Below are 55877 nucleotides of genomic sequence, written 5' to 3'. Positions count from 1 at the left end.
GGATCTCCTCCTCTTCGCTGCCGGGATTGGACAGCACGTCCTCGCCGGCCTCGGCGCGGGCGCCGAGCAGGATGTACATGGTGGCGTCGCCGCCGTCGTCGAGGATCATGTTGGAGGTGCCGCCGTCGGCCCACTGGAAGATCCGGTCGGTGTAGTCCCAATAGTCCTCCAGCGACTCGCCCTTGATGGCGAACACCGGAATGCCGGCCTCGGCGATCGCGGCGGCGGCATGATCCTGGGTCGAGAAGATATTGCAGGAGGCCCAGCGGATATCGGCGCCCAGCGCCTTCAGCGTCTCGATCAGCACCGCCGTCTGGATCGTCATATGCAGCGAGCCGGTGATGCGCGCGCCCTTGAGCGGCTTCTTGTTGCCGAATTCCTCGCGGCAGGCCATCAGGCCCGGCATTTCGGTTTCGGCGATCTCGATCTCCTTGCGGCCCCAGCCGGCAAGCGAGATGTCGGCGACCACATAGTCCTTGCTACCCGTCATGGCAGTGCTCCGGTGTGATTGTCTTCAAAATCGCGCCGGCGCCTGGACGGCGCATGGAGGGGCGCGAATTGCCGGCCTGACTAGCAGATCGGCCGTCAAACGACAATGGGATATAAAGAAATCTTTATTCGTGCATATCCTCGAAGCAATGCATGTCGCCCGAAAATGCCCGGCGGTTTTGGGATAACGACAGGCATTTGAACAGGGGCCGGCTCGTGCGCGATGAACGGAGACGCGTTTCATTTGCCATTCAGCCTCGCGACCGGCCCCGCGATCTTAGCCCAGTGGACATGAAGGCCGTGGCAAGAACGTGGTCCGGCGTTTCGCCAAGCCGGGGCACGGCGCGCAGAGGCCAACCCGTGCTGCCTACTGGGTGACCTCAAACAGGGCCCACATGCCGCTGGCGAAGTGTTTCGGCTGATTGCAGATCAATAGGTACTTTCCCGGTTCCAGGGTCACGGTCAGTGTGCCTGATTTACCCGGGGCGAGGTCGGGGACCTCGCCCCTGTCCCCAGCCTTGCTTTCGTCCACCGTTGCGTCGCTCCCGACATAGGGAAGCGGTTGCGTCGGGTCCTTTAGATGCATGACGATCATCTCATGGACGGTACCCTTCGAGGTGTTGGTGACCTTGAACGATACGGCGCCTGCCGGCGCACTGGAGCGTGACGCTTTCACTCCCATCGTCGCCTTTGACAGATCGAGGCCGGGAGCTTGGTAGGCCATGCCGGTCTTCATCACCATGCCCGCGCCTTGGTCCCAAAGCTGGACATCCACCACTGTCGCCGCCGACGCCGCGGTCGACCACAAGCCAAGCGCCATCGCCGCCGCAAATGCGGCGCCTCCAAGGAGTGCCATTGGATTCCTCCGATTTTGAGAGCGCCATGCCCTGTCGTTGCCGCTACCTTCAAGCGGCCCTTTGTGGCGAGGCTTGCTCTATTTGAGGGCGTTTCCTACCCTATTCTAAGGACAACGCGTGTTCTGGCCCGGTTAGTCCCGAGCTTCCCTCTCACTTTTTTGACGCCCACGTCCTCCCGGCATCATAGGCCTGGCCTTGCTGCCATGCTGGATTGTAGAGATCGCGGCCCGCCCATAGGTGCCTCGCTCTGCATAAAAGCCAAAAACTTGGCCGTCAGATTTCCTCGCCGAAGCGCGAGGCGACCAGCTGCTCCAGCGCGTCCATCGCCGGGCCCGCTTGCGGGCCGGTGGCGGTGACGCGGATCGAATAGCCGGGGCTTGCCGCCAGCATCATCAGGCCCATGATCGAGGTGCCGCCGACCTTCACGCCGTCCTTCTCGACATGGATGGTGGCGTCGAAGCCGCTGGCGACCTGGACGAACTTGGCCGAGGCGCGGGCATGCAGGCCGCGCTGGTTGACGATCGGGAATTCTCGCACCACCTCGTCCTTTTCCGGCGCATGGGCGTTCATTTGCTGCTCAGAAGCTGGCTGGCGACGTTGATGTACTTGCGTCCCGCGGCCTGCGCCTCGTCGAGCGCGGCGGCCATGTTGTCGCCCTTGCGGACCGAGGAGAGCTTGATCAGCATCGGCAGGTTCATGCCGGCGATCACCTCGGTGCGGCCCGATTCCATCACCGAGATGGCGAGGTTGGACGGCGTGCCGCCGAACATGTCGGTAAGCACGATGACGCCGGCGCCGCTGTCGACGCGCGCCACCGCGTCGACGATGTCGGCGCGGCGCTTCTCCATGTCGTCGTCGGCGCCGATCGCGACCGTTTCGAAATTGTCTTGTGGCCCCACCACATGTTCTACGGCATGCCGGAACTCGGTGGCGAGTTGACCGTGCGTCACGAGCACGAGTCCGATCATTCTTTGGTGGCTCCCGTCATCGCCGCTTTACAGGCGTATCTTACGTTCGCCGGCCATTCCAGGCGGCGGGAGCGCTATCTTGTCGACGCACGGCCGGTTGACAAGCCCAAAATTGCGACGGCCTGGGCCATTTTGACGCATTGCAGCAAAAAACCCGGACCGGATCACGAGAAAGGCAGGATCGACAGCCGCGCCATCACGGCCGGCAAGGCTGTGACGGCATTGCGCTCGGCAAGATCGATGCGCGGCACCGGGCAGCCCGCGACCGGCTCGCTGATTTCTTCCTGAAAACGGGCCATTTCTGCCTTCGGCACCAGCCGGATATGGAGGTCGATCACGCCGCCCGGTTCGAACGGCAGCGGGCGCGGCATGAAGCCCGGCACTTCGGCGAGGCCGGCGATGATGGGCGGCGCGCGGCAGACCAGCCGCCCGCCATGCGCGGCGGCAAGCAGCCTGTCGTCGCCGATCAGCCGCGAAAACAGACCGCGCGCCCGGCAATGGTCGATGAGCGTCAGCGCCAGCGTCGTCTTGCCGGCGCCGGACGGCCCGGTGATGAGCACGCCGCGCTCGCCGATCAGGATCGCCGTTGCGTGGATATTCTCAGGCTTTGCGGCAGGATCGGACATGGTCGTGTCTTGCTATCCTGTCTGGACCGGAGATCAGCCTTCGGCCGGCAGCGTCACCACGAAACGCGCGCCCTTGATCTCGCCGGGCTTGGTGCCGGGGATGTTTTCCGCCGTCAGCGTGCCGCCATGCGCTTCGACGATCTGGCGGCTGATCGACAGTCCGAGGCCGGAATTCTGGCCGAAGGCCTCGCCGGCCGGCCGGTCGGTGTAGAAGCGCTCGAAGATGCGGTCGATCTTTTCGGCCCTGATGCCAGGACCGTTGTCGTCGACGGTTACGATGTTGAACTTGCCGGCGCGCGCCAGCGAGATGGCGATGTGGCCGTGCTCCTCGGGAACGAAGGAACGCGCATTCTCGATCAGGTTGGTGATGACCTGGCCGATCCTGAGGTCGTGGCCGACGACGACATAGCCTTTGACGCCCTGCGGCAGCTTGGCGACCTTGAGCTCGATCTCGACCGTCTTCTTGTTGCGCGTCGTCTCGCGCGAGACCGCGACGAGATCGGTGATGAACTTCTTCAGGTCGACCGTCGAGGCATCCTCGCGCGCCAATTCGGCGTCGAGGCGCGACGCATCGGAGATGTCGGTGATCAGCCGGTCGAGCCGCTTCACGTCATGCTGGATGATCTCCATCAGACGCGCGCGGGAGGTGTCGTTCTTGGCCAGCGGCAGCGTTTCGACCGCGCTGCGCAGCGAGGTCAGCGGGTTCTTGAGCTCGTGCGAGACGTCGGCGGCGAAGCTTTCGATCGCCTCGATGCGCGCATAGAGCGCGTTGGTCATGTCGCGCACCGCGATCGACAGATTGCCAATCTCGTCCTGGCGGTCTGAGAAGTCCGGGATCTCCTCGCGGTTCTTGACGCCGCGCCGCACCCGCACCGCGGCGGCTGACAGCCGTCGCAGCGGATTGGCGATGGTGGAGGCCAAGAGCAGCGACAGGATCGCGGTGACGAGCGCCGCGATGCCGAACACGCGCAGGATCGCCTTGCGCTCGGCCGCGACGATCTTGTCAATGTCGCCGCCTTCGGTGGACAGCATCAAGACACCGAGCACGGCGCGGAAGCGCTGGATCGGCACCGCCACCGAGACGATCTGCTCGCCCTGCTCGCTCACCCGCACGATGGTCGAGGGGCCGCCGGTCAGCGCCTTGACAACTTCGGGGAAGGCCGCGCCGTTGCCGCCGGGCTGCTCGTGATAGACGGGCAGGTCCTTGTTGCGGAAGAAGTCGAAGACGAATTTCTCGACGCGCTCCAGAAGGTCCGGCTGCTCGTCGTCGACAGGCGGCAGGTCGTAGCGCAGGATCTGGCCGCGCGAATAGAGATGCCGCGAATCGAGCAGAAGGTTGGCGTCGCGGTCATAGATGCGGGCGCGCGTGCGGGTCGGCGAGATCAGCCTTCTCAACACCGGCGCCACGCGTTCGGGATTGATCGGGAAATCGAGGTTGTCGAGCTGGTCGGAACCCGGCCCCAGGCTTTCCCCGGCCTGCAGCTCGAGCAGCTTTTCCGGATCGATGCTGATCGAGTCGGTCTCGACCGTCGCCGACGCCGCGATGGCGCCGGCAATGATCTCGCCCTGCGTCATCAGGCTTTCGACGCGGGCGTCGATCAGCCCGTCGCGGAAGGTGTTGAGGTAGAGAATGCCGGTGACCAGCACGGCGAGGCCTGCCAGGTTGAGGAACAGGATGCGCCGCGTCAGGCTGGAGAAGATGTGGTGGCCGAGAAACCGGCGCATCGGCACGGTGATCTTCGACAGGAATGCGGGCACGATCCGCGACGGGCGCTTCGTCGCGCCCGCCCGCCTGCCTCGCTCTACGTCCACTGCCATCGACTAGCAGTCCCTGCTTGGTGAATGGTGAATAGTGAATGGTGAATGGAAATGAGCGCTTGAGATGGGGCCCATGTCATGAAGTGGCCCGCTCGTACCATTTTACCATTCACCATTCACTATCTCATGCTTCGCGGAAGCGGTACCCGACTCCGTAGAGGGTTTCGATCATCTCGAAGTCGTCATCGACGGCTTTGAACTTCTTGCGCAGCCGCTTGATGTGGCTGTCGATGGTGCGGTCGTCGACATAGACCTGCTCATCATAGGCCGAATCCATCAGCGCATCACGGCTTTTTACCACACCGGGGCGCTGCGCCAGCGAATGCAGGATCAGGAACTCGGTCACCGTCAGCGTCACCGGCTCGCCCTTCCAGGTGCAGGTGTGCCGCTCCTGGTCCATCACCAGCTGGCCGCGCTCGAGCGAGCGCGCCTGCTGGCTGGGCGCCTTGGCGGCCGCCTCGCGGGCGCTGGTGCGGCGCAGCACCGCGCGTACCCGCTCGACCAGGAGGCGTTGCGAGAACGGTTTGCGGATGAAGTCGTCGGCACCCATCTTGAGGCCGAACAATTCGTCGATCTCGTCGTCCTTCGAGGTCAGGAAGATCACCGGCAGGTCGGATTTCTGCCGCATCCGGCGCAGCAGCTCCATGCCGTCCATGCGCGGCATCTTGATGTCGAGGATGGCGAGGTTCGGCGGCCGCGCCGCCAGGCCTTCCAGCGCCGACGCGCCGTCGGTGTAGGTTTCGACGCGGTAGCCCTCGGATTCGAGCGCGATCGACACCGAAGTCAAAATATTGCGGTCGTCGTCGACAAGCGCGATTGTTGCCATTTCAAGCGGCTCCCTCATGAGCTGTCCCTTCTGTCGTCGAGAAAGGGCTTTTGCAGGACAAATTGGGTACAAAATGTGGCACGGGCCCAGTCCGAAGTCACGGGCGGCCTGCCGCTACACACGATCGCACCCGCAACGGGATTGGACGAACAAAACCTGCCAATCCTTTGGGCAATCTCTGTGATTTTTTGCACATCTAAACGATTTAAACAACTTTCAAATTTTTTAAATCGATTAAAGATTTGATATCATTCGCCTTTTCTGGTTCTGAGCCTATCTAGCCCTTGCGCGTTCCGGCAATTCATCTGTCAAACGCGGCCAAAATCCAGAGAGGAAATTTGATGTCGGAAGCCGGCAAACGCAACCCCGACTACGCCATTGACGCGATCGGCCTGAAGACTACAGGCACGGTGCGATACAATTTCGGCGCCGCCGAGCTCTACGAGGAAGCGATCCGCCGCGGCGAGGCGAAATTGACGGCGCAGGGCGCGCTGGTTGTCGAGACCGGCCAGCACACCGGACGCTCGCCGAAGGACAAGTTCGTCGTGCGCGACGACAACACCGGGCCGCATGTCTGGTGGGACAACAACAAGGCGATCTCGCCGGCCGAGTTCGAGGCGCTCCATGCCGATTTCCGCGCCCATGCGATGGCCAGGGACCTCTATGTGCAGGATCTGGTCGGCGGCGCCGACACCGAGTTCCGCTTGCCGGTCCGGGTCGTCACCGAATTCGCCTGGCATTCGCTGTTCATCCGCAATCTCCTGATCCGCCCGGAAGCTTCGGAGCTCGACCGCTTCGTGCCGGAGATGACGATCATCGACCTGCCGTCCTTCCGCGCCGATCCCGCCCGCCACGGCACCCGCACGGAGACGGTGATCGCGGTCGACCTGACCCGCAAGATCGTGCTGATCGGCGGCACGTCCTATGCCGGCGAGATGAAGAAGTCGGTGTTCACCATGCTGAACTACCTGCTGCCGGAGACGGGCGTGATGCCGATGCATTGCTCGGCCAATGAAGGGCCCGCCGGCGACGCGGCCGTCTTCTTCGGCCTGTCCGGAACCGGCAAGACGACGCTGTCGGCCGATCCGTCGCGGACGCTGATCGGCGACGACGAGCACGGCTGGGGTCCGCATGGCATCTTCAACTTCGAGGGCGGCTGCTACGCCAAGACGATCCGGCTGTCGGCCGAGGCGGAGCCCGAGATCTTCGCCACCACGCAGCGCTTCGGCACGGTGCTGGAGAATGTCGTGCTCGACGCCGCCCGCGTGCCGGACTTCAACGACGGCAGCCTCACTGAAAACACGCGCTGCGCCTATGCGCTCGATTACATACCCAACGCCAGCAAGACCGGCCGCGCCGGTCATCCGAAGAACATCATCATGCTGACGGCCGACGCCTTCGGCGTCATGCCGCCGATCGCCAGGCTGACGCCGGCGCAGGCTATGTATCACTTCCTCTCCGGCTACACCGCGAAGGTCGCAGGTACCGAGAAGGGCGTCACCGAGCCCGAGGCGACGTTCTCGACCTGCTTCGGCGCGCCCTTCATGCCGCGCCATCCGTCCGAATACGGCAATCTGCTGCGCCAGCTGATCGCGGGCCACGGCGTCGACTGCTGGCTGGTCAACACCGGTTGGACCGGCGGCGCCTACGGCACCGGCCGCCGCATGCCGATCAAGGTGACGCGCGCGCTGCTGGGTGCGGCGCTCGAGGGCTCGCTCAACGACGCCGAATTCCGCACCGACGTCAATTTCGGCTTCGAGGTGCCGGTGGCGGTTCCGGGCGTCGACGGCGCCATCCTCGATCCGCGCTCGACCTGGGCCGACAAGCCGGCCTACGACCGCCAGGCCGCGAAGCTGGTCGGCATGTTCGCGGTCAACTTCGAGAAGTTCGAGAAGCATGTCGACGCGACCATTCTGGGCGCTGCGCCGCATCTGCAGGAAGCGGCCGAATAGCCGCTTCGCGGCATCCTTCCCCGCATCCTTTCCTTCGGGCCCGGCTTCTGCCGGGCCTTTTCTTTTTTTCGCCGCCGCGCCATGACTGCGCGCATGAGTGCCGACGACAGGATCATCATTGCCAGCGACGCGGTCATCCATCCGGGCGACCTGCACGAGGATTTCATCCGCTCTTCCGGTCCGGGCGGCCAGAACGTCAACAAGGTGGCGACCGCCGTGCAGTTGCGCTTCGACGCGGCAAACGCGCCGGGCCTGTCGGAGCGGGTGCGGGCGCGCGCCATCAAGCTTGCCGGCCAGCGCGCCACCAAGGATGGCGTCATCGTCATCGAAGCCGGGCGTTTCCGCACCCAGGAGCAGAATCGCGCCGACGCGCGGGCGCGGCTGACGGCACTGGTCGGCAAGGCGGCCGAGCCGCCGCCGCCGCCGCGCAAGAAGACGAAACCCTCGAAGGGCGCCGTCGAGCGGCGCCTCAAGACCAAGGCCGGGCGCGCGACGGTGAAGAAGCTGCGCGGCCGGGTGGAGAACGACTGAGGCCGAGATCCGGCGGCGGATCCGCTTTCGGGTCGCGGAGCCATCTTATCGATGGCATGCTCGGGCGAATTGATCGGATCGAATCTCATGCTCGTTCTGCCCAAGGGCGTTCGGCACATGCCGGGCTATCTGCCGCGCGCGGCGCAGGAAGCGCTGGTCGAGGAGATCAGGCGCGTCGTGCAGGCCGCGCCGCTTTACGTGCCGGCCATGCCGCGCACCGGCAAGGAGATGAGCGTGCGCATGACCAATTGCGGCACGCTCGGCTGGGTGACCGACCGCGAGCGCGGCTATCGCTACCAGCCGACGCATCCGGTGACGGGCCAGCCGTGGCCGCCGATCCCCGAAGCCCTGCTGAAACTGTGGCGCGAGGTGTCGGCCTATGCGCATCCGCCGGAGGCCTGCCTGGTCAATTTCTATTCGGCGGACGCCAGGATGGGCCTGCACCAGGACCGGGACGAGCAGGATTTCAAAGCACCGGTCGTGTCGGTGTCGCTGGGCGACGATTGCCTGTTCCGGGTCGGCCAGACCACGCGCGAAGGCGGCACGAAGTCGTTCAGGCTGAAGAGCGGCGATGTCGTCGTGCTGGGCGGCGAGGGGCGTCTCTCGTACCACGGCGTCGACCGCATCTACCCCGCGACGTCGGCGCTGCTGAAGAATGGCGGCCGCATTAATCTGACGCTGCGGCGGGTGACGGTGCCCGAAAGCTAACCAAATCTATAATTTTCTCTCATAAAGACGGGTCAGCTGTTGCAGCCTGGGGTCTGGCAATGACGGAAAGCTATTCGGTCCTGCGCGGCGTGTGGGCGATCGTCAGGGAGGCGGTCCAACTCGTTCGCAGGGATTCGGGTCTCTATCTGGCCATCGTCATCTATGTTCTGGCCGGGCTGATCTTTCTGAACGCGATAGGCGCCGCCGATCGCCTCGCGTTCTCGATATATTTCGGGTCGTGGATTTCGCTCAACGGCTTCGTATTGCCCACAATGGCCGTTCTTGCCGACGCAATTTTCATCATACATCGTTTCAATTCCCGGCGGCGTCTAGTCGTGAAAAGGGTGTTTTCCACCGAGCGGCTGGCATATTCGCTATCGGGGTTGTGCCTTCTCATGGCGCTCATGATCTTCCAGGGCAACTTCACCTCCGTGAAAAACGGGATGTCGGTCTGGCAGGGCGGCTTTCGATACGACGTCGTGCAGGCCAACATCGACGCTTTCCTCCATTTTGGCACCGATCCGTGGCGCTGGCTCTACGCTGTGGCCGAAAGCGATCGGGTGCGCGCCGTGATAGAGTGGAACTACAACGTCTTCTGGTTTCTGCTGAATTTCGGCGCCTTGTTCTTCGTCGCGACATCGCCGATGGTGGCATCGGTCCGCACGCGCTATCTCGCCTGCTTCATGGCGGTCTGGATTGTCGTCGGGAACATCCTGGCGGCGCTGTTCCTGTCGGCAGGTCCGGCATTTTACGGCGCGGTCACGGGAGACACGGCGCGGTTTGGCGAGCAGCTTGCATTCCTCGCCCGCGGTGCCGCATCGAGCAACTCGGCTGCTTTCTATCAGCAATATCTATGGTCGCTGTATGAGGCCAAGCAGACCGGGTTCGCTACAGGCATCTCGGCGTTCCCCAGTGTCCACGTCGGTCTTGCGATGCTCAACGCATTGTTCGTGCGCGAATACAGCCGCCGGCTCGGCGCCGTCGCTTTGCTCTATGTGGCCTTTGTCGCGATCAGTTCGGTCTATCTGGCGTGGCACTACGCCATTGACGGCTATGTCGCGGCCATCGTCGTGCTTGCGATTTACGTCGTGGCCCGCAAGCTGATCCCCGCGGACCGCCGGCCAGTGCCGAGCCTGCCGGCCCGAACCGTCGATCGTCCCGTGGCGGCCGCCGCGGTTTTCTGAGGCTCGTCTCCTTGTTTTGGGAGAACGACATGCATCAAGCCAACACCTGAAGCACGTCGCTGAACCGCATCAGCGCGACGCGCCGGTCCGCGGCGCTCCACGCCGCCGCATTCGATCAGAGTTTCCGCAGCGCCACCTCTTCGACCAGGTGATTGGCGCCTTTGCGCAGGATGAGATCGGCGCGCGCCCTGGTCGGCAGGATGTTCTCGCGCAGGTTCTTCAGGTTGATGTTGCTCCACAGGCCTTCGGCGATGGCGCGCGCGGCATCCTCCGAAAGCTGCGAATAGCGGTGGAAGAAGGAGTCCGGATTGCGGAAGGCGGTCTCGCGCAGGCGCATGAAGCGCTGGATGTACCACTGGTGGATCAACTTCTCGTCGGCGTCGATATAGATGGCGAAGTCGAAGAAATCGGACAGGAACGGCACGATCTTGCCGTCCTTGGGCAGCTTGCCCGGCTGCAACACGTTGATGCCTTCGAAGATCAATATGTCCGGCCTGTCGATGGTGACGAACTCGCCGGGGATGACGTCATAGGTCAGGTGCGAATAGACCGGCGCGCGGACGTCGCGCTGCGCCGACTTGATGCCGGACAGGAATCTCAGCAGCGCGCCGACGTCGTAGCTGTCGGGAAAGCCCTTGCGCTCCATCAGGTTGTCGCGGCGCAGAACCTCGTTGGGCAGCAGGAAGCCGTCGGTGGTGATGAGATCGACCTTGGGGCTCGACGGCCAGCGCGCCAGGAGTTCCTTCAGCACGCGCGCCGTGGTCGATTTGCCGACCGCCACCGAGCCGGCGATGCCGATGATGAACGGTGTCTTGACCACATCCTGCGCGTTGAAGAAGGCCTGCCGCTGCCGGAACAGCAGCTGGCTCGCCTCGACATGCGCGGAAAGCAGGCGGGAAAGCGACAAATAGATGCGCTTGACCTCCTCGAGGTCGACCGGGTCGTTCAGCGACCGCAGCCGGTCGATCTCGTCCTCGGTGAGGGTCAGCGGCGTATCGGCGCGGAACTGTGACCATTGCTCGGCCGAGAAGAAACGATAGGGGGAATATTTCTCGGTCGGAGCGAGCTGGTCCATCGAGCCTCCTGCCCTCCTAGAGCATGATGCCGAAAAGGGCGAAGCGGTTTCCGGGCGACATCATGCTCTATCCGTCTCTTTCGGTCAGCCCTTGGGCCGCGACGCCTTTTCGGCAATGCCCGAGCGGCCGCTGCGGCCCTCGAGCTCCTTCACAACCTCGTCCAGCGGCACGCCGGCGATGCCGAGAACGACCAGCCAATGATATATAAGATCAGCACTTTCCGAAACGAGGCTCTGCCGGTCGCCGCGCACGGCGGCGATCACGGTCTCGACGGCTTCCTCGCCGAGCTTCTGCGCCGCCTTGTCCATGCCCCTGGCGAACAGCTTCGCCGTCCACGAGTCCGGGTCGCCGGAATGGGCGCGTTGATGGATGATCGTTTCTAGCTCGGCGAGCGAAAATTGAGCCATGGCAGTCATCTATCTGCTTGTTTAAGCATGATCTTTTCCGAAAACCGGGTCCCACTTTTCGGGATCATGCTTTAAGCCCGTTGAACCGGCGAGTCCAGCCGCATCGGCAGGCCGGCCTTGGCCATATGCGCCTTGGCTTGCGCGATGGTGTAGGTGCCGAAATGGAAGATCGAGGCGGCAAGCACCGCGCCGGCATGGCCGTCGCGGATGCCCTCGACCATGTGGTCGAGCGTGCCGACGCCGCCCGAAGCGATCACCGGCACGCGTACCGCGTCGGCGATGGCGCGGGTGAGCCCGATGTCGTAGCCGGCCTTGGTGCCGTCGCGGTCCATCGAGGTAAGCAGGATCTCGCCGGCGCCGCGATCGACCATTTTCCTGGCGAATTCGACCGCGTCGATGCCGGTCTTCTCGCGCCCGCCATGGGTGAAGATCTCCCATCGGTCGGCCTCGCCGGCCGCCGACACCTTCTTGGCGTCGATCGCCACCACGATGCACTGGTTGCCGAACTTGTCGGCGGCTTCCGTGACGAAGTCCGGGTTCTTCACCGCCGCCGTGTTGATCGACACCTTGTCGGCGCCGGCCAGAAGCAGCTTCCTGATGTCGGCCACCTGGCGCACGCCGCCGCCGACGGTCAGCGGCATGAAGCATTGCTCCGCGGTGCGGGCGACGACGTCGAAGATCGTCTCGCGATTGTCGGACGATGCGGTGATGTCGAGGAAGCAGAGCTCGTCGGCGCCCGCCGCGTCATAGGCCTTGGCCGCCTCGACCGGATCGCCGGCATCGATGAGATCGACGAAATTGACGCCCTTGACCACACGGCCGTTCTTGACGTCGAGGCAAGGAATGACGCGGGCCTTCAGCATCAGCTTCTCCCGAGTGTCGCGAGCAGGTCGACCAGCAGCTCGCCGACCAGCGGCGGCACCTCACCCTTGGCATCGAAGGCAGGATCATAGGCGGAGATGGTGAGGCCGGCGACGGGCAACGCGCCGGCAATGCCGCACATGGCTTGTCGCAACTCGTCCGGTCCGGGACCGCCGGGCGTCGCGTAGCGGTTGGCCTGCAATTCTTCCGGGTCGTGGACGTCGAGGTCGATATGCATGTGCACCAGCTCCGCGCGGGCCGCCTTCAGCCTCTCGCCCGCGCGCGACCAGTCGGGGCATTCCGCGCGGATGATAGGGAGCTTTTCCAGCAGTTCCCTTTCCGCTGTGTCGAGGTCGCGTGCATTGACGAGCACCGAGCGGGCGGGATCGATTGCCTTGAAGCCCGGAATCTGCCCCGCCATCGGCCGCCAGCAGAGGCCGAGCACCGTCGCCAGCGCCATGCCGTCGAGAAAGCCCGATGTCGAGGTATCCGGCGTGTTGATGTCGCCGTGCTGGTCGGCCCAGATGATGGCGTCGGCGCCTTCGCCGGCCACCGCGCCGGCGCTGGTCAGGCAGTTGCCGGCGAGCACGATGGGAAACCGGCCGTTGTCGCGGGCAATCCGAACCTCGCCGGAAACGGCGTTGCAGACCGCGAAGCCGGTTGCGATCTCGCGCGCCTGCTCGTCCTCGCTAACCCTGCCGATGTCGTGGACGTCGATGTCGTGGCCGGCAAGCTTGAGCGCCTCGGCCAGGCCGCCGGCCATCAGCGCGTCCGGACCCTGGCCGCAACCGCCGTGATAGTGGCCGCTGTCATAGGATGCCAGGATGATCGAGACGTTCACGGCCTTGCCTCCATCGTCTCGCCGCGCAGGATCGCCAGCGCCTCCGCCGGATCGATGCGGCCGTCATAAAGCGCCCGGCCGGAGATCGCGCCTTCGAGTTTTTGCGCGTCGGGCATGGTCATGCGCACAATGTCGGCGATCGAGGCCAGCCCGCCGGACGCGATCACCGGGATCGACACCGCCTCGCCGAGATCGATGGTGGCGTCCCAATTGATGCCGGAAAGCACGCCGTCGCGATCGATATCGGTGTAGATGATGGCGGCGACGCCCGCGCCCTCGAACTTCTTCGCCAGCTCGATGACGCCGAGCTCCGAGGCTTCGGCCCACCCCTCGACAGCGACCTTGCCGTCCTTGGCATCGATGCCGACGGCGATCTTGCCGGGAAAGGCCTTGCAGGCTTGCTTCACCAGCTCGGGCTCGCGCACCGCGATCGTGCCAAGGATGACGCGCGTCAGGCCGCGGTCCAGCCAGTCCTCGATCTGCGCCAGCGTGCGGATGCCGCCGCCGAGCTGCACCGGGTTTTTCGTCGCCTTGAGGATGGCGCCGACCGCGGCGGAATTGACGCTATGGCCCTTGAAGGCGCCGTTGAGGTCGACCACGTGCAGCCATTCGAAACCCTGCTCCTCGAAGGCTCTCGCCTGGGCTGCCGGGTCATCGTTGTAGATGGTGGCGGTTGCCATGTCGCCATGCTTGAGGCGCACGCATTTGCCGTCCTTGAGGTCGATAGCTGGAAAGAGGATCACGGTCAGGCGCCCTCGACGATGACGAAATGGCCGGTCGACGACGCCAGCCGGAACTTCAAGGCTTCCTGGTATTCCGGCGACTCGTAGCAGGCGAGCGCCGTATCGTAGGATGAAAACTCCACCACCACATGGCGGTTCCCCGTCGGCCCCTCCGGGCTCGTGTAGCGTCCTGCCCGGACCGGAAACTTGGCGCCATATTTGGCGAAGGCCTTCGCATTGGCCTCGATGTAGTTCTTGTACGCGCCCGTGTCGCGAATATCGATCATGGCGATCCAGTAGCCCTTCTTGCCCATGGCCTAAGGCCTCCACTTCAGGAAATTGGCGATCAGCGCCAAGCCAAGCGCCTGGCTTTTCTCGGGATGGAACTGCGTGCCGGCAAGGTTGTCGCGGGCAACCGCCGCCGTCACCGGGCCGCCATAGTCGGCCGTCGCCAGCACTTCGGCAGGGTTCCTCGTTTCCAGGTGGTAGGAGTGGACGAAGTAGGCATGCAGCCCCTTCGGGCCGGTCTCGATGCCCGAAAACAGCGGATGCTTGCGTTGAAGCTCGATCGTGTTCCAGCCGATCTGCGGGATTTTCAGCGTCGGATCGGCCGGCGTGATTTCCTTGACGTCGCCGGCGATCCAGCCAAACCCTTTGGTGATCGTCTTTTCCAGCCCGCGTTCCGACATCAGCTGCATGCCGACGCAGATGCCGAGGAAAGGCCGCGCCTTGCGAAGGGCCGCCTCTTCCACCGCGTCCCACATGCCGGCAACGGCATGGAGGCCGGCGGCGCAGTCGGCATAGGCGCCGACGCCCGGCAGCACGATGCGGTCGGCGCTGCGCACCCGCTCGGCGTCGGCGGTGAGATCGATGGTCGCCGCAATGCCCGCCTCATGCGCGGCGCGCTCGAAGGCCTTGGTGGCCGAGCGCAGATTGCCCGACCCGTAATCGATGATCGCTACCCGCATGTCAGGGCCTTCCGGGCGTATGGGTCAGGCCCAGCGCCATGCCCGTCTGCGCCGGGCGCGCCAGGCTCGTATCGGGAACGATGCGCGGCATCGGTGCCTGCCCTTCGGTTCGCTCGTCGGTTTCCAGCGCGTGGCGGACCTCCGCGTCACTGTGCGTGCCGGCCTCGACCACCCCCCATTCCCGCCAGCCGCGGCGGCGCAGCGCCGATATCCGCAGCCCTTGACCTTCGAGCCCGATATAGAGCGACACCAAGAGCGACAGGGCCGATCCGGCCCACTCGAGGCCGAGCTTTTCGCCGAGCGCCGACAGCACGGCCATGACGACGAAGGTGAGCAGGGCCTCGATCCACAGCCGGCGCCAGGCGAGCCAAAGCGGCGAGAACAGGAAGCCGAGCCAGGTGAAGCCGTCGCGCACCAGGGTCGCATCCTCGGCCTTGTTGCCGCCTGTCGGCGGCTCCATCACGACATAGATGGCCATCGGGCTATCCTTTCAGGGACCCCTTGGTGGACGGCACCGCTTCGGGCTGGCGCGGATCGGGCTCCAGCGCCGCGCGCAGAACCCTGGCCACCGCCTTGAAGCAGGTCTCGGCGATATGGTGGTTGTTGGCGCCGTAATGGTTGGTCACATGCAGCGTGATGCCGGCATTCTGGGCCAGCGCCTGGAAGAATTCGCGCACCAGCTCGGTGTCGAAGGTGCCGATCTTCGGCGACGAGAAGACGACGTTCCAGACCAGGAACGGCCGGCCGGAAACATCGATCGCCGCCCTTGTCAGCGTCTCGTCCATGGCCAGGTCGATCGAGGCATAGCGCATGATGCCGCGTCGCTCGCCCAAAGCCTTGCTCAGCGCCTGGCCGATCGCGATGCCGGTATCCTCGACCGTGTGGTGGTCGTCGATGTGCAGATCGCCCTTGGCCTTGATCGTCATGTCGATCAGCGAATGGCGCGACAGCTGGTCGAGCATATGGTCGAAGAAGCCGACGCCCGTCGAAATGTCGGATTTGCCTTTGCCGTCGACATGGACCGACACGGTAATCTCGGTTTCCTTGGTCTTGCGGCTGATTTCTGCGGACCGGGGCGGCATCAGTCTGTCCTGTTCGGAGGCGCGGGCTTGAAAACGAGAGCCTTCTATCAGCATGATCCGGCGATTGCCAGTTGCCATTCCAGGCGGTATCGGCCTCTGCCGGAGGCGGTTTGCAATCACCCGCCACATGCATACATATGGCGTCAAAAGTCACTCGTACCGCGCCAATCGCCTTTGAAAAGGGATAGCGCGAATCGGAGCTCGAAATGTCGAATGAACTCACCATGCACGGCACGACCATCGTCACCGTGCGCAAGGGCAACAAGGTTGTGATCGCCGGCGACGGCCAGGTCAGCCTCGGCCAGACCATCATGAAGGGCAACGCCCGCAAGGTGCGCCGGATCGGCAAGGGCGGCAGCGTCATTGCCGGTTTTGCCGGCGCCACCGCCGACGCCTTCACCCTGCTCGAGCGCCTCGAGGCCAAGCTCGAGCAATATCCCGACCAGCTGACGCGCGCCTGCGTCGAGCTCGCCAAGGACTGGCGCACCGACCGCTATCTGCGCCGCCTGGAAGCGATGATGCTGGTGGCCGACAAGTCGGTCTCGCTGGCGCTGACCGGCACCGGCGACGTGCTCGAGCCCGAACATGGCGTCATGGCCATCGGCTCCGGCGGCAACTACGCGCTGGCCGCCGCCCGCGCGCTGATGGACACCGACAAGGACGCCGAGGAGATCGCCCGCAAGGCGATGCAGATCGCGGCCGATATCTGCGTCTACACCAACAGCAACTTCGTCGTCGAAACGCTCGATGCCGCCTGAGGCAACTGGCCATGATCCCAAAAAGTGGGAACCGGTTTTTGGAAAAGATCATGGTCGAACAGGACGATAGCTACGATTTCCGGCCGGTCACCGAAAAGGACCTGCCGATGATCGCCCGCTGGCTTGCCGAGCCGCATGTCGCCCAGTGGTGGGACGACCCGCAAAAGGAGATCGCCGAGATCCGCGAGCACATCTCCTCGGTTTCGGTGGAGCCGCTGATCGTCGAGCTGAACGGCAGGCCGATCGCCTACCTGCAGAGCTACGATCCGCATCTTGAGGACGACCATCCTTACGCCGACCAGCCATTCGGCACGCTCGGCATCGATCTGTCGATCGGCCCGCCGGACCTGGTCGGCATCGGCCACGGCTCGGCAATCGTGCGCCAGTTCGTCGGGGCGCTGTTCGAGGAAGGCGCGCCGCGCGTCATCATCGATCCGCATCCCGACAACGGCCGCGCCATCCGCGCCTATGAAAAGGCCGGCTTCAGGCCGATCGGCCGCAGGCAATCGCAATATGGGGACGTCGTGCTGATGGCCGTCGATGCGGCCGAAAGCGACGAAGAAGAGGGGGAATGACCGGATGAACACGCTTGGCGAGGACAAGACGCTCTCGGCCTATGAGGACAGCTGGCGCATGGGGCTGCTGCTCGTGCTCGCCCTGGTCGTTTTCCAGGCCGGCGTCCTCTACGGCATGGGCCATCCGCCGATCTGCACCTGCGGCTACGTCAAGCTCTGGCATGGCGTGGTGAACAGCTCGGAGAATTCCCAGCACATCGCCGACTGGTACACCTTCTCGCACGTCATCCACGGCTTCCTGTTCTACGCGCTGGCAACGTTCCTGTTCCCGCGCTCGCCGGTCGGGCTGAGGCTGGCCTTCGCCGTCCTCATCGAGGGCGGCTGGGAAGTCCTGGAAAACAGCCCCTTCATCATCGACCGCTACCGCGCCGGCACTATCTCTCTCAACTACTACGGCGACAGCGTCATCAACTCGGTGTCCGACACGCTGTTCATGGTGCTGGGATTTGTGATGGCGCGAAAGCTCCCTATATGGGTGATCGTGGCCCTGGCGCTCATTTTCGAGTTCGGCACGGGCTACATCATCCGGGACAATCTGACGCTCAACGTGATCATGCTGCTGCATCCGTTCGAGTCCATCAAGCAGTGGCAAAGTGGAATTTGAGTATTATGAGCACCTTCTCCCCCCGCGAAATCGTTTCCGAACTCGACCGCTTCATCATCGGCCAGAAGGACGCCAAGCGCGCCGTGGCGATCGCCCTGCGCAACCGCTGGCGCCGCCAGCAGCTGGAAGGCCAGATGCGCGAAGAGGTGATGCCGAAGAACATCCTGATGATCGGCCCGACCGGCGTCGGCAAGACCGAGATCTCGCGCCGCCTGGCGCGGCTCGCCGGCGCGCCCTTCGTCAAGGTCGAGGCCACCAAGTTCACCGAGGTCGGCTATGTCGGCCGCGACGTCGAGCAGATCGTGCGCGACCTCGTCGAGGTCGCCATCGGCCTGACGCGCGAGAAGATGCGCGAGGACGTCAGCGCGCGCGCCCAGGTCAACGCCGAGGAGCGCGTGCTGGAGGCGCTCGTCGGCAAGACGGCGAGCCCGGCCACCCGCGATAGTTTCCGCAAGAGGCTGCGCGACGGCGAGCTCGACGACAAGGAGATCGAGATCGAGGTGGCCGACACCGGCTCCGGCGGCATGCCTGGCTTCGAGATCCCCGGCATGCCCGGCGCCAACATCGGCGTACTCAACATCAACGACATGCTGTCGAAGGCGATGGGCGGCCGCAGGACCAAGAGCCGCAAGACCACGGTGCGCGATTCCTATGCGCTTCTGGTCAATGACGAGTCCGACAAGCTGCTCGATCAGGACGAGGTGGTGCGGCGGGCGCTGGAATCGGCCGAGAACGACGGCATCGTCTTCATCGACGAGATCGACAAGATCGCCTCGCGCGAAGGCGGCATCGGCGCCGGCGTTTCACGTGAAGGCGTGCAGCGCGACCTGCTGCCGCTGGTCGAAGGCACGACGGTTGCGACCAAATACGGGCCGATCAAGACGGACCACATCCTGTTCATCGCCTCGGGCGCGTTCCACGTCTCCAAGCCGTCGGACCTGCTGCCGGAGCTGCAGGGCCGCCTGCCGATCCGCGTCGAATTGCGCGCGCTGGAGAAAGAGGATTTCGTCCGCATCCTCACCGAGACCGAGGCCAGCCTCATCAAGCAGTATATCGCGCTAATGAAGACCGAAGGCGTCGATCTCACCTTCACCGACAATGCCATCGATTCGCTCGCCGGCATCGCCGTCGACCTCAACGCCAGCGTCGAGAACATCGGCGCCAGGCGCCTGCAGACGGTGATGGAGCGGGTGCTGGACGAGATCTCCTACGACGCGCCGGACCGCAACGGCACGAAGGTCACCATCGATGCCGACTATGTGCAGAAGCATGTCGGCGACCTGTCGCGCAACACCGATCTGTCGCGGTTCATCCTCTGACCGCCGAGTTCATTTCGGGCCGGCATATGTGCCGGCCCGAAATCCAAAGTGTGGCCAAATGGAAGCAACTGGCCACCATTCTTGGTGACATGCCGTTGCCTTCTCTCGACTCTCCTGCCGCCTTTACCTAGGTTGCCGCCGATTTCGACGGCAATTTCAGGAAAAGTGCGCAGCGGTTTTCCGTCCGAAATTGTGTAAAAATAAGTGGTTGGAACGGATCGGCGACAGCTGAGCCGGTCCAGGGCGGCGGCGCATGAAGAAGCTTATCCTCCTCTTTCTCGGCCTGGCTTTGGCATCGGCCATATCGATAGCCGATGCCGCAACCATGGTGCCGCCGGGCAATCGCAACGGCGTGCAGCCGGATATCCCCGGCGCCTCCAGCCGGCGCACCCAGGCCACCAACACCACCTTCCAGGCCAAGTATCGCAAGGTCTACGCGCTCTTGCGGAACGATGCCGAGCTTCGCGCCAAGATCACGAAAGTGGCGGCCACCTACGGTATCGATCCGATGCATATCGTCGGCGCCATCGTCGGCGAGCACACCTACAATGTCGACGCCTACGACCGGCTGCAGACCTATTACGTCAAGGCGATGTCCTATTTGTCGAGCAAGCTCACCTTCGCCTATGACGGCGAGGACGTCAGCGATTTCGTCCAGCGTCCGGAATTCAGGAAATGCTCGGGCGCGGACGACAGCTACGATCTTTGGGAATGCCGCGAGCAGGTGTGGAACCATTCCTTCCGCGGCAAGACCGTCGGCGGAACCAGCTTCCCCAACGACCGCTTCGGCGCCATCTTTTTCCAGCCCTACTATGCCGGCCAGACATTTGGGCTCGGCCAGCTCAACCCGCTGACGGCGCTGCAGATGAGCGATCTTGTGCACAAGGTCTCCGGCCTGCCCGAGCTCGACGTCAACGATCCGAACACGGTCTACAAGACCATCATGGATCCGGACCTGACGCTGCCCTACGTCGCCGCGACCATCAGGAAGTCGATCGACGCCTATAAAAGCATCGCCGGCTTCGACATCTCGCACAATCCGGGCCTGACCGCCACGCTCTACAATGTCGGCAATCCCGAGCAGCGCGCCTACGCGCTGAAGGAAGAGAACGAGAAGCGCCGCGCCGCCGGCGAACCGGAAAAGCTGCCCGAGGAGAACTATTACGGCTGGCTGGTCAACGACAAGCTGGACGAACTGAAGGCGCTGTTCTAGGGGCCCGAGGGGCCTCAGTACCCTTCCGAGGCGAGATACGCCTCGAACTTGTGCATTTCCTCGGCATCAGCCTCGACCATGTGGCGCGGTCCCGGATAGGCGCCGGACTGGATGTCGTCGGCATATTCGCGGAAGGCGGCGATGCGCTCGTTCTGGAGGCGGTCGAATTCCGCCGCGAAGTCGCGATAGCGCTTGGCATGCCGCGGATAATGGCCGCGATTGGTGCCGAGCACGTCTTCCGAGAACAGGTATTGCGCGTCGCAGCCCGCGCCGGCGCCCATCGAGATCATGATCAGCGGCGTGCGCCGCGAGATGGCGCTGGCGACGGCCGCCGGAACCACCTCGATCTCGGCCGCGAAGGCGCCGGCGGCTTTGAGGTCCTTGACCTGCTTCCACACGAAGGCAGCGCTCTCGGCGGTCTTGCCGACGGCCCTGAAGCCGCCTGTCCAGGTCGCATGCGCCGGGATCAGGCCGACATGGCCGCAGACCGGAATGTGCTCGTCGCGCAGGCGGCGGATGGTCTGCAGGCTGGCCGAGCAATACATGGCGTCGGCGCCGGCCGCGCGCAGCTTTACCGCCATGCGCAGGATCTCGTTTGTGGTTGCGCCGAGCTTCATGCGTTCGTCGCCCGGAATGGCGAAGCAGGTCGGCGCGGCATCGCGAAAGCGCGGGTCGAACATCACGTCGTAAGGGACCGAGATGAGGTCGATGCCTGCGCGCTCGGCTGCCTCCGCCTCCTCCAGTGAGAAGACGCGCAGCTTGGAAAGCTGGCGCTTGCCCTTCAGCGCCTGCAGATCGGCGACGGTCGGTCTGTTGCGGGCCATCTTTGTCTCTCACCTTTGACTGGCTGATAGCGCCGCTCACGCCGCCAGCAGTGACTTCAGCTTGACTGTTTGCGAGCCGAGCGCCTCCGGCGCCGGCGCCGCCCGTTTCGCGATCAGCATCTCGGCCAGCCGGATGTCGCGCGCCACCGCATTGCCCGGGCCGATGCCGCTGGCCGCAACCAGCCTGCCGTCCTCGGCCAGGTGGAACAGGATGAAGGCGCCGTCGTCGAGGTCGCGCCGCACGATCGAGCGGCCCTCGTCGGAAAGCCCGGCTATCTGCAGCGTCAGCCAATACTGATCCGACCAGAACCACGGCACGGCGGCATGCGCCTCGTTGGCGCCGAGCATGTTCGTCGCCGCGAGCGCGCCCTGCTCCTGCGCGTTGCGCCAGGCTTCCAGCCGCACGCGCCGGCCGCCATAGATGGCGAGCGGGAACGAGCAGCAGTCGCCGGCGGCGAAGATATCGGGATCGCCGGTGCGCAGCGTGTTATCGACCGCGATGCCGTTATCGATCGCCAGCCCCGCTTCGGCGGCGAGCGCCGTCACCGGCACCGCGCCGATGCCGATCACCGCGAGATCGGCGACAACGTCCTGCCCGTCCGCAAGCGTGATGCGGACTTCGGCGCCGTCATCGGCGATCGCCGTGATGCCCTGGCCGGTGAGGACGTTCACGGCTTCGGCCTCATGCGCCTTGTGGATGACCTCGGCGATCTCGGCCGGCACGCCGCGCATCAGGATGCGCGGCTGCGCTTCGATGACGGTGACCGCGGCGCCAAGCTTGCGCGCCGAGGCGGCGAGCTCGAGGCCGATGAAGCCGCCGCCGATGATGGCGACACGGTTCTCGGGCTTGAGATGGGCACGGATGGCGAGCGCGTCGTTGAAGGTCCTGAGGTAAACGCAACCCCCGCCAAGGCCCGGCATCGGCAGCTTGCGCGGCAGGGATCCGGTCGCGAGCAGCAGCTTGTCGTAAGAAAGGGAAGAGCCGTCGGACAGGCTCACCCTATGCCCGGCGCGATCGACCGCAACGGCGCGGACGGAGTGGATGTGGCGGATGGAACGCTCGGCCAGGAGCTCGTCGCTGGCGATCGCCTTGATGAGCGGCGCCTCGCTGGTCATCGCATCCTTCGACAGCGGCGGCCGCTCGTAGGGCAGATGCGGCTCGTCGCCCACCAGCGTCACCGGCCCCTCATAGCCGAGATCGCGCAGCGCAAGCGCTGCGCGCCCGCCGCATTCGCCGGCGCCGATGATCACCATTCCTCCCGCCATCGCCGTTACCCGAGCTGAATGAGGACTTTGCCGGCGTCGACCTTGACCGGGTAGGTCCTGAGGTTGACGCAGACCGGTGCGCCGCGTGCGTCGCCGGTCTTGTAGTTGAAGCGGCCATTGTGCTTGGGGCATTCGATGATGTCGTCCATCACCAGTCCGTCGGCCAGATGCACCTTCTCATGCGAGCACAGGCCGTCGGTCGCGAAATACTCGTCGTCCGGGCTGCGGTAGATGGCGTAGGTGCGGCCGGCATGGTCGAACCGGATCACGTCCTCTTCGTCGATGTCTCCGGCCGCGCAGGCCTCGACCCAGTCGCTCATGTCGTCCTCCGGCAAATGGATGGTCAGCGTTTCTGAACCGGTCACTCGGCCGCGGCCGCCACCGGATTGTCGTTGTGCAGCTCTTCCCGGTAAGGCTTTGCCGTCGGCGGCAGCTCGCGCTTGAGGAAATACTCCTCGTTGCGCAGCTGGCGCAGGAAGGCCGGGATCATCTCGCGATAGCCGGCCAGGATCGACGGCGTCGGTGCCGGCAGGTCGTGCTTGATCATTTCGTGCAGCCTGGGCAGCGCGTGATAAGGCACCATCGGGAACATGTGGTGCTCCACATGGTAGTTCATGTTCCAGTAGATGAACCGGCTGATCGGGTTCATCAGCACCGTGCGGCTGTTCAGGCGGTGGTCGATGACATTGTCGGCGAGGCCGCCATGCTGCAGCAGCCCGGTCATGACGTGATGCCAGGCGCCGTAGAGGCGCGGCAGGCCGACCAGCATCAGCGGCAGCCAGGAATGCAGGTAGAGCGCCAGCGCGATGGTCGCGATGTAGACGGCGAGCCAGATGCGGGCGGCGCGGATCGCCTTGGGCTGCTCCTGTTCCGGGATGAAGGTCTTTTCCGCGGCGCTGACGACGCCGGCGGCATTGCGCACCATGTCGACCATCGCGTGCCAGGCGTCGACAATGCCGAAGAAGTTCAACGCCACGCGCAGAAGGTCCGGCGGCCGCATGACGGCGATCTCCGGGTCGCGGCCGACGATGATGGTGTCGGTGTGGTGGCGCGTATGGCTCCAGCGCCAGGTCACCGGATTGCGCATGATCATGAAGCAGGCGAGCTGGTAGACGGCATCGTTCATCCACTGGGTGCGGAAGGCCGTGCCGTGGCCGCATTCGTGCCAGCGGGAATCGGTCGAGGAGCCGTAGAGCGTGCCGTAGACGAAGAAGAACGGCACGCACCACCAGCTGCCCCAGAACCAGGCGCCGCCCGCGGCGCTGAGGATCAGCGCGGCAAGCCAGATGACGGTGTCGCGGATCGCCGGCTGGTCGGAGCGCTGCATCAGCTCCTTCATCTTTTTGCGCGGGATCTCGGTGTGATACCACTCGGCCGCCGCAAGCCCGTTCTCGACCGCGAGCCTGGCGTCGCGGCCGGTCAGGCTGTAGTCGCGTCCGGACGATGCCGGAGACGTGATTGCCGTCATTGCGGGTTCCTCCATCAGCCCTGGCGGATAGCCCTCGGCGGTGCCGGGCTCGCGCATGGCTGGCTTCCACTTCACCATAGCGCTACCTCATGATAGTCTCAACGTCATGAAGATAGTTTCTATCATTTTTTATCACGGTGAGCTATCCTGAGTCGGGGCAGACTATGGAGCATTCATGGCAAAGCGGCCGACAATCACCGATCTCGCGCGCGTTTCCGGTTTCAGCGTCGCGACCGTCGACAGGGTGCTGAACAACCGTCTGCCGGTACGCGAGGAAACGGCGCGCCGGGTCTACGAGGCCGCGACCGATATCGGCTATCACGCCGCCGGCCTCATCAAGCAGCGCATGCGTCAGGAATTGCCGGAGTACCGCCTCGGCTTCCTGCTGCTCAGGGGCAATGATGTCTTCTACGGCGACTTCGCGCGCGAGCTGGAACTTGCGGTCTCGCAGTCGCAGCGCTTCCGCGGCGCCGCGACCATCGACTTCGCCGCCTCGCTGGCGCCCGACGAGATCGCCGCCCAGATGCGCAGGCTGGCGGCGAAATCCAGGGCCATCGCCGTCGTCGGCCCCGATCATCCGACGCTGACGGCGGCGGTGGAAGCGCTGAAGGCGAGGGGGCAGCCGGTATTCTCGCTGCTGTCCGACTTCGCCGCCGGCATCCGCGAGGGCTATGTCGGGCTGGACAACCGCAAGGTCGGGCGCACCGCTGCCTGGATGATCGCCAAGGCCGCGAAAAAACCCGGCAAGGTCGCGCTGTTCGTCGGCAGCCACCGCTTCCACGGCCATGAGCTGCGCGAGATCGGCTTCCGCTCCTATTTTCGCGAGCACGCGCCGGACTTCAGCGTGATGGAGACTCTGGTCAACCTAGAAGCCAACCAGGTGACGCATGATGCGATGCTCGATCTTCTGGCCCGGTATCCGGACCTCGCCGGCTGCTATGTCGCCGGCGGCGGCATGGAAGGCGCGGTCGCGGCGCTCAGGGCGGCAAAGCCGGCAAACATACCGGTGGTCATCTGCAACGAGATCAACGCCGAGTCGCGCGCGGCACTCGCCGACAACGTCCTCACCATGGTCATCTCGACGCCGCTCGCCGCGCTTTGCCGCGAGCTTGTCGGGCTGATGGCGCGTGCCATCGAGAGCGGCGCAGCCAATGCGCCCGGACAGACCTTCCTGCCCTTCGACATCTATCTGCCGGAAAACATTTGAGCCGCCAGCACAGGGATTTTGATCGGTCGGCTCTGTTTGCGTTGGCAGGTGGCATGCGTTGGAGATTGGCCGAAACGCCCATCGCGATCGTCATTCTATGGTCTGCGTCGCGTCGCTTCGCTCCTTGCTCCGCCATAGAATGACGACGTTGGGACGGCTTCAACCAATCCCAGGCGTTTGCGCTGATTTCACGGAAATGAACGGAAAATCTTCCACCAAGACAAACGGCAACCTTTCAAAATCCCTGTTTCGGGGAACTGACCTCCAATGCGATGGGATCGACCTGAAAGAATCCATCAGGCTGATGGATTCTTTCATGACGGTTTGCCGCGATTCTGGGCCCGTGCGTCGACGACTGTGGTCTTCGTCACGGTGATCAGGATCGAAAAACCGGCATGTGCATTCCGAATCTCCCTTGACGTCGCCAAGCGAAATGGAATAAATATTTCACCAACTAGGTGTTTTGGTTCTTTCGTTCCGGAACAACTGTTTCAAACAGAGGGCCAGGCGTTCCATTTGCGCAAGCAAAACGCCTCCGGAACGGCCATAGGGAGAGTTTCCCCGGACAGATCGGGGATTCCGGTTCAATTCGGTGCAGCCGGACACCAAGTGGAGGAGAAACTAAAATGAAGAAACTGCTTTTGGGCGTCGCGCTATCGGCGCTGATGAGTTCGTCCGCCTTCGCCGCCAAGATCGGCGTTTCGATGGCTCTTTTCGACGACAATTTCCTGACCGTGCTGCGCAACGGCATGATCGCGCAGGCCAAGGGCATGGACGGCGTCGAGCTGCAGGTCGAGGATGCGCAGAACGACGTCGCCAAGCAGCTTGACCAGATCAAGAACTTTGCCGCTTCGGGCGTCGACGCCATCATCGTCAATCCGGTCGACACCTCGGCCACCCAGGCGATGTCGGATGCGGCGGCCGCGGCCAAGATTCCGCTGGTCTACGTCAACCGCGAGCCGGTCAATGTCGACAAGCTGCCCGACAACCAGGCCTTTGTCGCCTCGAACGAGGCCGAATCCGGCACGCTCGAGACCAAGGAGGCCTGCCGCCTGTTCAAGGAAGCCGGCAAGAAGGAAGTCAATGTCTATGTGATCATGGGCGAGCTTTCCAACCAGGCCGCGGTGCAGCGCACCAAGGACATCGAGGAAGTGATCGCCACCCCGGACTGCAACTTCATCAAGATCATCGACAAGCAGACCTCGAACTGGAAGCGCGACGAGGCGCAGAACCTGATGACCAACTGGCTGTCGTCCGGCAAGGCGTTCGACGGCGTCATCGCCAACAACGACGAAAGCGCCATCGGCGCCATCCAGGCGATGAAGGCCGCCAATATCGACATGAAGTCGGTCGTGGTCGGCGGCGTCGACGCCACCCAGGACGCGCTGGCCGCGATGCAGGCGGGCGATCTCGACGTGACGGTCTTCCAGGACGCGGCCGGCCAGGGCGCCGGCGCGCTCGACGCGGCGCTGAAGCTCGCCAAGGGCGAGAAGGTGGAGCACAAGGTCTACATCCCCTTCCAGCTCGTCACGCCGGCCAACATCGACAAGTTCCTGAAGAAGAACTGAGGCTGCGCCGACGCAATTCCGGGAAAACCGCACAGCGGTTTTCCGACCGGAATTGCGTGAAGACAAACTCTGGAGCGGCGCTCCGACGCATCGGACTGGCTGAAACCGGCTGCTGACAAAGCGGCGCCGCACCCTTCCTTCTCCCGCCCCACCGGGCGGGAGAGCGGGCGCGGTCATTCGGAGGAAGAAGACGTGTCACAGACATCGCATGGCATCGGCGGGCTGAGCTATGACGCCAAGAAGCGCCCCTGGCCGGCCGAGTTCAACGTGTTCCTGGCGCTGGTCATTCTTGTCGTCGTCTTCGAATTGATCGGCCGGGTGTTTCTTGGCGACAGCTTCCTGTTCAACACCCGTGAAAATGTCAGTGGGATCTTCAACGAGGCCCGCCTGCAGATCATCATCCTACAGGTGTCGATCGTCGGCATTATCGCCATCGGCGTGACGCAAGTCATCATCAGCGGCGGCATCGACCTTTCCTCGGGGTCGATCGTCGGCGCGACGGCGATGATCGCCATGAGCTTCGCCCAGGTGGCAACGGTCAACGGTAACCCCAACCCCAAGGCGATGTTCCTGGCGCAGGGCTGGACTGATCTGCCGGTGATCGTGCCGCTGCTGGTCGCCATCGCCTGCGGCCTCGTCGCCGGCCTGATCAATGGCGCGCTGATCGCCTACACGCGCATTCCGCCCTTCATCGCCACGCTCGGCATGATGGTAACCGCCCGCGGCATCGCCAAATGGTGGTCGAAGGGCCAGCCGATCTCGTTTCCGACCGACAGCTTCGCCGCCATCGGCAAGGGGCTGATGCCGGTCGTCATCTTCATCTCGCTGGCGATCCTGTTCCAGCTCATCCTGAGCTACACCCGATACGGCAAGCACTGCTACGCCATCGGCTCCAACGAGGACGCCGCGCGCATGTCCGGCATCAAGATCGCCAACCACAAGGTGCTGGTCTATGTGATTGCCGGCATCCTCGCCTCGATCGCCGCGGTGGTGCTCTCCTCCAAGAACCTCACCGCCCAGGCCGGCATGGGCGTCATGTACGAGCTCGACGCCATCGCCATGGCGGTCATCGGCGGCGTCTCGCTCTCGGGAGGCCGCGGGTCTATCATCGGCACCGTGATCGGCTCGCTGATCTTCGGCGTCATCATCTCCGGCTTCACCTTCCTGCGCCTCGACGCCTACTACCAGGAGATGGTCAAGGGCGTGATCATTGTCGGCGCAGTCGTTCTCGATCAATGGCGCCAGCGCCGCCGGGCGATAGGAGCTTGACCATGTCCGACATCGTTCTGAAGACCGAAAACCTTACCAAGCACTATGGCGGCGTGCACGCGCTGCAGGAGGCGAATTTCGAGCTGCGCAAGGGCGAGCATGTCGCCATCATGGGCGACAACGGCGCCGGCAAGTCGACCTTCGTGCGCCAGATCACCGGCGTCGAGCAGCGCACCGACGGCAAGATCTGGTTCGACGGCAAGGAAGTGAACTTCGCCGGTCCGATCGAGGCGCGCGAGGCGGGCATCGAGACCGTGTTCCAGAACCTTGCTCTGGCCGACGATCTCGACGTGCCGTCGAACCTCTTCCTCGGCCGCGAGAAGGTGCTGTTCAACCTCGGCCCGTTCTCGATCCTCGACCGCAAGGCCATGCGCAAGGCGACGGAGGCGGCGCTGGTCCGCACGGCGGTGAAGATCCCCAACCTCTCCAGCACCATCCGCCACATGTCCGGCGGCCAGCGCCAGTGCGTGGCGATCGCCCGCACCGCGACCTTCGCCTCCAAGCTGATCATCATGGACGAGCCGACGGCGGCCCTTGGCGTGCAGGAGACGGCGCAGGTCGAGAACATCATCCGCACGCTGAAGGAGAACGGCGAGCCGCTGATCCTGATCAGCCACAACATGCGCCAGGTGTTCGACCTGGTCGACCGCATCGTCGTCTTCCGCCGCGGCCGCATCGTCGCCAATCTGCGCAAGCAGGAAACCGACGGCAACGACATCGTCGCCTACATCACCGGCGCCAAGACCGGCCAGGCCGAGCTGCAGGCCGCCTGACGGGCGTCACGACGGGATAAGACCAATCGTCCGCGCCGGAAGGCGCGGACAGCTTTCTGAACCACCCTCAAAGGACATTCCATGACACTCAGCTTCGCTCTTCTCGGCGCCGGCCGCATCGGCAAGGTGCATGCCCGCGCCGTTGCCTCCAACCCGCAGGCCAAGCTGGTGGCCGTGGCCGACGCCTTCGAGAAGGCGGCAACGGAGCTCGCCTCCGCCTACGGCGCCGAGGTGCGCACCATCGACGCCATCGAGCAGGCAAAGGACATCGATGCCGTCATCATCTGCACCCCGACCGACACCCATGCCGATCTCATCGAGCGCTTCGCCAAGGCCGGCAAGGCGATCTTCTGCGAGAAGCCGATCGACCTCGACGTCAAGCGCGTCGAGCAATGCCTCACCGTGGTCGAGAAGGCCGGCGCGACGCTGATGGTCGGCTTCAACCGCCGCTTCGACCCGCATTTCGCCGCGGTTCGCAAGGCGATCGACGACGGCGCCATCGGCGCGGTCGAGATGGTCACCATCACCTCGCGCGATCCGGGCGCCCCGCCGCTCGACTACATCGCCCGCTCGGGCGGCATCTTTCGCGACATGACCATCCATGATTTCGACATGGCGCGCTTCCTGCTCGGCGAGGAGCCGGTGGCCGTCAGCGCCCATGCCTCGGTGCTGGTCGACAAGAAGATCGGCGAAGCCGGCGATTTCGACTCCGTCAGCGTCATTCTGGAAACGGCTTCCGGCAAGCAGGCCGTCATTTCCAACTCACGCCGCGCCACCTATGGCTACGACCAGCGCATCGAGGTGCATGGCTCGAAGGGCATGGTCGCCGCCGAGAACCAGCGGCCGGTCTCGATCGAGCTCGCCAACGACAAGGGCTACACGCGCCCGCCGCTGCACGACTTCTTCATGACCCGCTACATCGACGCCTACGCCAACGAGATCGCGGCTTTCATCGCCGCCGCAACCGCGGGCAGGAAGGCGGCGCCGAGCGGCAAGGATGGTCTCGTCGCGCTGAAGCTCGCGGACGCAGCCTTGCAGTCGGCCAAGACCGGCAAGACCGTCCGCGTCGATTGAGCCTTTGAATTCGATCACAGGAGCGGAGCGATGAACGGTTTGGCCGGTCGCAATTCGGAAACGCGCGCCATCGTCACCGGCGGCGCGCAGGGCATCGGCTTCGCCGTCGCCGAAGCCTTGGCCGACGAGGGCTGCCGCGCGCTGGCGCTGATCGGCCGCTCGCAGGAGAAGGGCGACAAGGCGGTCGCCGCGCTGAAGAAGAACGGCGTCGACGCCATCTTCATCGGCGCCGACGTCGCCAAGGTCGCCGACTGCAAGCGCGCCGTTGCGACCGCGCTCGCCCATTTCGGCACGCTCAACGCGCTGGTCAACGCCGCCGCCACCTCGGCACGCGGCTCGCTGGTGGAAACCACCGAAGAGGTCTTCGATCAGATCTTCGACACCAATGTGCGCGGCCCCTTTTTCCTGATGCAGGGCCTTGTCGCGCATCTTCTGGAGCGCAAGGCGCCGGGCTCGATCGTCAATGTGCTGTCGATGTCGGCCCATGCCGGCCAGTCCTTCCTGACGCCCTATTCGACCAGCAAGGGCGCGCTGATGACGCTGACCAAGAATGTCGCCAGCTCGTACCGGCGTAACCGCATCCGCTGCAACGCGGTGCTTCCCGGCTGGATGGACACCGAAGGCGAGGCGATCGTGCAGAAGAAGTGGCACGACGCGCCCGACGACTGGCTGGCAAAGGCCGAGGCCGCGCAACCTATGGGCCAACTGGTGAAGCCGGCCCAGCTCGCCCGGCTGATCACCTACATGCTGAGCCCACAGGCCGGCGTGATGACCGGCTCGCTGGTCGACTACGACCAGAACATAGCCGGCGTGATCGGGGAGTAGTGACAAGCGCCTTCGCATCGACTATACGAGCCGCATGATCCACCTGACCGCCTCGTTTTGGTACTTTAGCTACGGCAACTCGCTGGCGGCGGGAGGATTGCGCTCGATCTGAAGATTGCAGCATCTAAATCCGAAAAGCCGCCAGACCTGGCGGCTTTTTCGTTTCAGCCGGCAGGTCTCCTAACCAGGAGCAGAAAGCCGTGTTGACCACCACAGACGACCTTCGGGTCAAGGAACTCAAGGTCCTGAGCACGCCGGACAAGGTGATGCGCGAGATACCGCGCTCACTCACGGCGACGCGCACCGTTGCCGCTTCGCGCAACGCCATCCATTCGATCCTGACCGGGGCCGACGATCGACTGCTTGTCATCGTCGGCCCTTGTTCCATCCACGATCCGGTCGCCGCCGTTGACTATGCCACCCGTCTGGCGGCGCTGCGCGAGGCCCTGGCCGACCGGCTCGAGATCGTCATGCGCGTCTATTTTGAGAAGCCGCGCACCACGGTCGGCTGGAAAGGCCTGATCAACGACCCCGATCTCGACGGCAGCTTCAACATCGACAAGGGCTTGCGGATGGCGCGCAACGTGCTCTCCGCGGTCAACAATCTCGGCCTGCCGGCGGCGACCGAATTCCTCGACATGACGACCCCGCAATACATCGCCGACCTCGTCGCCTGGGGCGCCATCGGGGCCCGCACCACCGAAAGCCAGATCCACCGCGAGCTGGCGTCGGGGCTCTCCTGCCCGGTCGGCTTCAAGAACGGCACCGACGGCAATTTGAGGATCGCTGCCGAGGCGGTGAAGTCGGCCGCCCAGCCGCATCATTTCATGGCGGTGACCAAGGGGGGGCGCAGCGCCATTGCGGCGACCACCGGCAACGAGGACTGCCACGTCATCCTGCGCGGCGGCGTTGTGCCCAACTTCGATGCGGCGAGCGTTGACGCCGCCGCCGTGGAGCTCGCTCGCATCGGCGTCGCGCCGCGGCTGATGATCGACGTCAGCCACGCCAACTCGGCCAAGAAGCCGGAGAACCAGCCGAAAGTAGCGCACGACGTGGCGGGCCAGGTGGCGGCGGGCGACGAGCGCATCATCGGCGTGATGATCGAGAGCAATCTCGTCGCCGGCCGCCAGGACGTCGTGCCCGGCAAGCCGCTCGTCTACGGCCAGAGCATCACCGATGGCTGCATCGATTGGGCAACCACCGAGACGGTGCTGCACGGCCTCGCCGGCGCCGTTGAATGGCGCCGGTCGGTGAAGCGCGAGATGCTCGCCAGCCGCCAGGGCGCCGCCTGATCTCCATGGACGGGGGGCGGCGTCGACGCCGCCCTCAGCCCTTCCCATGCCGTGAACACCGAGACCGCGAACAAAAGCAGCCCGGCCGCCCGTCCGGCAAGGATGGTTGCTCGCGGATTGTCGACCAAAAGCTCCCGGCTGCGCCCGGCGGTGATGGCGAGCCCGCCATAGATGCCTGCCTGGGTGGCGACCGTCAGCAGGCCCATCACGGTCGCCTGCATCCAGATCGGACCGTAAGCCGGCTTCAGGAACTGCGGATAGACGGCAATGATGAAGAGATAGGCCTTCGGATTGATCAGGCAGGTGACCAACCCTTGGCGAAAGGCTTTCCACGAAGAGCGGCTGCCCGTGGGCCCATCATGGCCGACAGTGATCGAGCTGCGCATCAGAACGATGCCGATATAGGCCATGTAGGCGGCGCCGGCGACCAGCAGCGGCTTGAACAGGACCGGCACGAAATGCATCAGCAGGCCGACGCCGATCGCGCCGTTCAGAGTGTGCACCGCGCCGCCCAGCATGATGCCGCCGGTCGCCGCCAGCCCCCTGTCGCGTCCGCCTGTCAGCGCATTGGCCAGCACGAACAGCATGTCCATGCCCGGAATGGCGATGATGCCGAACAAAAGCACGAAGAAGAGCCAGAGATTTTCCGTGTAACTCATGTCAGTTGCCTGTTGCCGCGCCGACGGGGCGCAAAAAGGAATCTGTTGATTTTCAAGCCGGTAGGCGGCCCTATAGGTCACCCCAACTGACGAGGGTGTGTCAGTTGCGTTGCAGCCGGGTGAGGAAATGCGCAAGGCCTCGCGCCTGTTCGAGATCATCCAGATCCTGCGGCTGGCCAAGAAGCCGGTCACCGCGGCGACGATCGCCGAGCGGCTGGAGGTGACGGTGCGCTCGGTCTATCGCGACATCGCCGCCCTGCAGGCAATGCGCGTGCCGATCGAGGGCGGGCGCGGCATCGGCTATATCCTGCGCCCCGGCTTCGACCTGCCGCCGCTGATGTTTTCGATCGAGGAGATGGAGGCGATCGTGCTGTCGCTGGCCATGCTTGAGCGCACAGGCGACGACGAGCTCAAGCAGGCGGCGAAGCGTGTCGGCGCCAAGATCGCCGGCGCGGTGCCGCCGCCTTTGCGCCAGACGCTCGACGCCAATGCGCTGCATGCCTGGGGTTTTGCCGCGCCGTCGGCTTCGGCGGTCGATCTTGCCCTGGTGCGCCGCGCCATCCGCGACGAGGAGAAGCTCGATCTTGCCTATCGCGACGAGGCCGGCCGGGACACGCAGCGCATCATCCGCCCGATCGCGTTGATCTATTATGCCGAGACCGCCAACATCGTCGCCTGGTGCGAATTGCGTCAGGCGATACGCAATTTCCGCAGCGACCGGATCGAAGGCTGCCAGGCGGCGGGACTATGGTTCAAGGGCGAGGGTGATCGGCTGCGGCAGGTGTGGGTGGACGGTTGGGAGATCAATGCGGTGGTCGGCAACTGACCAATTGCCGGCAAGGGTGAGATCGGCCGAGATCCTTCGCGCCCCCCTCTGTCCTGCCGGACATCTCCCCCACTTGGGGGGAGATCGGCAGCTTTGGCGCCCCGCTCACTTCTGAAACGTTGGACATTTGGTGCGACGTTGGCGATTGGCGAAAACAGGGCGCTGTCCGATCTCCCCCCTTGTGGGGGAGATGTCCGGCAGGACAGAGGGGGGCGCTGTCCCGCCGGCGCCTCCGAGCTTCTCCACCTGCTACGTGGAATCACCTCACATCCATCCAGCGTTGTTCCTGGGCCGACCGGGCCATCGCATGCACGGTGCGCTCGATCTCCAGCCCTTCGTCGAAGTCGATGATCCGCGCCGGCTTGCCGGCGATCCGCATCAGCAACTCGCGGCATTCGATCATCTTGAGGTCGTTGAAGCCCAGCCCATGGCCGGGCGCCGGCAGGAAGGAATCGTAGGGCTTGTGGTGCGGCGCAACAAGGACGGTGCGGTAGCCCTGCTCGGTCGGCCGGTCGGCGGTGAGGTAGAGCTGGAACTCGTTCATCCGCTCCTGGTCGTAGAGGATCGAGCCCTTCGAGCCGAAGATCTGGATGGCGATGCGGCCCTTGCGGCCCCAGGCGGAACGGTTGACCAGCAGCGTGCCGGCGACGCCGTTCTCGAGATGCATCAGCACGCTGGCGATGTCGTAGGTCTCGACCGCGCGGCGGCCGCCGGTGGCGACCTTGCGGTCGGCATAGGGTTTCACCATGTCGCACATGACGCGGGCGACACGGCCGAACAGCACCTTGATCAGCGACAGCGGATGCACGGCAAAATCGTCGAGCGCGCCGTAGCCGGAAGCCGCCTCGTGCTTCCAGAAGAACAGCGCCTCGGGGTCGGCCATGAAATCCTCGTCCATCTCGATGCGCACGAGGTTGACGTCGCCGATGATCTTTTCATCGAGCAGCGCGCCGATATGGCGGATCGCCGGATTCTGGATGTAGTTGTAGCCGAGCACGGCGGCCCTGCCGGATTTCGTGGCCGCCATAGCCATGGCCTCGGCCTCGGCGAAACTCGGCGCCATCGGCTTCTCGCACCACAGATGCTTGCCGGCTTCGAGGATGGCGATCGCCATTTCCGGATGGAACTGGTTGGGCGTGGTCAGCGAGACGACATCGACCTCCGGGTCGGCGACCGCGGCGCGCCAGTCGCCGGATGCCTTGGCGAAACCGAACTCGCTCGCCTTGCGTCTCGCCAGCTCGTCATTCACCTCACCGAGATGCACCAGCTTCGGCTTGTCGACATCGGGAAAGACGGTGCCGACCGCGTTCCAGGCGATGGCGTGGCATTTGCCCATGAAACCTGTGCCGATGAGGCCCACTCCGACCATGTCGATTGTCTCCACTGAAGTGAAAGAGAAGCATGGATGAATTAATCCATTTCCATCCGGAATGGAACGTCCAAATCATTTTTTATGGTGTTCTTGCGCGAACTCGCTATGATGAGGCAGGAGAGGGAACGATCAATATGGCCGCGGGCGGAGCGACGATGGACGAACGGGTGCCTCGCGATTTCGAGACGCTGCGCATGACGATCCTGGACAGGCGCGCGAGCCTGCCCAAGCGTATCGCCCAGATCGCCGCCTATGCGCTCGACAACCCCGACGACATCGCTTTCGGCACGGCGGCGAGCATCGCCGCCTCGGCCGGCGTGCAGCCCTCGACGCTGATCCGCTTTGCCCAGCAGCTCGGCTTCGACGGCTTCACCAGCCTGCAGCTTGTGTTCCGCGAGCGGCTGCGCGAGCGCAACTCCTCCTATGACGAAAGGCTGGCGGCACTGCGCGCCAAGGCTGAGGAAGGCGCCGGTCACCGGGCGATCTTCGACGGCTTCGTCGCCGCCGCCAGCACCTCGCTCAGCGACATTTCGCGCGCGTTGAACGACGCGCATTTCGAAGAGGCCGTCACCCTGCTGGCGAAGGCTGACACCATCTATGTGCTGGCAAAGCGCCGCTCCTATCCGGTCGCCTCCTACATCGCCTACGCGCTCGGCAAGCTCAAGATCCGCAACCAGCTGGTGGAGTCGGCCGCCGGGCTGAACGCCGAGATGATCGGCTTCGCCACGTCGCGCGACGCCGTCATCGCCATCAGCTTCTCGCCTTACGCGCCGGCGACCATCGAAGAGACGCGCTCGATCGCGGAACAAGGCGTGCCGATCGTCGCCATCACCGACAGCTCGTTCTCGCCGCTCGCCCAGTTCGCCAAGATCTGGTTCGAGGTCGCCGAGGCCGATTTCGGCGGCTTCCGCTCGCTCTCGGCAACCATGGCGCTTGCCATGGCGTTGACCGTTGCCGTCGGCGAGAAGCGGCGCGACGCCGGCCGCCGGCGCAAGGTCTGAGCGGGTCCTTCGACCGTCTTTTTCAATCCGGGAATGCTCATTCCATATTGACTATGGATTGGAATTATTATTTCATATTGACGGCACCGCGCGGCCGCTCGTGTGTGCTGCCCAAAAACGACAATGCTCACTATAACAGGCCGATGGGAGGTTCGAATGGGCGAAGCCGTGGAAGCGAAACCGCTCGACGTCATCACCATCGGCCGCGCCTCGGTCGATCTCTATGGCCAGCAGATCGGCTCGCGGTTGGAGGACATCACCTCTTTCGCCAAGTCGGTCGGCGGCTGCCCGGCCAATATTTCCGTCGGCACGGCAAGGCTCGGCCTGCGCTCTGCGCTGCTCACCCGCGTCGGCGACGAGCAGATGGGCCGCTTCATCCGCGAGCAGCTCAAGCGTGAGGGCGTCTCGGTCGACGGCCTGAAGACCGACAAGGAACGGCTGACCGCGCTTGTGCTGCTCTCGGTAGAGGACGAAGGCGTCTCGCCGATGATCTTCTACCGTTCCGACTGCGCCGACATGGCGCTGGCCGAGGAAGACATTGACGAGGCCTTCATCGCCTCGGCCCGTTCGGTGGTCGTCACCGGCACGCATTTCTCCCGCCCCAACTCGGACGCCGCACAGCGCAAGGCGATCCGCATAATGAAGGCCAAGGGCGGCAAGGTGGTGTTCGACATCGACTACCGCCCGAACCTCTGGGGTCTGGCCGGCCATGCCGAAGGCTTCGAGCGCTACGTCAAGTCGGACCGCGTCTCGGCGCAGCTGAAGACGGTGCTGGCGGATTGCGACCTTATCGTCGGCACCGAGGAGGAGATCATGATCGCCTCCGGCGCCGACGACTGCCTCAGCGCGCTGAAGACGATCCGCTCTTTGTCCCCGGCCACCATCGTGCTGAAGCGAGGCGCCAAGGGCTGCATCGTCTATGACGGCCCGATCAGCGACAATCTCGAGGACGGCATCGTCGGCGATGGCTTTCCGATCGAGGTCTACAATGTCCTCGGCGCCGGCGACGCTTTCATGTCGGGCTTCCTGCGCGGCTGGCTCGGCGGCGAAAGCTTTGCGACTGCCGCGACCTGGGCCAATGCCTGCGGCGCCTTCGCCGTGTCGCGCCTGCTTTGCGCGCCGGAATATCCGACCTTCGAGGAACTGCAGTTCTTCCTCAAGCACGGCAGCAAGCACCTCGCTCTGCGCAAGGACGAGGCGATCAACCACGTCCACTGGGCGACGACGCGGCGGCGCGACATTCCTTCGCTGATGGCTTTGGCCTGCGACCATCGCGTGCAGCTGGAGGATGTCGCTGCCAGGGTCGGCGCCGACGCCTCGCGCATTCCGGATTTCAAGGTGCTCACCGTCAAGGCGGCGGCCAGGGTCGCCGCCGGCCGTGACGGCTACGGCATGCTGATCGACGAGAAATATGGCCGCGACGCGATGTTCGAATTCGCCCACCACCACTTTGCCTGGCTCGGCCGCCCGGTCGAATTGCCGGGATCGCGGCCGCTGCGCTTCGAATTCTCGCAGGACATCGGCTCGCAGCTTATCGACTGGCCGGTCGACCACTGCATCAAATGCCTGTGCTTCTACCATCCGGACGACCCCGAGGCGCTGAAACTGGAGCAGCAGCAGAAGCTGCGGGCCCTGTTCGAGGCCGCGCGGAAAGTCGGCAGGGAACTTCTGGTCGAGATCATCGCCGGCAAGCATGGCAAGCTCGACGACACTACCATTCCGCGCGCGCTTGAAGAGCTCTATGCGCTCGGCATCAAGCCCGACTGGTGGAAGCTCGAGCCGCAGGCTTCGGCCAACGCTTGGGCCAGGATCGAGCAGGTGATCGTCAAGAACGACCCATGGTGCCGCGGCATCGTGCTGCTGGGGCTCGAGGCGCCGCAAGACGAGCTGGTCGCCGCCTTCGCGGCCACCGCCAACGCGCCCATCGTCAAGGGGTTCGCCGTCGGTCGCACCATCTTCATCAATGCCGCCGAACAGTGGCTGGCCGGGCGGATGTCGGACGACGAGGCTGTCGCCGACATGGCCTCACGCTTCGAGCAGCTGACCGAGGCATGGCTTGCCGCGCGCGGCCGCAAAGCAGCATAAGAAGGCGGCAGCATAACAAGACGGCACAAGGAAGCCGGAGGAAACGACAATGACCAAGACCGTTCGCCTGACGATGGCGCAGGCGCTGACCCGCTTTCTCAGCCGGCAGATGACCGAGATCGACGGCAAAAAGGTGCCGATCTTCGGCGGCGTCTGGGCGATCTTCGGCCATGGCAATGTCGCCGGCGTCGGCGAGGCGCTCTACCAGGTGCGCGACGAGCTGCCGACCTATCGCGCCCATAACGAGCAGGCGATGGCGCATGCGGCGATTGCTTACGGCAAGGCGAATTTCCGGCGCCGCTTCATGGCCGCGACCACCTCGATCGGCCCCGGCGCGCTGAACATGGTGACGGCCGCCGCGCTCGCCCATGTAAACCGGTTGCCTGTCCTGTTTTTGCCCGGCGACGTCTTCGCCAACCGCCTGCCCGATCCGGTGTTGCAGCAGGCCGAGGATTTCTCCGACGGCACGGCGAGCGTCAACGACTGCTTCCGCCCCGTCTCGCGCTATTTCGACCGCATCACGCGGCCGGAACAGATCATTCCGGCGCTCAACCGCGCCATGCAGGTGCTGACCGATCCGGCCGAATGCGGCCCGGTGACGCTCTCGCTCTGCCAGGACGTGCAGGCCGAGGCCTATGACTATCCGGAAACCCTGTTTGCCGAACGCGTCTGGACGCCGCGCAGGGTTCGCCCCGACCGCCACGAATTGGCGGCCGCCGTCGCGGCGCTGAAAGGCGCCAGGAAGCCGCTGGTGATCGCCGGCGGCGGCGTCCTCTATTCGCAGGCATCCGCAGAGCTGGCCAAGCTGGTCCAAGGCGCCGGCATTCCGGTCTGCGAGACGCAAGGCGGCAAATCTTCGCTCCCCGACGATCATCCGCTCAACATGGCGGCGGTCGGCGTCACCGGCACTTCCGCTGCCAACCAGCTGGCGGAAGAGGCCGATGTCGTGCTTGCCGTCGGCACCAGGCTGCAGGATTTCACCACCGGCTCCTGGGCGCTGTTCAAGAATGCCGGCCGCACCATCATCGGCTTGAACACGCAAGGTTTTGACGCCGGCAAGCACTGGGCGCTGCCGCTGGTCGCCGACGCGGCCGAGGGGCTTGCCGAGCTTTCCGCTGCGCTGAAGGGCTGGAAGGCTCCTAGCGCCTGGACCGACAATGCGCTGAAGGGCAAGACGGAGTGGCAGGCCGCGGCCGCCAAGGTGACCGCCTCGACCAATGCCGCCTACCCTTCGGATGCGCAGGTGATCGGCGCCGTGCAGCGCGCCATGGGCTCCGGCGTCACCCTTCTTCACGCTGCCGGTGGCCTGCCGGGCGAATTGCACAAGCTTTGGCAGGCCGGCGCGCCCGGCTCCTACCATGCCGAATACGGTTTCTCGACCATGGGTTACGAGATCGCCGGCGGCCTCGGCGTCAAAATGGCCAAGCCCGACCAGGAGGTCGTCGTCATGGTCGGCGACGGCTCCTACCTGATGCTCAACTCGGAGATCGCCACCTCGGTGATGCTGGGCCTGAAGCTCACCATCGTGCTGCTCGACAACCGCGGTTACGGCTGCATCAACCGGCTGCAGATGGCGACAGGCGGCGCCAACTTCAACAATCTGCTCAAGGACGCGCGCCACGAGGTGATGCCCGATGTCGACTTCGCCGCGCATGCCGCCAGTCTCGGCGCGGTCGCCGAGAAGGTGGCGTCGATCGCCGATCTGGAGACGGCGCTGGCCAAGGCGAAGCAAAACAGCAAGACCACCGTGCTGGTCATCGACACCGATCCGCTTGTGTCGACCGAGGCGGGCGGACATTGGTGGGACGTCGCCGTGCCGGAAGTCTCCTCGCGGCCGCAGGTCAACGCCGCGCGCAAGAAATACGAGGAAGCCGTGGACAGCCGTCAGGGCTGATCCGGCGCAACGAACCGACATTGGAGTGACGACTTGAAAGCCAAACTGGGCATGTCCCCCATCGCGTGGTGGAACGACGATCTCGTGGAACTGAGCGATGACGTGTCGCTGGAGGAGTGCCTTCGACAGTCGCGGTCGGCCGGCTTCACTGGCATGGAGATGGGCCGCCGCTTCCCCAACGACCCGAAGGTGATGCTGCCGATCCTGAAGGAGGCCGACGTTACCCTCTGCGGCGGCTGGTTCTCCGGCACGCTGGTCAATGAGGACCTGGCGAAGAACAAGGATCGCATCCAGCCGATGATCGACCTGTTCAAGGCGGTCAACGCGCCCTGCATCGTCTATGGCGAGGTCGGCCGCTCCATCCAGGGCGACCGCTCCAAGCCTCTGGCCACCAAGCCGAAGCTCGCCGAGGACGAGATGAAGGCCTATGGCCGGCGCGTCACCGAATTCGGCGAATGGTGCGCCGACCAGGGCATGCCGCTCTCCTACCACCATCACATGGCCGCTGTCGTCGAGACCGAGCCCGAGCTCGACGCCTTCATGCGCCATTCCGGCGAAGGCATCCCGCTGCTGCTCGATGCCGGCCATCTCGCTTTTGCCGGCGGCGATGTGCTGCGCGCCATCGACAACCACCACAAGCGCATCAACCACGTGCATGTTAAGGACGTGCGCATGGGCGTGATCGACGGTCTCGACCGCACGAAACAGTCCTTCCTCGATGCCGTGGCGCTCGGCGCCTTCACCGTGCCTGGCGACGGCTCGCTCGATTTCGGCGCCATCGTGCAAAGGTTCGCCGATTACGGCTATGAAGGCTGGTTCGTCGTCGAAGCCGAGCAGGATCCGAAGAAGAACCCGCCGCTCAGCATGGCGCAGGTCGGCCACAAGGAGCTGATGCGGGTGATGACGGCCGCCGGCTACACGGTGGAGACGCAAGGTTTTCCGAATGCCTGAACGGTGGATTAGCCTGGGCGCTCGGGTTATCTGATGCGCTTTGGGCAAATCCTGGATTGGCGCGATGAAAGACTATGAGCATCCCTTCTTCCGGCCGTTGTGGCGACGCATCGCCGTCGTCGCCGTCTGTTTGATCTGGTCGGTGATCGAGTTCGCCTCCGGCACGCCGTTCTGGGGCGTCATCGCGCTCGGCTTCGCCGGTTACGCCGTGTGGCAGTTTTTCTACCTCTACAAGCCGGCTGAGGAGAACAAACCGCCGGCCGAGCCGAAGGAATGATCGGAATCCATGGGGTGGAGGGCTCACGGGACGGCGCGCATGGCGGATCGGATGCGTTGGCGATTGGCTGAAACGTCTCTCGCTTCGTCATCCACGGGCGAAGCAAGGAGCGAAGCGACGCGGCGCAGACCCGAGGATCCATGCCGTGACGTCAAAGCAGCCGCTGCGGTGCAGAATTCTGCTCCGCTGCGCCCGTCGACTGAGGTTACGGCATGGATCCTAGGGTCTCCGCGATGGAGCTTCGCTCCTGCTTCGCCCTAGGATGACGAAGTTTGGAGGCTTCGGCCAATCCCGAAGGTTTGCGCCGATCTTTCAGCCGGCGAAACCTCCGGGGCAGCAACCGGCCGAAGCCGATATGGATAGGAGTCAAAAATGTCGAAACTGCTCGTCAAGGCCGACAGGGGCCATGGCCATGTCGCCCACGTCACGCCGCAAAGCGCCGGCTGGACTTATGTGGGTTTCGACCTCCACCGCTTGCAGCCGGGCGAGACGGCGTCCGGCAAGACGGGCGAGCGCGAGGTCTGCCTGGTCTTCGTCACCGGCAAGGGCAAGGCGTCGGCCGGCGGCAAGGATCTCGGCCTGCTTGGCGAGCGCATGTCGCCCTTCGAGGGCAAGCCCTGGTCGGTTTACGTGCCGCAAGGCTCCGACTGGTCGGTGACCGCCGACACCGGGCTGGAGCTCGCCGTCTGCTCGGCGCCCGGCCTTGGCGGCGGCCTGCCGGTTCGCGTCATCGGTCCGGACGATCTCGGCCAGGAAGTGCGCGGCAAGGGCACCAACACGCGCTACGTCACCAACATCCTGCCCGAGGGCAAGCCGGCCGACTCGCTGCTGGTGGTCGAGGTCATCACGCCCGGCGGCCATACCTCCAGCTACCCGCCGCACAAGCACGACCAGGACAATCTCCCCGCCGAATCCTATCTCGAGGAGACCTACTACCATCGCCTCAACCCGCCGCAAGGTTTTGCCTTCCAGCGCGTCTACACGGACGCCGACAGGAACGGTGTGCGCGACCTCGACGAGGCTATGGCGATCGAGGATGGCGATGTCGTGCTGGTGCCCAAGGGCTACCACCCCTGCGCGGCCTGCCACGGCTATGATCTCTACTATCTCAACGTCATGGCCGGCCCGAAGCGGACCTGGAAATTCCACAATGCGGCCGAGCATGAGTGGCTAATGACGGCCTGAGGTTTCCCGGCGCGCTCAACCCGTTGGTCCAGTTCGGAAAAATCGTCGGCTAAGGACCGGTAGGGTCTGTTTGCCTTCGAAAACCCATGAAAGCTTCGTCAATCCGTCATGGAAATCACCTATGGCAGCGGACTGACGAGGTTTTCTCATGCGCTACGCCATCTACTACACCCCACGGCAGGACGAGCCGCTGGCGCGCATCACCGCCAATTGGCTGGGCCGCGACCCGTTCGGCGCGGCGACGCGGCCGGTCGAGGCGGTGGCCGAGCTGTCGGCGGCGGAAGTTGCCTTCCACACGGCCTCGGCGCGGCGCTACGGGTTTCATGCGACGCTGAAGGCGCCGTTCCGGCTGGCTGGGAGCGAGACGGAAGCCTCGCTGCGTGCCGCGCTCGACAGCTTTGCCGAAGCGACCCAGCCCGTTATCATCCCGCGCCTCGTCGTCGGCCAGATCGACGGTTTTTTCGCGCTGGTGCCGGAAGCGCCGATGCCGGCGCTCAACCGCTTCGCCGGCGATGTCGTGCTGGCCTTCGACCGCTTTCGGGCGCCATTGACGGAAGCCGAGATCGAGCGGCGCAGCCCCGACTCGCTGAAGCCGCAGGAATTCCGCAATCTGTGCCGGTGGGGCTATCCTTACGTCTTCGAGACGTTCCGCTTCCACATGACGCTCTCCGGGCGCGTCGGGCCACAGGAAAGCCGGCGTCTTCGTGCCGCGATCGACAGCCTGTTCGCCGACGTGCTGCAGCGTCCGGTGCCGGTGGATGCGCTGACTTTGTTTGTCGAAACCGAACCGGGCGCCCCGTTCATGGTGCTCTCCCACCATGCGCTTGGCCACCGCTCGGCCAGAAAAACCGCGTGACCGCCCTATGTACCGCCCAACGTATGATCGCTTGAGACAGGACTGCCTGAAATGACCGCCGAAACCGTCCTCACGAATGCCCGCATCGTGCTGCCCGATGAAATCGTCGAGGGCTCGCTGCTGCTGCGCGATGGCCAGATCGTCGCGATCGAGCCGGGCGCGACGCGCGGCGGCGAGGACATGGGCCGCGACTACATCATCCCGGGCCTCGTCGAGCTCCACACCGACCATCTCGAAGGCCACTATGCGCCGCGTCCGAAAGTGCGCTGGAACCCGATCGCCGCCGTGCTCGCCCATGATGCGCAGGTCGCGACCGCCGGCATCACCACGGTGCTCGATGCCTTGCGCGTCGGCATGGACGAGGATGCCGACCTGAAGTCCGACGACGTCCGCAAGCTCGCCGACGCCATCGAGGACAGCGTCAGGCAGGATCGGCTGAGGGCCGACCATTTCATCCATCTGCGCTGCGAGGTCTCGGCCCCGGACTGTCTCGAGGCCTTCGCCAATTTCGACACCGACGACCGCGTGAAGCTCGCCTCGCTGATGGACCATGCGCCCGGGCAGCGCCAGTTCGTCAACCTCGAGACCTATGCCTATTACTACCAGCGCAAGCTCAAGCTGACCGACCGCGACTTCCAGAAATTCTGCGAGAAGCGGATGGCGGAATCGGCAAGGAATTCAGGCCCCAACCGTGTCTTCATCGCCGCCGCCTGCCAGGAGCGCGGCATCGTGCTTGCCAGCCATGACGATGCGACCGCCGGCCATGTCGACGAAGCCGTGGAGCAGGGCGTGCGCGTCGCCGAATTCCCGACCACCGAGGAGGCGGCAAGGGCCTCGAAGGCGGCCGGCCTCGGCGTGCTGATGGGTGCGCCCAACGTCATGCGCGGTTCCTCGCATTCGGGCAATGTCTCGGCCAGGGCGCTGGCAGGCGACGGCCTGCTCGACATCCTGTCGTCCGACTACATCCCCTTCAGCCTGATCCAGTCGGCCTTCTTCCTCGGCGACGTCGTCGAAGGCATCTCGCTGCCGCAGGCGGTCGCCATGGTCTCGAAGAACCCGGCCGACGCCGTCGGCCTCACCGATCGCGGCGTCATCGAGCCCGGCCGGCGCGCCGACCTCGTGCGCGTGCGCGTCGACGAGCACGTGCCGGTCGTGCGCACCGTCTGGCGCCAGGGCAAGCGTGTCGCATGATGGTTTCGGCGTTGATCGAACGCGAGCTGACCGAGACCCTTCCGATCCGCAACGGCGTCTTCGTCGCGGTTGTCGGCCCAAGCGGCGCCGGCAAGGACACGGTGATCGGCTATGCCAAGGCGCGCTTTGCCGACGAGACGCGGCTGGAATTCGTGCGTCGCGTCATCACCCGGCCGAGCGATTCGGCGAGCGAGGACCACGACACGCTGGCCGATGCCGCCTTCGCCGAGGCGGAGGCCGACGGCGCCTTCGCCATTTGCTGGGACGCCCATGGCCTGCGCTATGGCCTGCCGGCCGACGTCGACTGGGCGGTCGCCAACGGTCATGTGGCCGTGGCGAATGTCTCGCGCGCGGTCATCCCGGGGCTGCGCGAGCGCTATGCCAATCTGGCGGTGGTCGAGATCACCGCGACGCCGGAAATCCTCGCCGAGCGGCTGGCGGCGCGCGGCCGCGAATCGCGCGGCGAAGTGCTGGCGCGTCTGGCGCGCAGCACCAGCGTGACGCTTTCCGGGCCGGACGTCACCTCGATCGACAACAGCGGCGCCAGGGAGATTGCCGGCGAGCGCTTCGTGGATTTGCTGCGCAAGGCGATGGCGTTTTCGGACCTGTCGAGCATGATCTAGCGCCCTCCTTCTCCCACAACAAGGGGAGAAGGGAACGGCGCTGCCGCTACTCCGCCGGTGCGCCGGCGACGTTCCGGCGCGTCGCTTCCAGCATCCGGCGCCGGGCGCGGAACACGCTCCATTGCTGGTCGACCAGCACGCCGATCAGGATCACCCCGCCCATCACCGCGAAGTTGAGCGAGGAGGGGATGCCGAGCAGGTTGACCAGGTTCTGCAGCTCCTGCAGCAGCACCGTGCCTAAGAGGACGCCGACCAGCGAGCCCTCGCCGCCGCGCAGCGAGAAGCCGCCGAGCACCGCCGCGGCGATCGCGTAGAGCTCGTAGAACTGGCCGTGGCTGGCCGGCGAGATCGAGCGCGTATACATGGCGAAATAGATCGCCGACAGCGCCGTCAGCACGCCGCAGATGACATAGGCCGCGATCACGACGCGCCCGGTGCGGATGCCCGAATATTTCGCCGCTTCCTCGTTCTTGCCGATGGCATAGAGATAGCGGCCGAACACCGAGCGGTGCAGCACCACCCACATGACGATGGCGATGACGATCAGCGCGATGAAGCTGTTCGGCACGCCCCAGGAACGGCCCGCGGTCAGGAATTCGAGCTCGGGGAAATTCTGGCCGAAGGCGAAGCCCGCCGTGCCGTCGGCGGTGTAGAAGCGCGCTACGCCGCGATAGATCAAGAGGCCGCAAAGCGTCACCACGAAGGGCTGCATCTTCAGCCGCGTGATCAGCCAGCCATGCACGAAGCCGATGATGGCGCCGAGGACGATGATCAGCGCGAAGGCCAGCGGCCAGTCCATCTCGCGCACGGCGATGAAGTCGATGAACAGCGTGCCGAGCAGCGCCACCAGCGAACCGACCGAAAGCTCGATGCCGCCGGTGATGATGACGAAGGCCTGGCCGATGGAGAGGATGCCGAACAGGCCGATCAGGTTGGAGGTGTTGGCAAGGTTGATCGGCAAAAGGAAGCGCGGGTTGATGGCCGTCACCACCGCGCCGACCACCAGGATCAGGATCAGCAGGCCGAGGTCTTTCTTGCTCATTGCGCTCCTCCAGCGGCATGCGCCAGCTTCGGCTTCTTGCCCACCGCCAGCAAAAGCACGTTCTCCTGGCTGAAATCGTCCCGGTCGAGAATGTCGGAGATCTGCCCCTCGTGCATGACCGCGATACGGTCCGAGACGCCGATCACCTCTTCCATGTCGCTGGAGATCATCAGCACCGCGACGCCTGCGTCGGCAAGCGACCGCATCAGCCCGTAGATCTCGGCCTTGGCGCCGATATCGATGCCGCGCGTCGGCTCGTCGAGGATCATCACCTTGGGGTTCATCGCCAGCCACTTGGCCAAAACCACTTTCTGCTGATTGCCGCCCGACAGCGTGCCGGTGCGGGTCAGGACCGACGGCGCCTTGATGCCGAGGTCTTTCTTCTGCTTCTCCGCGGTGGCGAGTTCGGCGCTGACCGAGACCAGCGAGCGCTTCGCATGCGCCGGCAGGTTGGGCAGCGAAATGTTCTCGGCAATCGAGAGGTCGAGCAGGATGCCGGTCAGCTTGCGGTCTTCCGGAACCAGGAAGATGCCGCTCGCCACCGCATCGGCGGCCGATCCGACATCGAGCGCCTTGCCGTCCAGCGCAACGCTGCCGCCGAGCTGTTCGTCGATGCCGAACAGCACGCGCGCGAGCTCCGTGCGGCCGGAGCCGACGAGCCCGGCGAGGCCGAGGATCTCGCCGCGTCGAAGGTCCAGGCTGACCGGATGATCAGGATAGGCTGCGGTGCGCACGGCAACTGCGGAGAGCGCGACGCCGCCCGGCGCGCGCCCGGCCTCAGCGGCTTTCTCACGCTCCTTCAGCATGCGCCCGATCATCAGCTTGACCATCTGGTCGTGGTTGATCTCGCTCTTGGGCAGCGTGCCGGCAAGCATGCCGTCGCGCAGCACCACGACGCGGTCGGCGACGCGCTCGACTTCGTGCAGGCGGTGCGAGATGAAGATGACGCTGATGCCTTCCGACCGCAGCCCCTTGATGACGTCGAGCAGCTTTTCGGTTTCGGCGATCGGCAGGCTGGAGGTGGGCTCGTCGAGGATCACCAGCCGCGCCCTGATCGACAGCGCCTTGGCGATCTCGACCATCTGCTGCTGCGCGAGCGACAGTGATGCGACCGGCGCGTCGGCCGAGAAATTGGCGCCGACGCGCTTCAACAGCGGGGCCGCCATCTGCCGCAGCTTCGCGCGGTCGACCAGCCGCAGCGGGCCGGCCTTCAGCGGCTCGCGGCCGAAGAAGATGTTGGCGGCGACATCGAGGTTTTCGAACAGGTTGAGCTCCTGATGCACGAAGGCGATGCCGGAGCCGATGCTGGCTTCCACGGTCAGCCCGTCATGCGCGATGCCGTCGACGGTCACGGTACCGCTATCCGGCCGCGTCACGCCGCCGAGGATCTTCATCAGGGTCGATTTGCCGGCGCCGTTCTCGCCGACCAGGCCGATCACCTCGCCGGGCCTGACCTCCATGGAGAACCCGTCCAGCGCCACGACGCCCGGATATGTCTTGCGCACGGCCTCGAGGCTCAGGAACGGAGCGGATTGAACAATGGATGGGTCGGAATAGTTCATCACGCCATGGTTGATCGAGCTTGGCAGCGGCCGGTGGGCAACAGACTGACGGGCCGCGTGCGGCCCGTCAATACGGACGCCGGCTCAAGGTGGATCCCTGAGCCGGCGCAACTGATCTCGCGCTTACTTGCCGGCCATCGCCTTCAGATTGGCAGCATAGGCGTCGACATCGTCCTTGCCGATGATCTTGGTCGGCACGATGATCAGGCCGTTCTCCGGAATGCCCGACTTGTCGCCCTTGAGATAGGAAGCCATCAGCTTCATGCCCTGATAGGCCCATTCGAACGGCTGCTGCACGACCGTCGCGGCGACCGTGCCTTCCTTGACGCCGCCCAGCGTGATCGGATCGTCGTCGAAGCCGACGACGGTGATCGAGCCCAGCTTGCCGGCGTCGCGCAGCGCTTCATAGATGCGCGGCGTGTTGTAGGAGTAGAAGCCGACCATGCAGGTGATGTCGGGGCTGGCGACCAGCGCGTCCTCAACATTCTTCTTGGCGCGCGCCTGGTCGATGTCGTCGCCGCGCACGTCGACCAACTCGATCTTGCTGCCGGCGAGCCCGTCCTTCATGCCCTGGATGCGTTCCTTTGCGTTGTCGGCGCCGAGCAGGCCGACGAAGCCCAGGCATTTGCCGCCGTCCGGCATCGCCTTCTTGGCGATCTCGGCCGCCTGCTTGCCGGCGTCGACGTTGGATGACCCGATATAGGCGACGCGCTTGGTCTGCGGCGCGTCGCTGTCGGTGGTGAACAGCGCCGTCTCGGAAGCGATCTTGTTGAGCCCGTCGGTCGAGGTCTTGGGGTCGACGGCCGACACCATGATGCCCTTGACGCCGGCCGTCACCAGATCGTCCATCAGTCGCTGCTGGATGGCGACCGACGACTGCTCAGGGTATTTCAGCTCGAGATTGTAGTCGGGCAGTTCGCCCTGCGCCTTCTTCACGCCGGCTTCCGCCGCTTTCCAGAAGTCTGACGCGCCGTTGACGACAAAGGCCAGCGTCGGCTTGTCGTCGGCGCGCACGGTCGCGCTCGCCGACAGGCCGAGGGCCAGGGCCGCCGCGGCGACGGATGCGTTACGGATCATGGATTTCATGGTTCAACCTCCTTTTGAAACTCATCGCTGATGTGTCGGCTGCGGCCTGGACGCCCTCCTCCTCAAGGGGCTTGCCCAAGGTCTGGCAACTTAAGAACGGCGCCAATCCAGCCGCGACCAAGACACTAGACACAGATTTGGCGTTCGTAAATAGTCCGATTTGTCTGACATTTTCGTGAGAACGAGACTGCCCTTTCGGCGGCATTCCTCCGACCGGCGCGCGCCCGCTCCACCGCCGCGATCGGCCGGAAGGCCCCGGCCACGCTGCGGCGAGTTGACAATAGAACGCTTAGGGATATTAGTAAAGAGTATTAGTTGCGGGGCGCCCAGGCGCGCGTTTTCACCGAGCGCGAAGAGACAAGCCGCCAGTTGGCAAGGGAGGAATGGCAGCGGCGGCATCGTGCCAAAATTCGGCAAAATTGTCAGCTTTGCTGACCTTTTTCGGGCTGTTTCGTCGACATGTGATGTGGCTGGCGCCGACGCTGTCGGACATGATAATAGTTATAATCAGGAGCGCGGTTCCCATAAACACGCCGCGCCGGAGCATCTTGTTGTTGCCGCCGGCCTTTGCTTAACAGCCGACAAGGTTTGGGAAACGAACATGAGTGAACCGACGGAACTGCGCGATCCCCCGGAAGCCTCCAGGCGCCGCAAGCCGTCCGCCAGGCCCAAGGGTCGTGTCACCATGACCGACATCGCTCGGGCCGCCGGCTGCTCGCAGGCGACTGTCTCGTTCGTGCTCAACAATTCGCCTGGCATCAGGCTGTCGCAGCAGACGCGCGATCGGGTGATCGAAGCGGCCAGAACGCTCGGCTACTCACCGCCGGTCTTCTCCGCCCTGCGTCCGCCGGTGACGCCGTTCGAAGGCCTGGACGGCGTCATCGGCTTTGCCGTCGACCAGCTAGCCACCAGCCCGGAGGCGGTGGTCGCCATCGAGGGCGCGCGCCAGGCCTCGTGGAACGCCGGCAACGTGCTGCTGGTCGCGCAGACCATGGGCGATGCCGTCATGGAGCCGCGCGCTATTTCAGCGCTGACACGACGCGGCATCTCGGCGCTGATCTACATGACCATCTTCACCCGCGAGATCGTCGCGCCCGAGTTCCTCTACAGCCTCGATATCCCGGTCATCCTGCTCAACTGCTACACCGCCGACTATGCCTTCCCGGCCGTCGTGCCTTCCGAGATCGCCGGTGGCCAGAGTTCCACCCGGCATCTCATCAGCCACGGCCACCGCCGCATCGCCACCATCACCGGCGAGCCGTGGATGCAGGCGGCGCAAGACCGGCTGAAAGGCTATCGCCGCGCCTTGGCCACCGCCGACATCCCCTTCGATCCCGAGCTGGTGGTCGAGGGCGACTGGTCGGCCAGCGCCGGCTATGCCGCGACCGTCAAGTTGCTTGCCCTGAAGGACCGCCCGACCGCCATCTTCTGCCAGAACGACCGCACCGCGATCGGCTGCTACGAGGCGCTGAAGGAGGCCGGCCTGCATATCCCCGAGGATATTTCCGTGGTCGGCTATGACGACGAGGAGATCGCCCGCCACCTCTTCCCGCCGCTGACGACCTCGATCCTGCCGCATCTGGCGATGGGCCAATGGGCGATCGAGCAGCTGGAGACGCCGATGACATCCGGCCACGGCCGCTACCCCATCACCAAGCTGGAATGCCCGCTGGTGGAAAGGGAGAGCGTGGCGGCAGTGCGGGACGCTCCAGGATGAAATCCCGCAAGGATCGCCGCGAGGCTCTGTATTGACATTGTCGTGGGGATCGCGCTGCCAGGCGCCAAGCTGCGGCGGGGCATGCTGGAGCAGGTTCCCTTGCTGCTGATAGGCCGCCTGGCGGTCGATCAGGCGTTCCAGGGAACGGGGCTCGGCGGCGACCTGCTTTCCGATGCGCTGCGGCGTTGCCTGGCGGTTTCCGAGATCGCCGGGGTTCGCGCCGTGGTGGCGCACGCGATCGACGACGCGATGAATTTTTATCAACGGCATGGCTTCATTACGTCTCCGCTGGGCGAGCGCGTCATGCTGATGCCTATCGAGACCGTGCAGTCGCTTTTCGTGAAAGGTTGAGGCTGGTCCGCGGCAACCGTGAAGTCGCCCGTAGGCGCCGGCGCGTGCGCCGCTATCCTTGTCCGAGGCGATTGCTTCGCGCCTTGGCAGCAATGCCGTCGAGGCTTAGCTTGGGTTTACAAGCAGGGAGGCCTTGATGACATCGATCTTCACCGTTCACGAAGCGTCCGGTTATGAGCAGCTGATGGGCCGCTGGAGCCGCAGGCTGGCGCCCAAGTTCATCGACTTCGCCGGCTTGGCCAGCGGCGAAAAGATCCTCGACGTCGGCTGCGGCACCGGCAGCCTGACCTTCGAGCTGGCGAAGTCCGCCGGCCTCGCCGAAATCCAGGCCATCGACTTCTCTCCGGTCTTCGTCGCGGCGGCGAAGGAGAAGAACACCGATCCGCGCATCACCATCAGCCAGGCGGACGCCACCGCCCTGCCTTTCGCGGACGATATGTTCGACCGTGCGCTGGCGCTGCTGGTGCTTCACTTCGTGCCGGAGGCCGGCAAGGCCGTGGCCGAGATGCGCCGCGTGGTGCGGCCGGGCGGCGTGGTCGCGGCGGTGGTGTGGGATCATCTTGGCGGCATGCCGGGCATGCGCATGATGATCGATACGGTCGCGGCGCTCGGCGAAAGCGGCCGCCAGATGCGCGGCCGCTACTGCTTCCAGCCGATGATGCAGCCCGGCGAAATGAAACGGACCTTCGTCGAACAGGGGCTAGCGGACGTCACCGAAACCGAGCTGATGATCCGCATGGATTATGAGAATTTCGACGACTACTGGGCGCCGATCGGCGCCGGCGAAGGCCCGCTCGGCAAATACATGACCACGCTCGACGCGGCGGAGCGGACGCGCGTGGAGGCCGCCGTCCGCGATGCCTATGAGGCCGGACGGGCGGACGGGCCGAGATCGTTCGCCAACGTTGCGTGGGCCTGCAGGGGGATCGTGCCCTGACCTTCAGCCCGATCTGAGCTGCGCGAGCACAGCGGCGCGGAAACTACGGAAGTTCGGATAGGTGGGAAGCCCGGTGGCTTCGGCCATGCCGGCCGCCGTCATGAAGGCGGCATCGGCCCAGCGGCTGCGCAGGAAATCGCCGAGCGAGGGATGCTTGGCGACCAGTTTCGGCTCGCTGGCCAGCGCGGCGACCAGTGTCGGCGGCGGCGTGGGCTTTCCGGGTCGACCCGCCTGCATCAAGCCAGGTTGATGGCGACGTTGCGCAGCAATGCCACGGATTTGCGCATCCCTTCCATCGGCGACAGCATCATGTCCTCGTGCTCGATGGAGAGCACGTCGTCATAGCCGGCCTGCTTCAGCGCGACGCAGAACTGCCGCCACCAGGTTTCGCCGTGACCATAGCCCAGAGTGATGTAATTCCAGGCCCGATCGGCATAGTGGTTCGGTGGCCGCGCATCGAGCACGCCGTCGATGGCCGCCGGTATCGGTTCGATGCGCGTATCCTTGGCGTGCACATAGTAGATGGCTGAGCCAAGCTTGCGCACCGCGGCGATGGGATCGGCGCCCATCCACAGCGGGTGGCTCGGATCATAGTTCGCGCCGACCGTCTCGCCGACGGCATCGCGAAGCCGCAACAGTGTCTGGACGTTGTACACGGCCTGATGGCCGTGCAGTTCCAGGCACAATTTGCCTATGCCGAGATTGTTTGCGAACGCAACGAGATCGCGCCAGTAGGGAATGATGCAGTCGTCCCATTGGTAGCGCAGGATGTCGGCGCATTCGGGCGGCCAGTCGGTGATGATCCAGTTGGGGTTGGCATCGCCCGGGCCGCCGGGCAGCCCGGACATCATCACCACGCGGTCGATGCCCATCAGGCTTGCCAGCCGGATCGTGTCCTCCGTCACCTGGCGGTGCTTCTTGCCCTGCGGTCCCGGATGCAGGGGGTTGCCCGAGCAGTTGAGCGCCGCGATCGTCAGCCCGTGGTCGCGGACCTTGGCGGCGAATTCGGCGCGGATCGCCGCACTGTCCTGCATGGCCGCGAGATCGATGTGCGGCGCCGACGACCAGTTGCCGCAGGCGAACTCCAGCGTCTCCAGTCCGAGTTCGGCCGAGGCATTCAGCATCTCGTCGAAGGAAAGGTTGCCCAGGCTGTCGGTGATCATGCCAATCTTCATTTCGATCCTCCCGGTTGACTTGAGACATCCGCTCAGAGCTTCACAGGCTCGAACCTGCCGGATCTGGCTGACGCAAGCGCCGCCTCGCAAAGGATCATGGCCTTGCGGCCGTCGCTGGCGGTGACGCCAGGCTTCCTGCCCGTTTCGACGCAGGTGATGAAATCATCGATCTCGGCGGCGTAGGACTCCGCATAGCGTTCGACGAAGAAGTAGTAAGGCTTGTCGCGCGAGATGCCTTTGCCGCCGGACATCTCTACCGAGGTCGGCAGCCGGTTTCCGGCAAGCAGCATGCCGTCGGCGCCATGCACCTCGATGCGTTGGTCGTAGCCATAGGCGGCCCTGACGCTGTTGTTGATGTGGCACTGCCGGCCGGACGCAGTGCGCAGGATGAACATCGCGGTATCGTAGTCGCCGAGCTTCTTGTATTGCGGCGCCACCAGCGATGAACCGGTGGCAAAGAGCTCGACCGGCTCCTCGCCGAGCAGGTTGCGCGCCATGTCGAAGTCGTGGATGGTCATTTCGCGAAAGACGCCCCCGCCGCCGGCCAGCGCTTCCTCGGTTTCGGGTTCGGGGTCGCGGCTGGTGATGATGACCTGCTCGACGGCGCCGATCTCGCCGGCGGCAAGGCGCTCCTTCAGCGCCCGGAAGCTCGGATCGAAGCGGCGGTTGAAGCCGATCTGGAACGGCACGCCGGCCTTCTCGACCGCGGCCAGGCACTCGTCGGTGCGCTTGAGGTCGAGATCGATCGGCTTCTCGCAGAAGATCGCCTTGCCACGCGCGGCCGCGGCCATGGCAAGCTCGGCATGCGTGCGCGTCGCCGAGGCGATGAACACCATCTTCACCGACGGATCGTCCATCACGGCCTCGGTGTCGGCGATCTCGGCGCCGACGACGGCGGCGGCCTTCTCGGCGGCCTCGCGATTGGGATCGACGATGTAGCGCAGCCGCACCTTCGGGTGACGCGCGAGGTTGCCGGCATGGACCCTTCCGATCAGTCCCACCCCGAACAGACAAACATCCATCATGTGTTCGACTTTCCTATAGGGCCGCGCCTTGGCGGAACGGCCGGTTCATGCTGCCCGGCCGGCATTCATTTCACCGCGCCCATGGTGAGCCCGCGCACCAGATGGCGCTGCACCAGGAGCGCGAAAAAGACGATCGGCAGCGCGCCGATGACGCCGGCCGCCGCCATCGAGGCCCAGTCGGTGTCGATGCGTCCGATGAGCGTCGCGGTGCCGCGCGGCATGGTCATCGCCCTCGGCGTCGCCGTCAGCGCCAGCGCAAAAAGGAATTCGTTGAAGGTGACCAGCACCGCGAAAATCGCGGTTGCCGCCAGCCCGGGTGCTGCCAGCGGCAGCGTGATGCGGCGGAAGGCGCCGAAGCGCGAATCGCCGTCGACCATCGCGGCCTCCTCGAGATCGACGGGGATCTCGCGGAAGAAGCTCTCCATCATCCAGACGCAGAAGGTGACGTTGAAGGCGGTATAGGTGGCGATCAGCCCAAGCCAGGTGTCGAGCAGGCCGAGGCTCAGCATCAAGAGATAGACGGGGATCAGGATGACCACTGGCGGGATGATGCGCAGCGTCAAAAGGAACAGGCCGACCTTGCCCTCCATGGCGAAAGGCAAGCGGAACCTGACGATCGCGTAAGCGCCCATCGCGCCGACGACCAGCGCGATCGCGACGGAGAAGAAGGTCACCACCAGCGAGTTCGTCAGGTAGGAGCCGAACTGCTTCTCGGTGAACAGCCGGACGTAATTGTCGAGCGTCGGCACATGCGGGTAGAGCGTGCCTTCCTGCGTGATCTCGCGGTTGGGCTTGAGCGAGGTGGAGACCAGCCAGTAGATCGGCAAAAGCACGACGGCCAGCACGAAGATCGTCGTCAGGATGCGCGCCAGACGGGTGCTCACGACGCGTCGACCCTGCGCAGAAGCCTGATGGCGCTGAAGGCGAGCGCGAGCACGACGAGGCCGATGGTCACGAACAGCGCCGCCGCATACCCGGTCTGCTGGAATTTGAAGGCGGTGTCGTAGCCGTAGATTGAAACCAGCCTGGTCGCCTCGCCCGGCCCACCGCGCGTCAGCACGAAGACCTGGTCGAAGGTGCCGAAGGCGTCGATGGTCCTCAGCACGATCGCCACCGCCAGCACCGGCCGCATCATCGGGAAGGTGAGATCGGCAAACACCCGCCACGCGCCCGCGCCGTCGACGCGCGCCGCCTCGAAAGGCTCGTGCGGCAGCGACTGCAGCCCGGCGAGCAGGATCAGGAACATCAGCGGCGTCCATTCCCAGACGTCGAGGACGACAAGCCCGATGAAGGCGTTGAGCGGATTGCCGAGGATCTGCACCGGGCCGCCGCCGATTGCTTCGGACAGCGCCGTCAGCATGCCGGCATCGCTGGCGTAGATCAGGCGGAAGACGATGGCGACGACGACCGGCGTGATCACCATCGGAATGATGAGCACTGTCCTGAGCAGGCGGATGCCGCGAAACTCGTGCAGGCAAAACAGCGCCAGCGCGAAGCCGAGCACCGCCTCGAGCGACACCGACAGCGCGACGAACTTCACCGTGACCCAGAGCGAATTCAGGAACTGGGCGTCGCTCCACAGGCGTACATAGTTCTGCAATCCGACATCGGACACCGGCGAGCCGTAACGGTAGGCCCTGGTGCTGGCCCTGAGACCATCCCAGAGCGGATAGACCAGCACGCCGAGCACGATCATCAGGCCCGGTGCCAGCATGAGGTACGGGAGGGCGAGGTCGAGCCCCGCCCCCTGCAGGCGATACTTGCGTGCCTGCCTCGCGCCTTGCATCAGTAGTAGCCGGCCGTGGTCAGGTAGTCCTTGACCTGTTTGGCCGCCGTGTCCAATGCCGCGCCGCCGCCGGAGCCTGCCTGCAGCGCCTTGTTGAGCTCGATGCCGAGCAGTTCCTCGACCTTCGCCCAGTCCGGCGTGCGCGGCCTTGGCAGCGCGCCGGCGTCGAGCTGCTTGAGGGCGACCGGGATCAGCCGGTTGCCGGGCTTGGCGACGCCGAAGGCGCTGCGCTTGACCGGGATCGAGCCCGCTTCCGACAGCTTGGCCTGGGTTTCGGCGCTGACATACCACTTCAGGAACTCGATCGAGTTCCCCTTGTTGGGCG

The 55877-nt window shown here is 64.8% G+C and carries 59 protein-coding genes and 1 pseudogene (2 of these 60 only partly in view); 29 read left to right on the top strand and 31 right to left on the bottom strand.

Translation table 11 applies throughout. From position 1 onward, the window contains the following. The 7 genes from ahcY to EN874_RS11370 form a co-directional block, all read right to left on the bottom strand. Positions 1-490 carry the start of an adenosylhomocysteinase gene (gene ahcY, locus EN874_RS11405; RefSeq protein ID WP_127424853.1) on the bottom strand. The gene continues 911 nt to the left of window position 1, outside the view, so only the first 490 of its 1401 coding nucleotides appear in the window; the start codon lies at positions 488-490; its stop codon lies off the left edge, out of view. A 366-nt stretch (positions 491-856) separates the two neighbouring features. Then, positions 857-1345, bottom strand: a complete 489-nt coding sequence (locus EN874_RS11400; RefSeq protein WP_245513535.1) for a hypothetical protein — start codon at positions 1343-1345, stop codon at positions 857-859. A gap of 274 nt (positions 1346-1619) precedes the next feature. Next, the gene (locus EN874_RS11395) at positions 1620-1916 is read right to left on the bottom strand and encodes an HPr family phosphocarrier protein (protein ID WP_067323867.1); all 297 of its coding nucleotides are present in this window, start codon (positions 1914-1916) and stop codon (positions 1620-1622) included. Beyond that, positions 1913-2314: a PTS sugar transporter subunit IIA gene (locus EN874_RS11390; protein ID WP_126086530.1), complete on the bottom strand. Its 402-nt coding sequence runs from the start codon at positions 2312-2314 to the stop codon at positions 1913-1915. Before EN874_RS11390 ends, EN874_RS11395 begins: the two co-directional genes overlap by 4 nt. Positions 2315-2478: 164 nt before the next feature. Continuing rightward, on the bottom strand, positions 2479-2940 hold the full coding sequence (locus EN874_RS11380) for an HPr kinase/phosphorylase (protein ID WP_126086528.1): 462 nt from the start codon (positions 2938-2940) through the stop codon (positions 2479-2481). 33 nt (positions 2941-2973) lie between these two features. Continuing rightward, positions 2974-4758, bottom strand: coding sequence for a sensor histidine kinase (locus tag EN874_RS11375; protein WP_126086527.1), 1785 nt, complete (start codon positions 4756-4758; stop codon positions 2974-2976). A gap of 124 nt (positions 4759-4882) precedes the next feature. Next, on the bottom strand, positions 4883-5584 hold the full coding sequence (locus EN874_RS11370) for a response regulator transcription factor (RefSeq protein ID WP_006201274.1): 702 nt from the start codon (positions 5582-5584) through the stop codon (positions 4883-4885). A gap of 341 nt (positions 5585-5925) precedes the next feature. On the opposite strand from EN874_RS11370, the gene EN874_RS11365 reads away from it, so the two are divergent. From EN874_RS11365 to EN874_RS11350, 4 genes are all read left to right on the top strand, one after another. Beyond that, entirely contained in the window at positions 5926-7536 is a 1611-nt protein-coding gene (locus tag EN874_RS11365; RefSeq protein ID WP_127424851.1) for a phosphoenolpyruvate carboxykinase, read from the top strand. A 93-nt stretch (positions 7537-7629) separates the two neighbouring features. Beyond that, on the top strand, positions 7630-8067 hold the full coding sequence (gene arfB / locus EN874_RS11360; protein WP_126086525.1) for an alternative ribosome rescue aminoacyl-tRNA hydrolase ArfB: 438 nt from the start codon (positions 7630-7632) through the stop codon (positions 8065-8067). A gap of 87 nt (positions 8068-8154) precedes the next feature. After that, positions 8155-8775: an alpha-ketoglutarate-dependent dioxygenase AlkB gene (locus tag EN874_RS11355; protein WP_127424850.1), complete on the top strand. Its 621-nt coding sequence runs from the start codon at positions 8155-8157 to the stop codon at positions 8773-8775. 89 nt (positions 8776-8864) lie between these two features. Further along, complete coding sequence (locus EN874_RS11350; RefSeq protein ID WP_168247433.1) at positions 8865-9959, top strand: phosphatase PAP2 family protein; 1095 nt, start codon at positions 8865-8867, stop codon at positions 9957-9959. A 115-nt stretch (positions 9960-10074) separates the two neighbouring features. Here EN874_RS11350 and coaA read toward each other — a convergent pair whose 3' ends face one another. From coaA to hisB, 9 genes are all read right to left on the bottom strand, one after another. After that, positions 10075-11034: a type I pantothenate kinase gene (gene coaA / locus EN874_RS11345; RefSeq protein WP_127424848.1), complete on the bottom strand. Its 960-nt coding sequence runs from the start codon at positions 11032-11034 to the stop codon at positions 10075-10077. A gap of 84 nt (positions 11035-11118) precedes the next feature. After that, the gene (locus EN874_RS11340) at positions 11119-11442 is read right to left on the bottom strand and encodes a phosphoribosyl-ATP diphosphatase (RefSeq protein ID WP_127424847.1); all 324 of its coding nucleotides are present in this window, start codon (positions 11440-11442) and stop codon (positions 11119-11121) included. 71 nt (positions 11443-11513) lie between these two features. Then, a complete protein-coding gene (gene hisF / locus EN874_RS11335; RefSeq protein ID WP_168247456.1) occupies positions 11514-12308 on the bottom strand; it encodes an imidazole glycerol phosphate synthase subunit HisF in 795 nt (264 codons plus the stop codon). Then, positions 12305-13144 (bottom strand): arginase family protein, encoded by an 840-nt coding sequence (locus EN874_RS11330; protein ID WP_127424845.1) that lies wholly within the window; start codon positions 13142-13144, stop codon positions 12305-12307. The genes hisF and EN874_RS11330 overlap by 4 nt, the downstream gene beginning before the upstream one ends. Continuing rightward, on the bottom strand, positions 13141-13887 hold the full coding sequence (hisA, locus tag EN874_RS11325) for a 1-(5-phosphoribosyl)-5-[(5-phosphoribosylamino)methylideneamino]imidazole-4-carboxamide isomerase (RefSeq protein WP_127424844.1): 747 nt from the start codon (positions 13885-13887) through the stop codon (positions 13141-13143). The genes EN874_RS11330 and hisA overlap by 4 nt, the downstream gene beginning before the upstream one ends. A 2-nt stretch (positions 13888-13889) precedes the next feature. Then, positions 13890-14180 (bottom strand): DUF1330 domain-containing protein, encoded by a 291-nt coding sequence (locus EN874_RS11320; RefSeq protein ID WP_127424843.1) that lies wholly within the window; start codon positions 14178-14180, stop codon positions 13890-13892. Between the two features lie 3 nt (positions 14181-14183). After that, a complete protein-coding gene (gene hisH / locus EN874_RS11315) occupies positions 14184-14834 on the bottom strand; it encodes an imidazole glycerol phosphate synthase subunit HisH (protein WP_127424842.1) in 651 nt (216 codons plus the stop codon). 1 nt (position 14835) lies between these two features. Next, positions 14836-15312, bottom strand: coding sequence for a DUF2628 domain-containing protein (locus EN874_RS11310; RefSeq protein ID WP_127424841.1), 477 nt, complete (start codon positions 15310-15312; stop codon positions 14836-14838). 4 nt (positions 15313-15316) lie between these two features. Continuing rightward, a complete protein-coding gene (gene hisB / locus EN874_RS11305) occupies positions 15317-15916 on the bottom strand; it encodes an imidazoleglycerol-phosphate dehydratase HisB (RefSeq protein WP_127424840.1) in 600 nt (199 codons plus the stop codon). A 206-nt stretch (positions 15917-16122) separates the two neighbouring features. Between hisB and hslV the strand changes: the two genes are divergently transcribed. The 5 genes from hslV to EN874_RS11280 all read left to right on the top strand — a co-directional run bounded on the left by hslV (position 16123) and on the right by EN874_RS11280 (position 20385). Next, the gene (hslV, locus tag EN874_RS11300) at positions 16123-16674 is read left to right on the top strand and encodes an ATP-dependent protease subunit HslV (protein WP_127424839.1); all 552 of its coding nucleotides are present in this window, start codon (positions 16123-16125) and stop codon (positions 16672-16674) included. A 50-nt stretch (positions 16675-16724) separates the two neighbouring features. After that, the gene (locus EN874_RS11295) at positions 16725-17249 is read left to right on the top strand and encodes a GNAT family N-acetyltransferase (RefSeq protein WP_127424838.1); all 525 of its coding nucleotides are present in this window, start codon (positions 16725-16727) and stop codon (positions 17247-17249) included. Positions 17250-17253: 4 nt separating this feature from the next. Then, the gene (locus tag EN874_RS11290) at positions 17254-17853 is read left to right on the top strand and encodes a DUF2585 domain-containing protein (RefSeq protein WP_127424837.1); all 600 of its coding nucleotides are present in this window, start codon (positions 17254-17256) and stop codon (positions 17851-17853) included. 5 nt (positions 17854-17858) lie between these two features. Further along, complete coding sequence (gene hslU, locus EN874_RS11285; RefSeq protein ID WP_126086510.1) at positions 17859-19172, top strand: ATP-dependent protease ATPase subunit HslU; 1314 nt, start codon at positions 17859-17861, stop codon at positions 19170-19172. Between the two features lie 253 nt (positions 19173-19425). Then, on the top strand, positions 19426-20385 hold the full coding sequence (locus tag EN874_RS11280; protein WP_127424836.1) for a DUF1402 family protein: 960 nt from the start codon (positions 19426-19428) through the stop codon (positions 20383-20385). Between the two features lie 14 nt (positions 20386-20399). Here the strand turns inward: EN874_RS11280 and EN874_RS11275 are convergent, their stop codons facing one another. The 4 genes from EN874_RS11275 to EN874_RS11260 are packed head-to-tail and all read right to left on the bottom strand — an operon-like array spanning position 20400 to position 23943. Continuing rightward, complete coding sequence (locus EN874_RS11275; RefSeq protein WP_127424835.1) at positions 20400-21209, bottom strand: 3-methyl-2-oxobutanoate hydroxymethyltransferase; 810 nt, start codon at positions 21207-21209, stop codon at positions 20400-20402. Positions 21210-21245: 36 nt separating this feature from the next. Further along, positions 21246-22463: an FAD-dependent oxidoreductase gene (locus EN874_RS11270; RefSeq protein WP_189394114.1), complete on the bottom strand. Its 1218-nt coding sequence runs from the start codon at positions 22461-22463 to the stop codon at positions 21246-21248. A 17-nt stretch (positions 22464-22480) separates the two neighbouring features. Next, a complete protein-coding gene (locus EN874_RS11265; RefSeq protein WP_126089629.1) occupies positions 22481-22795 on the bottom strand; it encodes a MocE family 2Fe-2S type ferredoxin in 315 nt (104 codons plus the stop codon). Positions 22796-22836: 41 nt separating this feature from the next. Further along, a complete protein-coding gene (locus EN874_RS11260; RefSeq protein ID WP_127425033.1) occupies positions 22837-23943 on the bottom strand; it encodes a fatty acid desaturase family protein in 1107 nt (368 codons plus the stop codon). 175 nt (positions 23944-24118) lie between these two features. Between EN874_RS11260 and EN874_RS11255 the strand changes: the two genes are divergently transcribed. The 7 genes from EN874_RS11255 to EN874_RS11225 all read left to right on the top strand — a co-directional run bounded on the left by EN874_RS11255 (position 24119) and on the right by EN874_RS11225 (position 31951). Beyond that, positions 24119-25150 carry a LacI family DNA-binding transcriptional regulator gene (locus EN874_RS11255; RefSeq protein ID WP_127424833.1) on the top strand — a complete coding sequence of 344 codons (1032 nt, stop codon included), beginning with the start codon at positions 24119-24121 and terminating at the stop codon, positions 25148-25150. 626 nt (positions 25151-25776) lie between these two features. Then, a complete protein-coding gene (locus EN874_RS11250; protein WP_126086505.1) occupies positions 25777-26718 on the top strand; it encodes a sugar ABC transporter substrate-binding protein in 942 nt (313 codons plus the stop codon). Between the two features lie 192 nt (positions 26719-26910). Continuing rightward, positions 26911-27987, top strand: a complete 1077-nt coding sequence (locus tag EN874_RS11245) for an ABC transporter permease (protein ID WP_127424832.1) — start codon at positions 26911-26913, stop codon at positions 27985-27987. 2 nt (positions 27988-27989) lie between these two features. Further along, on the top strand, positions 27990-28760 hold the full coding sequence (locus tag EN874_RS11240; protein ID WP_127424831.1) for an ATP-binding cassette domain-containing protein: 771 nt from the start codon (positions 27990-27992) through the stop codon (positions 28758-28760). Positions 28761-28841: 81 nt separating this feature from the next. After that, complete coding sequence (gene iolG / locus EN874_RS11235; RefSeq protein ID WP_127424830.1) at positions 28842-29834, top strand: inositol 2-dehydrogenase; 993 nt, start codon at positions 28842-28844, stop codon at positions 29832-29834. 30 nt (positions 29835-29864) lie between these two features. Beyond that, entirely contained in the window at positions 29865-30659 is a 795-nt protein-coding gene (locus EN874_RS11230; protein ID WP_127424829.1) for an SDR family oxidoreductase, read from the top strand. 200 nt (positions 30660-30859) lie between these two features. Then, positions 30860-31951 (top strand): 3-deoxy-7-phosphoheptulonate synthase, encoded by a 1092-nt coding sequence (locus tag EN874_RS11225; protein ID WP_127424828.1) that lies wholly within the window; start codon positions 30860-30862, stop codon positions 31949-31951. A 26-nt stretch (positions 31952-31977) separates the two neighbouring features. On the opposite strand, the pseudogene EN874_RS11220 reads toward EN874_RS11225, so the two are convergent. Then, a pseudogene (locus EN874_RS11220) lies at positions 31978-32610 on the bottom strand (LysE family translocator); the annotation flags it as partial. 127 nt (positions 32611-32737) lie between these two features. Between EN874_RS11220 and EN874_RS11215 the strand changes: the two are divergent. Next, a complete protein-coding gene (locus tag EN874_RS11215) occupies positions 32738-33436 on the top strand; it encodes a YafY family protein (RefSeq protein WP_127424827.1) in 699 nt (232 codons plus the stop codon). 259 nt (positions 33437-33695) lie between these two features. Here EN874_RS11215 and EN874_RS11210 read toward each other — a convergent pair whose 3' ends face one another. After that, positions 33696-34805, bottom strand: a complete 1110-nt coding sequence (locus tag EN874_RS11210; protein WP_127424826.1) for a Gfo/Idh/MocA family oxidoreductase — start codon at positions 34803-34805, stop codon at positions 33696-33698. Positions 34806-34963: 158 nt separating this feature from the next. Between EN874_RS11210 and EN874_RS11205 the strand changes: the two genes are divergently transcribed. The 9 genes from EN874_RS11205 (at position 34964) to phnN (ending at position 44871) form a co-directional block, all read left to right on the top strand. After that, positions 34964-35809, top strand: coding sequence for a MurR/RpiR family transcriptional regulator (locus tag EN874_RS11205; protein ID WP_168247457.1), 846 nt, complete (start codon positions 34964-34966; stop codon positions 35807-35809). A 156-nt stretch (positions 35810-35965) separates the two neighbouring features. Then, entirely contained in the window at positions 35966-37894 is a 1929-nt protein-coding gene (iolC, locus tag EN874_RS11200) for a 5-dehydro-2-deoxygluconokinase (protein WP_127424824.1), read from the top strand. A gap of 49 nt (positions 37895-37943) precedes the next feature. Continuing rightward, positions 37944-39788, top strand: coding sequence for a 3D-(3,5/4)-trihydroxycyclohexane-1,2-dione acylhydrolase (decyclizing) (gene iolD, locus EN874_RS11195; RefSeq protein ID WP_127424823.1), 1845 nt, complete (start codon positions 37944-37946; stop codon positions 39786-39788). Positions 39789-39821: 33 nt separating this feature from the next. Further along, a complete protein-coding gene (gene iolE, locus EN874_RS11190) occupies positions 39822-40739 on the top strand; it encodes a myo-inosose-2 dehydratase (protein WP_127424822.1) in 918 nt (305 codons plus the stop codon). A gap of 64 nt (positions 40740-40803) precedes the next feature. Further along, the gene (locus EN874_RS11185; RefSeq protein ID WP_127424821.1) at positions 40804-41016 is read left to right on the top strand and encodes a DUF3329 domain-containing protein; all 213 of its coding nucleotides are present in this window, start codon (positions 40804-40806) and stop codon (positions 41014-41016) included. 372 nt (positions 41017-41388) lie between these two features. Then, on the top strand, positions 41389-42201 hold the full coding sequence (gene iolB, locus EN874_RS11180; RefSeq protein ID WP_127424820.1) for a 5-deoxy-glucuronate isomerase: 813 nt from the start codon (positions 41389-41391) through the stop codon (positions 42199-42201). 148 nt (positions 42202-42349) lie between these two features. After that, positions 42350-43057 (top strand): DUF1045 domain-containing protein, encoded by a 708-nt coding sequence (locus EN874_RS11175; RefSeq protein WP_127424819.1) that lies wholly within the window; start codon positions 42350-42352, stop codon positions 43055-43057. Positions 43058-43108: 51 nt separating this feature from the next. After that, positions 43109-44248, top strand: coding sequence for an alpha-D-ribose 1-methylphosphonate 5-triphosphate diphosphatase (locus tag EN874_RS11170; protein ID WP_127424818.1), 1140 nt, complete (start codon positions 43109-43111; stop codon positions 44246-44248). Next, positions 44245-44871, top strand: coding sequence for a phosphonate metabolism protein/1,5-bisphosphokinase (PRPP-forming) PhnN (gene phnN, locus EN874_RS11165; protein WP_168247434.1), 627 nt, complete (start codon positions 44245-44247; stop codon positions 44869-44871). Before EN874_RS11170 ends, phnN begins: the two co-directional genes overlap by 4 nt. Positions 44872-44917: 46 nt before the next feature. Here phnN and EN874_RS11160 read toward each other — a convergent pair whose 3' ends face one another. From EN874_RS11160 to EN874_RS11150, 3 genes are all read right to left on the bottom strand, one after another. After that, on the bottom strand, positions 44918-45913 hold the full coding sequence (locus EN874_RS11160) for an ABC transporter permease (protein WP_126086487.1): 996 nt from the start codon (positions 45911-45913) through the stop codon (positions 44918-44920). Beyond that, entirely contained in the window at positions 45910-47475 is a 1566-nt protein-coding gene (locus tag EN874_RS11155; protein ID WP_127424817.1) for a sugar ABC transporter ATP-binding protein, read from the bottom strand. Before EN874_RS11155 ends, EN874_RS11160 begins: the two co-directional genes overlap by 4 nt. Before the next feature lie 123 nt (positions 47476-47598). After that, complete coding sequence (locus EN874_RS11150) at positions 47599-48561, bottom strand: sugar-binding protein (RefSeq protein ID WP_127424816.1); 963 nt, start codon at positions 48559-48561, stop codon at positions 47599-47601. 601 nt (positions 48562-49162) lie between these two features. Between EN874_RS11150 and EN874_RS11145 the strand changes: the two genes are divergently transcribed. The 3 genes from EN874_RS11145 (at position 49163) to EN874_RS11135 (ending at position 51566) form a co-directional block, all read left to right on the top strand. Further along, positions 49163-50278, top strand: coding sequence for a LacI family DNA-binding transcriptional regulator (locus EN874_RS11145; protein ID WP_168247435.1), 1116 nt, complete (start codon positions 49163-49165; stop codon positions 50276-50278). Positions 50279-50320: 42 nt separating this feature from the next. Then, on the top strand, positions 50321-50629 hold the full coding sequence (locus tag EN874_RS11140; protein WP_210235988.1) for a GNAT family N-acetyltransferase: 309 nt from the start codon (positions 50321-50323) through the stop codon (positions 50627-50629). Positions 50630-50765: 136 nt separating this feature from the next. Continuing rightward, positions 50766-51566: a class I SAM-dependent methyltransferase gene (locus EN874_RS11135; protein WP_127424815.1), complete on the top strand. Its 801-nt coding sequence runs from the start codon at positions 50766-50768 to the stop codon at positions 51564-51566. A 3-nt stretch (positions 51567-51569) separates the two neighbouring features. On the opposite strand, the gene EN874_RS11130 is transcribed toward EN874_RS11135, so the two are convergent. The 6 genes from EN874_RS11130 to EN874_RS11105 all read right to left on the bottom strand — a co-directional run. Then, positions 51570-51803 (bottom strand): hypothetical protein, encoded by a 234-nt coding sequence (locus tag EN874_RS11130; protein WP_127424814.1) that lies wholly within the window; start codon positions 51801-51803, stop codon positions 51570-51572. Further along, positions 51803-52741, bottom strand: coding sequence for a sugar phosphate isomerase/epimerase (locus EN874_RS11125; protein ID WP_127424813.1), 939 nt, complete (start codon positions 52739-52741; stop codon positions 51803-51805). Before EN874_RS11125 ends, EN874_RS11130 begins: the two co-directional genes overlap by 1 nt. Before the next feature lie 32 nt (positions 52742-52773). After that, on the bottom strand, positions 52774-53766 hold the full coding sequence (gene iolG / locus EN874_RS11120) for an inositol 2-dehydrogenase (RefSeq protein ID WP_127424812.1): 993 nt from the start codon (positions 53764-53766) through the stop codon (positions 52774-52776). A gap of 65 nt (positions 53767-53831) precedes the next feature. Next, positions 53832-54650 carry a carbohydrate ABC transporter permease gene (locus EN874_RS11115; RefSeq protein WP_126086479.1) on the bottom strand — a complete coding sequence of 273 codons (819 nt, stop codon included), beginning with the start codon at positions 54648-54650 and terminating at the stop codon, positions 53832-53834. Further along, on the bottom strand, positions 54647-55552 hold the full coding sequence (locus EN874_RS11110) for a sugar ABC transporter permease (RefSeq protein ID WP_127424811.1): 906 nt from the start codon (positions 55550-55552) through the stop codon (positions 54647-54649). Before EN874_RS11110 ends, EN874_RS11115 begins: the two co-directional genes overlap by 4 nt. After that, positions 55552-55877 carry the 3' portion of an extracellular solute-binding protein gene (locus tag EN874_RS11105; RefSeq protein ID WP_127424810.1) on the bottom strand. The gene runs 988 nt beyond the window's last position, so the window shows 326 of its 1314 coding nt (coding positions 989-1314); its start codon lies off the right edge, out of view — the gene reads right to left on this strand; its stop codon occupies positions 55552-55554. The genes EN874_RS11110 and EN874_RS11105 overlap by 1 nt, the downstream gene beginning before the upstream one ends.

Source organism: Mesorhizobium sp. M1D.F.Ca.ET.231.01.1.1 (assembly GCF_003999155.2).
Taxonomy (GTDB): domain Bacteria; phylum Pseudomonadota; class Alphaproteobacteria; order Rhizobiales; family Rhizobiaceae; genus Mesorhizobium.
Note: the sequence above shows the minus strand (reverse complement) of the source record. Positions and strands in the feature narration are given on the sequence as shown.

Bases quoted from the DNA above. Each gene is read 5' to 3' on its own strand.
- EN874_RS11150 (WP_127424816.1), bottom strand. From the start codon at position 48,561: ATGAAATCCATGATCCGTAACGCATCCGTCGCCGCGGCGGCCCTGGCC.
- EN874_RS11270 (WP_189394114.1), bottom strand. From the start codon at position 22,463: ATGGTGATCATCGGCGCCGGCGAATGCGGCGGGCGCGCAGCGCTTGCG.
- EN874_RS11145 (WP_168247435.1), top strand. From the start codon at position 49,163: ATGAGTGAACCGACGGAACTGCGCGATCCCCCGGAAGCCTCCAGGCGC.
- EN874_RS11170 (WP_127424818.1), top strand. From the start codon at position 43,109: ATGACCGCCGAAACCGTCCTCACGAATGCCCGCATCGTGCTGCCCGAT.
- EN874_RS11250 (WP_126086505.1), top strand. From the start codon at position 25,777: ATGAAGAAACTGCTTTTGGGCGTCGCGCTATCGGCGCTGATGAGTTCG.
- hslV (WP_127424839.1), top strand. From the start codon at position 16,123: ATGTCGAATGAACTCACCATGCACGGCACGACCATCGTCACCGTGCGC.
- EN874_RS11240 (WP_127424831.1), top strand. From the start codon at position 27,990: ATGTCCGACATCGTTCTGAAGACCGAAAACCTTACCAAGCACTATGGC.
- iolD (WP_127424823.1), top strand. From the start codon at position 37,944: ATGACCAAGACCGTTCGCCTGACGATGGCGCAGGCGCTGACCCGCTTT.
- EN874_RS11380 (WP_126086528.1), bottom strand. From the start codon at position 2,940: ATGTCCGATCCTGCCGCAAAGCCTGAGAATATCCACGCAACGGCGATC.
- EN874_RS11155 (WP_127424817.1), bottom strand. From the start codon at position 47,475: ATGAACTATTCCGACCCATCCATTGTTCAATCCGCTCCGTTCCTGAGC.
- EN874_RS11390 (WP_126086530.1), bottom strand. From the start codon at position 2,314: ATGATCGGACTCGTGCTCGTGACGCACGGTCAACTCGCCACCGAGTTC.
- EN874_RS11110 (WP_127424811.1), bottom strand. From the start codon at position 55,552: ATGCAAGGCGCGAGGCAGGCACGCAAGTATCGCCTGCAGGGGGCGGGG.
- hslU (WP_126086510.1), top strand. From the start codon at position 17,859: ATGAGCACCTTCTCCCCCCGCGAAATCGTTTCCGAACTCGACCGCTTC.
- EN874_RS11205 (WP_168247457.1), top strand. From the start codon at position 34,964: ATGGACGAACGGGTGCCTCGCGATTTCGAGACGCTGCGCATGACGATC.
- EN874_RS11265 (WP_126089629.1), bottom strand. From the start codon at position 22,795: ATGAGCGACTGGGTCGAGGCCTGCGCGGCCGGAGACATCGACGAAGAG.
- EN874_RS11135 (WP_127424815.1), top strand. From the start codon at position 50,766: ATGACATCGATCTTCACCGTTCACGAAGCGTCCGGTTATGAGCAGCTG.
- hisH (WP_127424842.1), bottom strand. From the start codon at position 14,834: ATGCGGGTAGCGATCATCGATTACGGGTCGGGCAATCTGCGCTCGGCC.
- EN874_RS11280 (WP_127424836.1), top strand. From the start codon at position 19,426: ATGAAGAAGCTTATCCTCCTCTTTCTCGGCCTGGCTTTGGCATCGGCC.
- EN874_RS11295 (WP_127424838.1), top strand. From the start codon at position 16,725: ATGGTCGAACAGGACGATAGCTACGATTTCCGGCCGGTCACCGAAAAG.
- iolG (WP_127424812.1), bottom strand. From the start codon at position 53,766: ATGATGGATGTTTGTCTGTTCGGGGTGGGACTGATCGGAAGGGTCCAT.
- phnN (WP_168247434.1), top strand. From the start codon at position 44,245: ATGATGGTTTCGGCGTTGATCGAACGCGAGCTGACCGAGACCCTTCCG.
- iolC (WP_127424824.1), top strand. From the start codon at position 35,966: ATGGGCGAAGCCGTGGAAGCGAAACCGCTCGACGTCATCACCATCGGC.
- iolG (WP_127424830.1), top strand. From the start codon at position 28,842: ATGACACTCAGCTTCGCTCTTCTCGGCGCCGGCCGCATCGGCAAGGTG.
- EN874_RS11275 (WP_127424835.1), bottom strand. From the start codon at position 21,209: ATGGCCCGCAACAGACCGACCGTCGCCGATCTGCAGGCGCTGAAGGGC.
- EN874_RS11365 (WP_127424851.1), top strand. From the start codon at position 5,926: ATGTCGGAAGCCGGCAAACGCAACCCCGACTACGCCATTGACGCGATC.
- EN874_RS11310 (WP_127424841.1), bottom strand. From the start codon at position 15,312: ATGGCCATCTATGTCGTGATGGAGCCGCCGACAGGCGGCAACAAGGCC.
- EN874_RS11160 (WP_126086487.1), bottom strand. From the start codon at position 45,913: ATGAGCAAGAAAGACCTCGGCCTGCTGATCCTGATCCTGGTGGTCGGC.
- coaA (WP_127424848.1), bottom strand. From the start codon at position 11,034: ATGGACCAGCTCGCTCCGACCGAGAAATATTCCCCCTATCGTTTCTTC.
- EN874_RS11375 (WP_126086527.1), bottom strand. From the start codon at position 4,758: ATGGCAGTGGACGTAGAGCGAGGCAGGCGGGCGGGCGCGACGAAGCGC.
- EN874_RS11230 (WP_127424829.1), top strand. From the start codon at position 29,865: ATGAACGGTTTGGCCGGTCGCAATTCGGAAACGCGCGCCATCGTCACC.
- EN874_RS11215 (WP_127424827.1), top strand. From the start codon at position 32,738: ATGCGCAAGGCCTCGCGCCTGTTCGAGATCATCCAGATCCTGCGGCTG.
- EN874_RS11340 (WP_127424847.1), bottom strand. From the start codon at position 11,442: ATGGCTCAATTTTCGCTCGCCGAGCTAGAAACGATCATCCATCAACGC.
- EN874_RS11260 (WP_127425033.1), bottom strand. From the start codon at position 23,943: ATGACGGCAATCACGTCTCCGGCATCGTCCGGACGCGACTACAGCCTG.
- EN874_RS11125 (WP_127424813.1), bottom strand. From the start codon at position 52,741: ATGAAGATTGGCATGATCACCGACAGCCTGGGCAACCTTTCCTTCGAC.
- EN874_RS11395 (WP_067323867.1), bottom strand. From the start codon at position 1,916: ATGAACGCCCATGCGCCGGAAAAGGACGAGGTGGTGCGAGAATTCCCG.
- EN874_RS11185 (WP_127424821.1), top strand. From the start codon at position 40,804: ATGAAAGACTATGAGCATCCCTTCTTCCGGCCGTTGTGGCGACGCATC.
- EN874_RS11370 (WP_006201274.1), bottom strand. From the start codon at position 5,584: ATGGCAACAATCGCGCTTGTCGACGACGACCGCAATATTTTGACTTCG.
- EN874_RS11175 (WP_127424819.1), top strand. From the start codon at position 42,350: ATGCGCTACGCCATCTACTACACCCCACGGCAGGACGAGCCGCTGGCG.
- EN874_RS11355 (WP_127424850.1), top strand. From the start codon at position 8,155: ATGCTCGTTCTGCCCAAGGGCGTTCGGCACATGCCGGGCTATCTGCCG.
- iolB (WP_127424820.1), top strand. From the start codon at position 41,389: ATGTCGAAACTGCTCGTCAAGGCCGACAGGGGCCATGGCCATGTCGCC.
- hisB (WP_127424840.1), bottom strand. From the start codon at position 15,916: ATGCCGCCCCGGTCCGCAGAAATCAGCCGCAAGACCAAGGAAACCGAG.
- EN874_RS11210 (WP_127424826.1), bottom strand. From the start codon at position 34,805: ATGGTCGGAGTGGGCCTCATCGGCACAGGTTTCATGGGCAAATGCCAC.
- EN874_RS11320 (WP_127424843.1), bottom strand. From the start codon at position 14,180: ATGGGCAAGAAGGGCTACTGGATCGCCATGATCGATATTCGCGACACG.
- EN874_RS11255 (WP_127424833.1), top strand. From the start codon at position 24,119: ATGGCAAAGCGGCCGACAATCACCGATCTCGCGCGCGTTTCCGGTTTC.
- EN874_RS11130 (WP_127424814.1), bottom strand. From the start codon at position 51,803: ATGCAGGCGGGTCGACCCGGAAAGCCCACGCCGCCGCCGACACTGGTC.
- EN874_RS11400 (WP_245513535.1), bottom strand. From the start codon at position 1,345: ATGGCACTCCTTGGAGGCGCCGCATTTGCGGCGGCGATGGCGCTTGGC.
- arfB (WP_126086525.1), top strand. From the start codon at position 7,630: ATGAGTGCCGACGACAGGATCATCATTGCCAGCGACGCGGTCATCCAT.
- EN874_RS11290 (WP_127424837.1), top strand. From the start codon at position 17,254: ATGAACACGCTTGGCGAGGACAAGACGCTCTCGGCCTATGAGGACAGC.